Genomic DNA, 50166 nt, shown 5'->3' on the forward strand with positions numbered 1-50166 from the left:
TAATGTAATTTAGCATACCTTAAGACCGTCATTGGCGCGATACTGACACGTCATGTTGTTGATGCTGGTGGTTGTGTCGTCATTATGGTTCCCAACCTAATATTAGGAGCCCAAATCTATAAAGAGATCGACAACTGCTGGCCAGATATTGGCATCGAGTTTTTATTGTCTGAGAGTGAGCATGACAACTTCGTAGGTAAAGGCTATCGATGCATCAACGAGATGACAGAAGACACCCGTGTCGTGATTGGTACGACGGCTTTGCTCCATCATCACAACAATATGCCTATCGACCTACTGTGGATCGACGAAGAGCAAAAAATGGGGCTTGAACAAAAAGAATCCACATTAATAACTCATGGCCGGACACATCTGTTGTTGTCGAGTGCGACGTGCATTCCTAGAACGCAAGCGATGATGAGTTTTGGCATGCTGCCGTACTTCAAATTAACCAAGTACCACACACCTAGAGAAGTGATCACTACCCGTTACGAGCATACCCAAATCGATGAGGTTATCTGTCGAGTTGAAGAACGCATCAATCGTGGTGACAAGGTGTTAATCATTAGCACCATGAAAGGTGAATCCAAAGCTCAAGCTGTTTCACACAGAGCCAGTGCTGAACAACTCTTTGATGACTGGAAAGCGATGTATGGTGACATCGTTAAATTGTCCCATGGTGGGTTGTCTAAACAAGACAATGAGACTGCCATAAATGCAATGAAGTCGGGTGAGGGGAAAATATTGATTGCGACCACATTGATTGAGGTTGGGATCACAATACCAAAACTGAACTATGTCGTTGTGCTGAACCCTGAAAATCTTGGTGTGGTTACGCTGCACCAGATCCGAGGTCGCGTAGCGCGGGAAGGAGGTATCGGGCATTGTGACCTACTGCCTACTACCCAACTCAAAACGCCATCCATAGACCGACTGGATTTGTTGGTCAATCACTCTGATGGGTTCAGTTTGGCAGAGGCTGACTTGCAATTACGGGGTATGGGGGACTTAAAGAATGGCAACAATCAGTCAGGAACGTCGAAATGCATTTTGGTCGACCAACAATTATCGCTTGGTCTGCTAACCGATACCTTAGAAAGACTGACAGGAAAGGGATCAGAAACCTAAACGAATTAATTTCTGAAACTGACATCACGCTCAATAAATGACAGTCAGGCATGAGCAATTTACGGAGAGCACCATTATGCTAATTAAATACAAAAATTATTCTGATCTGGATGATTCTACTTTAGAGCATATGGATAAATTGAAGTACTCTGATTTATTCCATCAATTGAAAATTCAATTTGAAACAATGTGCGGATCTACTTACAGTTTCGGGGATATTTTCAATACACAAATTAATCAAACTGAGATTGTAGAACATAACTGGATGGTTTCAATACCAATTCAAAACCAACTATTCACTCTTGATAGTGTAAGAGAGTCGATACCGGAAAGCGAGAAAGGGATTAATGTACGTTGTTTTCTTGACCCGAATCTCTATGAGCTCATTTTCTTTGTCGACCCTAGAAACCCAAAAGAATTGATCGGGTTTTGCAGCTTAAGTAAGTTTGAACATAACGATGATGGGTACTATTCGATTAGAGTCGTTTTGGAAATGGTCTACGTTAAGCCCAAGTATAGAAATGGCATTCGAGGTCAGATAATGGCCTATGAAACGGGTCGCTTGATATCTAGGCAAAAAGTGTTTGATGAATTTAACAACGAATATCGATATGTGGACGTCGAAGTTGCTGGTCAAGGAACTAACGCAGGAGGTCGAGCATGTTTAGAGCGGTTTTACCTCGGAATCAATTTCCACCTCGGCGGCATAAGTATTGAAGATAAAGATGGTTGTGACATTGAAATACCATCTAACGTTATTTTGTGCGATGAATATTAGCGATTTGTTCTTGCTTTAATACAAGCTCTAAAGGCGGAGTTAAACAACACTATACCTTGCGATAGTTAGTTGTGGGAAAGTGAACCTCATCCCCTGATTATCGTTAATTTAAATACCTTTTCTGATGTAACACTTCACCTCTGTCACCAATAAAATTCAATTAAGCCGTGAAATAAGGCTCACTAATTTAAATTATGCAGATCTAAGTTTGGCAAACTCTTGGTACTAACTAGGAGTGTTGCTATGAAATGGTCAAACAAAATTCAAGGTATGTTGGGCTTAGGGTTGCTTGCCAGCCTTCAAGTCGCAGCTGAACCCCCAACGCAAGATTTCCTCAATGCCGACATCAATGTGGTTTCAAGTTATGAAATTGAAACCGACAAGCTAATTATGATGGAGCTGGATACCGGTGAAATGTTACTGGCCACCGGTGATGGAAAATTTCTTATCAAGGGCGGTTCATTATTCTCAACCGTTCACACCAAATTCGTAAACTCCCCACAAGAGCTTTACGCGGCATCCCATGTCGACTTGAAGAAAATGAAAATCAACCCAGAAGAAGATTTTGCGGGGTTTAACTTAAACCCATTAGCCAAAGTTTTTGGTGGGACCCTCTTTATTGCACCAACGGGTTGTAAGCATTGCGGTGACTTCGTAGAGATCCTTGAGAAGCAGCACCCTGATAAAAGATTCCGCATAGCAATCGTGCCTGTCTTCGATGATAAGGAGTATGAAAATACGTTGTTAGCCCAATGTTCCGATGATCCGGACAAAGCGCTGCACGCCTTATATGAAGGCACTTGGTCTGAAGCTAAATACCCCCGCCCACCAAATAGCCAGTGTAAAGAAGCCATTACCAAAGTGAATTCAACTTACGCGTCTCTACAGATAATGAGTCCGGGCCGTGTTGGGCTTCCTGCATTTTTCAACAACAAAACATCTTCCATTATCGGGCTGCCAACGAGTAAGGCTCAACTCACGTCCATTATCGTAGAAGGAATCGACCTATGATTAAACAATCCATATTTATCTCATTTGCGCTGCTTACTTTAGCCGGTTGTTCTGTCGTAGGCGAAGAAGAGGGCGTGTGTCCAGGCGCGAAAAGTGGTGTAGCGTGTGCGTCCGTCCGAGAAGTTTATGAGCTAACCAATGTCTATAACAATGCTGAAGACTATGCGAAGGCGACAGGTGACGAACGTGTCATGGTCACAGACGAAGATGGCGAAACCATCACAGGGAAAGAATACAAAGAAAAATACGGAACGGACATTGAGGCTGACTCAGCATCAGTGAATGAAACCCAACAACACGCAAACTTTTCTCAAGCTCCAGCGTTAGCTTCACCCGAAGCGGCATATCAGCATTTACTTCTTCCGGCTCCAGAACCCCTAGCCATGCGAAAGCCTGCCGATATTGTTCGTACATTGGTGCGTCCATATACAGACAAAGAAACCTTACAGATCCCTGGTTATGGATTCATCGAAGCAACACAGCGAACTTGGGTCGTCGATAGAAGCGCTAAGACCAATGATTCTCAATACGTCAACTTCCATGTCAGAAAGGAAAGCCAAGAGCAAAACTACGATGTGAATGATGATGGTCAGATTGGCGTCGAGTCACGCAATGCAAGACCGGCTATCAGCGACTCTGAGTTAAGAGAGAATGCGAGAAGTAATGCGAACTCGCTAATCGATCAACTGCGTCAATAAGGGGGCATATATCATGGGTGCGATTTCACGATTTTTTAAGCAATTCGAAAATTCCAAATTTGGCGATCTTCTCCCTGTCTTGGACTACAACCGAAAGCACAAATATTTCGAGCTCGAAGACAGTTACATTGGCTTAATGTACAAGATTGAAACGGTGCCAGCCGTTAACGATGAGTTACAGGAGCTATTAGAACAAATCTATAAGGCCGATTGGCCGGAAGACACGTTTATTCAGGTCTTGTTTTGGGCGAATGATAATTTAAGCCCTTTCACCAATAGCTTTTCTATGTACCACGGAGGTCGACAAACAGGTGAGGCAAACGACAGACTGAATTCGATTTCAAAGGGGCTGATTAACCACTTCCAGCAATCATCACAATCAGGGTTTGGTGATAGCGACTGTCGAGCTCGCATGTTTGATTGTTACTTCGTAGTGAAGGTTCCAATCAAAGGCAACTTTGGCGTGCCTACCAAAAAGGAACTTAAACACTTCAATAATCTACGTACTGATACAGAAGAGTCATTGAACAAGGTCGGCTTGTTCTGTACCCCGATGGATCAGTGGGGCTGGCTACACTTCATGCAAAGGCTCATGAACAGAAAGGACTCGTCAACTTGGCGCAAAGGAGACGTTAATAAAAACGAAGCCTACATGCCCCGAGATCAAGTTCAGGAGCAGGGCGGTAAAATCGAGTTTACCGATTCGAAGGTCATCATTGATGAGCGGCCTATATCGATGCTTACTCCCAAAGAATACCCAAAAACACTGGGCTTTGGTGACATGCTGAATGTCTTTAGTGATTGGCGATATGGGCATTCTACAGCATGGTCGAACTTCGTGATTGTATTGAATGTCCATTACCCTAACTCTAAAAAAGAAGAGGGTAAGATTAAGCGTCGCCGTAAATACATGACAATGCAGGCAAACAACAAATTAGTAAATTGGAATGATACTGTTCGTTGGCAGCGAGCTGACTTTGATGAAGCTTTTACCAAAATTGAGCAAAAGAAGTCGAAGATGGTGAATGCGTATCTTCAGTTTATGATTTTTGGTGATGATGAGGAGCATTTAGAGACGGAGATTGCACGCTTCAAGAAAGTAGCTTCAACCCCTGCAGGATTCGAATTGGAAGAAGACAAGTACATGACTCCACCTATGTTCCTGCATTCATTACCTTTCGCACCAGACCCTGTGACTCGCAAAAGATTAGACCGCTATAACTTAGTACCGTCTGATGTCTGCGCGTTCATGAGCCCGATAATTTCCAGTTCATCTGGCAACTCACCAAGTAAACCTGTGATCCCCTTTGTAACCAGAGACATGTCGATGTTTGGGTTCAATCCTTTTGAAACCGATGGCTCAATGAACGGTATCGTTGTCGCGGAGTCGGGCTCGGGCAAGTCGGTTCTCGTCCAATACATTGTGACGTGCATATTGGGGTCAGGCAAGATGCCAAGCCAGCATCTATGGAACATGATGAATTTACCCAAGTCAGAAATCGATAAGCTGATGAAGACCGCTCAACATATTGCTGAAGCCAAGCGCGATGGTGGTATGGCAATGATTATCGATGTGGGTCGAAGCTACTACCGTTTGTGTGAAGCGTTGAATGGTCAATTTATCAGTTTCGGTCAAGATATGAAGTTCTCACTCAACCCTTTCCCGTCCATTGTTGAGTTCAGTGGTAAGGAAGGGCAGGCTGGTATGATTTTGGAAATGCTGTCGGTGATGGCAGAGCCCAATGGTACGCTCACGACGTTGCAGAAGCGTGGTATGACGACCATTTTGAAATTGATGTGGGATAAGCATGGTCGCGACTCAAGTGTCACGATCTTCGCTGATATGTGTTCTGCGAGCTCTCGTAAAGAGCTGAAAGACATTGGTGAACAGTTAAAACCATTCCGTGAAGGCGAAATGTTTGGCGATATGTTTACGGTCAATAAGCCGCCCCCAACGCTGGACAACCCATTCATTGTCTGTGAATTAGAAGAGCTGAAGTCGCAACCGGAATTGCAGGTAATTGCCTTAATGCAGATCATCAACCTGTGTTACCAACATTTCTTCTTGGGTGATGCTCAAGCCGGTTCTCAGCGTCGTTCGAAAGCCTTCATTGTGGATGAGTGTTGGGAGTTCCTTCAAGAAAAGCAAGGGTCCACAGGTGCTAACCCAGTATCATCGTTCCTTGAGAGTGCCTTTAGGCGTTTTAGGAAGGTGGATGCTAGTGCTTGGATTATCACCCAATTGTTGAGTGACTTGTATGGTTCATCTGTAGGTAAAGCCATAGCCGCCAACTGTGTATATCGTTGCTTCCTGTATCAGAAATCAGACACGATTAATCAAGTTAAAAATGACAAGCTGGTGGCATTGTCAGACCAAGAATTCGAAATTCTCAAATCGATTAGGACCCGTAAAAATAGGTACTCAGAAATCTTCTTCCAAATTGGTGATGACATCAAAGAGGTTGTGCGTTTTTACGCGCCTCCTGCAATGCTGCTGATGTACTCCACGGACCCGAAAGACAAAATGGAATTAGCGGCTCTGATGGAGCGGGGGTACACCCAAGACCAAGCCATCGATAAAATTTTAGAGACGCGTCGGGTCGAGTCATTTGCGACTGACATGGATGACTTGGAAAATGAAGACGAAGAACAAGTCGAAAACGCCGCATAACAATGTCCTTTCTTTGAAAGAAAATAAGTTATGCAAATGATCTCCCAAATAGGCAAGCAGGCTCCAAAACCTGCTTGTCAATTTAAAGTCCAAATTACCTTCCTTGTTTGAAAAACTTATTTCTACCGCTCCTTACAATGAAAATCACACCCCAACAATGGTCACTATGCAATGAAAATTCTAACTATGGTTTTAAGCACTTTGGTCTTCATGAGTTCAGCTATGGCTAACACCAGTGACGACATAATCAGTCGTTACAAAGAAGCGTGTGGAACGGAGTGTGGGGACACCATCGCCTATTTGTCACGCTATGCTTCCGCCCAATGTAACATTCCTTATGATTCAGTCGTAGAAACGTCTGTGGAGCTTACTGGGCTTCAATTTGTGGCGATCTCCATTGCAGTCCAACACCCACTTGCTCACTCATTGCAAAATTATGCTTTGAAGAGTCTTGATTGTTCGGACTTACATAAGTGGTCTAAGTCCATCGAAGACTACTCGTTCGTGCTAGAGGCAAACAACGGACTCCAAGGCTCCAATGTCTCAAGCAGCAATTAGAATGAGTGAGGTTATGGATGTTGAGTACTAACCAATGTAATGAAAAATCAGGCAACAACGTGAAGGTGACATGGCTTCTGGTGTGTGGACTTGTGGCCTTAATCACTATTGTTACCGTGATGATGTGGACAACGAGAGCGAATCGATTCAGTGATTACACGATGATGGAAAAATCATCACGCGAGTATATTTTAAACCTGTATGCAATGGACAACTCAACACTAGATTCAAAGGCGATTCAGTGGCCTGATTTTGCTGTCGCTCATGGTGGGGTGCAGTCAGTGAATTTGGTAACAAAAGTTTGTAAGTCTGAGGCGTCAAATGCCACCTGCTTTTTTGCGTATCAAACTTCCTTTAAAGACCAAAGCCATACCATGACATATGGAGTTAGGGCGACAAATGATGAAAGTGAACCGCTGAATATTGAATTGCTCAATGCAACTGGGGGGCGGTTGTTGCTTTCCATGCCAGATCCCTTTGTGAATAGTCCTGTGGTGGAGGTATTGGAATGAAGACGCTAAATTTTCTTGTTGGATACATCTCTCTTCAATTGGGGATAATTGTCTTTTTGACAAACCCATTGAATAGCATGTCACTCACAATAATTTGCTTTTTACTGGTGGCGGTATGCTACTGTCTTGTCTCCCCGTTTATCAAATGTCGTCTACAAGAACTCAAGCATTTTGATAAATTTGTCTTTGAGATTTATCAGTCAAATCGACGTCATCCATTGTCTGAAAAGTTTGGAACGGAAATATCTAAACACCTGTCTAAAAATGCACAATCTTCTTCTGATAAAAAGAAAGACATCGGCGCATATGTAGCCACGGACTTATACTTGTCCTTATTCACGTTCGGTATCGCGGTCGCGCCAGGTTTATTAATCCATATATTTTTACCATAAGTCTTCATTCTCATTCAGCCCCTTCATAGTCGTGAAGGGGTAATAATCCAAATCCCTCCTTTACAATGAATGCCGCGAGAAAAACTTTAATCTTCAAAAATAGGCTTGTTAATTTCAAAAATTGCTCTCGACCTTATTTAACCTATCCCAATGAAATTGCGTTTGGAGTTGAAGAGCACTATGAACAAGTTAATCAAAATTCTTATTAGTTGTTCACTAACAGTTATAGGGACTGCTGCTGTTGCGAAATCAGTGTACATCATCGGTTCCATAACGAGTGTGCCGCCAAAAGTAGAGTTTACTTACCCTGATGAAATCTATCGTGGCGTGAAAGAGTATTCAGCCTTAGCTAAAGAAGCCGCAGCATCTGGTTGTAGATTAGAAACAGTGCGAGAAGAAGCGTATACGTCTGACAGTAGCAATCTAAAGTGTTTCTTCGAATGGACAGGTGATACCGACCCGAGCTGGAATGCGAATGGATTAGCGCTCGATGGTCGACCTACCGCAGCTGCAGGAGAGCATTACCGTTCATATCGCATTTCTTACTTCAATGGTATTGAGAAAGAACGCATCACATTGATTGAAGACAGCGTGGCCTACACTATCCTTGAACCCGTTCCGCCTGTGATTGTAAATGTCACCACGGACACTACTTCAGCTCAATATCAAGGCTTGAGCTTCATTACGCACGATAAGAATGAAAAACTTCGCAAAATTACTGTTGAGGTCGAGCCTCGTCCATTTGATCAGGTGGTGGCCTTAACTCAGTTTGGTGAATCGTGTGAGGTGCCTGAAGGCCAAGATTCATGCGTGGTCGCCATTTCTGCCTTTCATCTATCTGGTGACGATTCACTGACAGGGCAACTTACCACAGCATTAAAAGTCTCGGATAAATACGATGTCGTATCAGCCCCGAACAGTCAGATCCAATACGCGTGGGATTACAGACCGCCCGTTATTGAGCAGTATGCTGTCAAAGCTGTCGGAGATACCACTAGCAATGATATTTCGATTGATGTTGGTGGAGAAACGGTGGTTGTCCAAAACAATGAAGCTGTAGTCGTTCTCAGTTCGCCGCACAGTACCGATACAGCAAATAAGTGGTGGTTACCATCCAAGGTTAGTTTGAGCTTTGAAGAGCATACAGATCATGTCGGTGTATCCGATTTTGTTACGCTAGAGGGTAGGGATATAGGCGATTTATTCAGAAATGAACACGTTACCTATACCGAGAAGACAGTAGACAGCTTTGGTATCCCTCAACAGATTGGCAACAAGTTTGTCTATCGAATTCCGCTCAGTTCAGTGGTAGATGGATTTTATCAAGGCAACATAAAAGCCTTAGATAGATTTGCAAACAGAGGTGACAAGGAAGTGACTGCAATGCAGTTAGACCGTTTACCTCCTGAGATTCGTCTGTACAACAATGACACGCTGTTTAGTACTGGTGATGAAATCAACTTCATGGAGCATATGATTTTCACCGTGCAAGATGAAACCAGTATTGAGAATGAAATCACTGATATTTTGCTTGATGGCGTACCCGTTGAGCATATTGGTGAATTCAAGATGGCTCGTGCGATCAAAATGGAAACCCCATGGGAGTCTAATACAGTTCATAAAGTCATTGTGCGTGGTAAGGACGGGAACAACAACGTAGTTCAAAGAGAGTATTCCATTTCATTCTTACCTTTAGACTTCGAATACGACAACATCAGTGACCGCAAAGTGGCACTTGTGCAGAACCAAGACATCACATTCGCACAAACGAAAGGTCGAGCTTGTAGAATGTTCAAGTCAGAGCATGAGGCGGTACAAGGGATCAAAAACCCGACTCAAATGACTTGTTCCGTGAACTGGACAGTCATCCCTCAAGGTTTGGAAGAAGCATGGGATACTGCGAGCCCTGAGCTGATTGGTGTATTTGAAAATACGGGTCCTGCGACAGTGGAAGCTGAGATTTATATCCATGACTCTGAAGGCCGAAAAAACTTAATCAAAGTCGACGATACAAGCCTAATCGTTCATACCCCAGATACTCCAGAGATCATCTTCGACGACGACGGTATGTTTGAAGATGGCATATATGCGGTTGAGATGGGGCAATCTAGAATCGGGAGATATCGAGTTAAATCAGCGGCGTCGCCTATTTACATTACGCTCCTTAAAAATGGTGAAACCTTAGAAAGCCAATACATCAAACAGTCCAACCGATACACCGAGCACACTATCACGAAGGTAATCACAGACAGAAACAGTGCAAACCACCGAGATTTGTGGCAGATGGATGATTATGCCGTTCAAGTTCATTACGCCCGTTTACCAGAACAAGTAGTTGAGAGTGCGGTGAAGACTTATGCGGTTCCTTCTACACGAGCAAGGCTCAAGGTTGAGCAAACTTCTCGTGAAACGTCCACCGTTGACACATTCAAGGTTAAATCGAAATTTGGGCTGTATAGTAGTTTTTACCGAGATGTCGTATACAAATCTGAAGAGCTTGGTGATTGGTCTGTTCGAATTGCTGTCATGGACAAAGAGAAGAACCTACATGGCCTGACGGATTGGCAAGATATGAACGAATCAGGTGTGAATGACTTTGATGTAAACTTCTCATCAGATGACATCGGTGACCTTCGATTCTATGCACAAGCGAAACTAAAATCGCCAAATGAAAATTATGTTTCAATGGTTCGCTCTCAACGCGGGACCTTGAAAATCATGAAAGGAACGGCAATCGAAGGTGAACTGCGTACACTGCGTATAACGGGTTCTGTACCGATGAATGCCGCTATTCAATATCAACATCTTACCCGTGATGACAAAGACGCCTCTGGTGAAGTGTCATGGTACATATCGGAAGACAATGGCAGTACGTGGAATCTATATGGAGAACCTGGTAAGCGCTTTTCTTTCAGTACCTCAGTAGAAGGTATTTGGTTGGTGAAAGGTCATGTTCCAAATCGCTTCACAGGGGAGATAGCAGAAACCGACGTCGTACAAATCATGGCGTACCGAGTGCCACAAACTGAACTAGTTGGGGCAGCAAACCTGATCACCGGTATGACAAGAACGTACACGCTTCTTGATCAAGGTGAAGAGGCGGATGCCGGTAATATGCTTATTAAATGGTCTATTGATGGTGGAGTCACGTTCACTGAAGGCGGTAGTACACTCGAATACACTGCAACAGGTGAAGGCAGCAACAAGATTATCGCAAAAGCGGCGTATCTTGGTTATGAAACCGATGAACACAGCTGGGCAACAGAATACCGCTCAGTACGTTCTCAGCGAGCGAAACCTGTTCGAGTAAGAGTGAAAGGGGATACTGATGTTGAAACCACCGATACGTTAACTTTGGTTGGAGATGTCGATACACCGTATTCCAATATGGACTCCGAACTTGAAATTGAATGGGTAAGACCAGACGGAACCATTGTTGATTCGAATGTTGTGGACTTTACTCCAACGAATGATGATTTGGACCGAGCTGACTTTCATACATTCACACTGCGTGCGTGGGTTAAAGATGCCAAGGCGTTAACGTATGCGGAATTCGATCATAAGGTTCGTGTATGGGAGTATCAGTTCCCACAATTCGACGTGGCGTATAAACAGCGTGTGCTCGTTGCACCTTCAGTGATTGAGATCTGGTTACGACGTCCAATTGGTGCGAATTTACGCGAGTACTATTTGTATGAGTGGAACGGACAAGGCCGACTGGAGTTGACGAAAGATTATGGACATCGAGCACGATTTACCGCAAAACAACCGGGTATATACCCAATTTCGGTTACGGTAGAAGATGATCGCGGTAACTACGACACCTTTACTGAATATGTGGAGGTATTGGAACCTGAGCCGATCACTGTGGATTTAACTGCACGGTATAGTAACAGTTATCAACGTTCGCCACTTGATGTTAATGTCCGTCCGACAATTCGAGGTGGTCACCCATCAGACCGAGTGGCAGACTATCAATGGTATGTCGATGGTGAGTTACAACCTGAGTTAGAGAAGTCATCAGCAAATATTGAGAACCTATTAACGGGTGACCATGAATTGAAATTGAAAATTCTCACTAACTACGGTCAAGAAGCGGAAGCGATCATTCCAATTGAAGTGGTGCCAAACCAACCACCGACGTGCTCTATCGATTACCGTATGTACTCGAAGACCGCCCGTATCGAAGCAAAATGTAAAGACTTAGATGGTAAAATGGTCAAATACGATTGGACAGTTGGTGATAACGAGCGTCGCAATATCGGTAAACGGATTTCAGAGTTAAGACAACCGGGCGAATCAGAGTTAGTGACGGTTGTTGGTTATGATGATTCTGGGGATACCGCCACAGCGCAAATGGTCGTGCGTTGGTAAGACTATGACCTCGATATAAGAACGTCCTTGTGTCGTTATTGGTGCATTTAGACTCTTCCGTTTAAATGCACCTTTTTTATTGGATGGGTGTAGCTAGGTTGTCCACGTTTTCATTGAATGAAATGTCGGTGGACAACTAAGATCGAAACTCAGACAATAAAGTTCGCAACTTTAACATTAAAGATTGAAACTTTTAGGGGTAAGCACTACTCCTGCTGAAACAGATTTTTGGACAAAAGTTTCTTAGAGTTAGCATTTCAATTGTAAAATTACGGATTACTTTTAGTATGGTAACGTCACTTTTGGGAGCGTTTGGATTTACTGGTACAGACTATTTCTTACCTTATCGCAGAGTCTGCGGTGATAGGAAATGAACAAGCTTCCGCCATCGTCTTCTCTGCCAATAACTGTATTCAATTAACTCAGCATCAAAAACTGCTGATGTAGTTCAAGTCCTTATCAAGAGTCCAGTAAGATCTCTAATTTAAGTTCTCCAATGATAACAATAATGTCCTCCTGACTAGCACGTACGGATAATGCACTTATAAGGCTATTCATTGTATCGTGACAATTACACTCTTGAGCGAGTTGGATCATTAAGTCCTTTGTATATCCGTGCATATGCGTATAGTTTGGTTTCGGATTCTTAAAGCTTCGCCGCAGCTCCTTTTCCAAAGTTTTGATTAAGTTATTCAAATGTTACTAATCTTTTATCGTTGAAAGGACTTGGATTGCTTCATTTTCAATGCCTATACTACTACTTAGTAACATGAACTTTGATAAAGTAGTTTTTCTACTATAGCCTTATAAATTTAAATCTCTATAAATCGTCAGAGTGCATCGCTTTCGTTTTTATAATCATTTTGTATTTGGACATAATTCTTTGCTTTATGCACTGCATTAGAATGATAATTCGTTGAAAAACTGACCTTGCGAGAGTTTGATAACTCGATGGAAATGGCTTTAGTTTTTTGTATTTGCTCTAAAACAAAAGCAGTGCCCTTCAGGGTTTTAACATCAATGTAGCATTTGTCGTTATACTTTGTTGCATATACTGATACTTTAACCCCATTGACACGAATTGTGTTATCCATACAAAAATGCGTTGTCAAAACGAAGAAAAAAATTGCATTATTTTTGTATAGATTAGATGTATGCTCTGTCTTTAGGTAATAGTCTTCCGACATGAGGTTTCGATACATTGTATGGGAGGAATTTGTCAATCGTTCTGGAAAATTTGCTGCTTGATAACCAACATAAACGGTCCCTTGTTCATTATGTTCCCACCTAGAAGGACTACCTGCACCGTAGCTTGCTGATGACATTAAACTAATGATTAAAAGAAAAATATAGTTTTTAGCTCGCACGACATACTCTCCAATTGATGTCATTAAAATTACTGTAGCAATATTATATGGGTACACGTAGTAGTATCTAATAAAAGCTAAAGTGTGTGGCTAATATCACAGAATGCGGACGAAGATAGAATGACACTGCTCTTCTTTTGGAGCACTTAAAGTTTGGTTGAAAGCAATGGATTGTTTTTTGTGGTCTGACTTTATCATTGGTCAAAAAGCAGGTGTCAGCGTTGGGGGTCAGTATCTTGAGAAAGATGTATGGAAGTTGAAGAGGAGGAAGGGTAAAGCTGAAGCCACAGACCTACTCCCATTCAATCCAAGACAATGGCGAATCTCGCAGTTGTCAATTGCTGTTAACAATTCGGGCCAAAGGTAACAGATCCGATTCACATTTTGCTTCTAGAGCCCACTTTTCAGCTTTCAATTCGGAGGGTAGTTTCTGCTCCATACTATGAAATACTTGAAGGGCAACTTTCTCTGGGTCTAACTCTGAGCCGAGATCAGGCCAGTAGTACAGGATGGATTGAAACGAACTTTTAGATGCTTTTAAAAGTGTAAGTGAGTCATTCTTCCAATTAGTTTTTCCTGAAATAGCTAAGGCACCAGAGCACATTGCATAGCCTATTGCGGCTTCAAACATTTTCTGTTTTGAAGGTTTAGAGTATACATTTGTACTAAAAATTGCGCTGGTGATGATAAAGATAGTCATTTTTATTTTCAATTTCTTACCTGCCAATTCATCGTTTATTGTAGTCAGTATAATTGTGCATCTATCGTTTATATTTAGCCTTAGGTTATACCCAATTTCGAGGTTGTAGGCTTCGTATTAGCTAATAAATTAAGCTTTCTTATTGTTGAACCTATTCAACAGTACAGTCAAAAAAGAAGATGATTGCGCGGTCAATCTCCATATTGATACTTACTTAAAAGTTGAAATTGCCTACGATATGGTAAGCACCCAACTCACCAGACATTACACAGATAAGAAAAGGTAAGCCAAACCACCTCAATGTGATTCATGAATCTGAGCGGCGCTGGCACGGAATGGGGCACTTCCGAGTTACGAAGTGCCATCTGTGAAGGTTCTGGACATAACTGAGCTATAGATTTCGCTAAATTAGCAGTTAACGGATTAGCCGAGGTATTACAAACCTCTAATGTAGTGGCCAAATTCATTCAGCCATTACACTCCGTAATCGTGCAAAGTCGTCTCCCTGAATAGCTAAAAAATAATAATATATTAGTCACTTACCAAGTTACCACCTAAAGCACTTTGCTCTTTAATCCTGAAGATGAGTTCGCCTCTATGTAACGCTACTGCATCATTCCCAACCATTTGCTTTGCAGTGGTAAACCATAGTCCTCTTAAATTATGAAAGACCACTTATCTCATTGTATAAGTCAATCAAGTGAGTAATCGATAAATCTAAAATTGGCTCATACATAAATGAGTTTAAGTGAATGTTTGAACACACGGTGACACTAACTTTCTTAAGTGTAGGTAAATGGTGTGAATCTGGAAATTGAGTTTCGAATTCTTTACCTAAGAGCCTGCCATAGGAAAACTGAGTACTCCAATAATCGTCTCCTTTAACTTTTCTCAATTCCTCAGTAATAAACTTCTCTGCTTTTACTCGAATTGCTATGGATAAGAGTACTTTATCTTGTAAGTTAATACCTTCATGATCAGCTTGGCTGACGATAGAGTCTGCGGTGTCAAAAAGTAAATCAATCATACAGGAATCCTGATTCTCAGGATTATGTTCAGTAGAAAAGAGCTGATTATATACCTCGAAATATTGACCAACGGTTATGTCACTAGAACCTTGCTTCCAATGCAGTAACTTTGTCAGAAGTCGATAGCCGTCATCGTCCGTACCAGTAGTAAACTCAATTAGGTTTCTAGTGAATGGCACGCATGAATATAGAATTGAGTTAGACGTTGTTACGTGTTTCTTCCACAGCCCAACAAAGATGTTTCGTACACCCTCTGATTGAACAAGTTGCAACTCTGTCTCTGATTTATTAACCATTAGACATCTTTTATCAGGGATAAATGACAGCAATAGAGAACGGTAGAAGTCGAAGTTATGGGTTAGGATTACTTGATAAAAAAACGCTGTTTTATTCAAGTCATCTAGATACTGTAAAATTGCATGCTTGTTTTTATAGTCGAAAGAATCAGCTACGTCGTCAATTATGAAGATTGTTTCTAAAGACTCCCTTTTTCTATACTCAACGTCAAAAATAAAGCTAAGTAAGTACAATGCACGGCGTTCTCCTTGGCTGAGGGAGGATATTTCATGGCGTTGGCATTCTAGAGTGTCTTCTTTGTCTGTAAATATAAACTTCAATACAGCTTTTGACTTTCCTAGAATTGCGTCAGATTGATTAAATAAACCTAACTTAAATGGCATGTCGACAAAACGAGAGTTAAAAAGTTCTATTGCATCCAGCCATTGAGGGGCTTCTTGAGCAGCTTGCTCCTCAAGTTTTTGGATCTGTTCTTTATTCGATTCCCATGCTGACAAAAAAAGATTTACTTCAGGACATTTCTCAATATACATTCGCCATAATTCTTGTTTGAACCAGTCACGTTTACCAGGATTCAAATTAACAATTAAGGTTTCAGCTTCAGTTGGACTGCTTAACTCTAAGAGAGTTTGGATTGCCTTAGATTGAGCATTTTTTGCCAATTTAGTTTTGAGAGCTTTGAGCTTTGTGTCCGTGTCTATCTCTTTGTTTACTTCTTTAATTTTTTCTTTAAATTCTTCTAGCCCAATGTCTCCGGCATCACCTTGTATTTTTATGGTATGCCCAGCGTCGAAAAAAGCGTTTTTTTCTAGAGCATCACGACTGGCGTCAGCTTGATTAGGATTAAAAACTCCTTTTAAATATAGGCCTCCACTTGATTTGAAAACATCGTCATAGCGTTCAAGAAACTCTCGTGCTTTCAATACAAACTCAGGACTGTCTAGTACTTCTATTGCGTTTTGATGAAAAACATCGGCATAAAAAACTTTATCTGATGAGAAGGTAGGTGAAATAGTTTTTGCGTTTTGCAGAGATTCGATAAGTGACTGTGCAGGGAAATCTTTACGAATCGTTTCTTCTACGTCAGCTTTTTTAAGCTTTGAAAGTTTTTGAAGTTTCGAAAGCATTTTAGTTTTAGCACTTTCAATATCTTTAACTAATGAGTCATATTTCTCTTTACTTTCCCTGTTGATCAAAAGGTTAGTGACGGATTCGTCATCAGAGGTAAGATCTATGTTTGAATTGAGGACGTAGATGGAATTCGGGTCTATCTGAGCCCCATTGAAATTAACATTTGCAGTGGAAGGGCGCTGAAACCTCTCTTCCTTAGGTTGCTTCTCTTGCCGTAAAGCATCAAATGTTCTTGTAAACGAGGTTTTCATTAATCCATTTGGAGCGTAGATGGCAAAAGCTCGATTTCCACGACCAGAAAAGTCGAAGTCATACTTTAATTCTGGAATTCCGTAACAGTTCTTCAATTGCACATTTAATATAGTCATTCATCCCCCCCTTTTTTGGTAATAAAAGTATCAATAGTTCTATAAATCAATAAATTAGAAGCAATGATATGTCATTCCATAAGTAAAGTGAAAGCTGACTTCATGATTTTGACAAGTAGACCTAATATTACGGTGGAATTTCCCCCCGTAATACAACACGGGGATTCACGGCGACCTGCATTAGAAGAATGGAGAACTTCTAGTAGGGCAAAAACCCCATGAACAGGATATGAATGAGTAAAAGGTCTAGCTTACAATGGGGCAAAAGTTTGCTACAACAAAAGACAGACTACGACAAAAAGCATCTAAAAGTTTCTAACTTTATTGTTACTTCTTGCTTTAAGTTGGCCTATTGAGTGAAATTGAGTTTTGATCTTTATTGTCAAATCTTTGCTATAGCGTCACGTAGCAATCAGCTCTGCGTAACAGAAAAGTTTCAATCTTTGTTGTTCACCGACATGAAATGCAATACAAGCACTGAACTGTTGCCCCATCCAAGTCATCTTCATCAAACAAACTGTCATCAGACAACCATTCGTCTTGCATCGCCTCTGTTATCTCTTTGGCCATAAACACAGCAAGAGTGGCGTTAGGGTATTCCGAAGCAAGGTAAGCCTTAATATGATGCTCTAGCATCGGTTCAATGGAGTGAAGCCATAGGGATTCATTGCTTGAATGAGCCATAGTTATAGCAAGTCGAGCTTGAGTCATTGCAGACGGGCAGCGATAGGCTTGTAAATTCAGTTCCATAATCTCTCTCCTTAGCGTTTATTCCAAAGGCTAAATTTCATCACACGGGTAGATACCACAGACTTTGCACAAACGTCGGCCCATCAGTTTCTCTGAACCTTTTTGCATCATATATTTCGGCTCTTTTGCATTATCTAACTGGAGCTTTTGAACAACGCCTGCTTTAGTCCACCAGCTGTCTTTCATGTTGAGTAACGGAAGTGCTTTTAAGCGCTCTAGAGCACTCCAGTCTGGTGCCGTACCATTAGACATACCTTCTTCGATGATGGAGCGACAAACCCACGCGCATCCGTAGAAATAAATGGCTTTGCTATACATAGGGTCATTCTCAGTATCTTTTTCACCTATTGGCATAGCACTGAGTACGCCCGTAAGCGCAGGCTTGAGCATGTTGAACAACTGATCTGTCATTTCAGGGTTCTTGGTGAGTAATGCATTTGTTTTCGCGGCTGTGGAAGCGCTGGCAATGCTCAAGAAATCTTGAAGCTGTTTTAAGATGAAAAGATGCCCATTGGTGAGCTTTCCACTTACCGAGATCAGATCCCATAGGGACAATTGGTTCACTTCTAAATCCAGAAATCGACGTAATAACCGGCTGTAAGGTTTGCTGCTGTCGAAGTACAGGTTCAGACTCGTCGTTGGTTTTCTCTGATTGAAGTGAAAATCACTGAATAGTTGTTTTATTTGCTCAGTCACAGGCTCTAGCGTGTCGGTATCAGAGACAAGGAATTTCACGCTCAGGGTTTGCGTCGCAAGCTCAGGCATTTCAGTTAATAAAGATTGAAATAGCTCATTACGGTTTTGACCATCGGCAATATGACGGTCACAGTCGGCAGGGATCACGGCTTTAAGCATCCTACGGTTACCTATAATGATCTCTTCTTCATCCTTTAGATGGCTTAAACAAATCGCCAGTCCGGGCAATATGGTATTTTTGCGGGTTCGAAAGTAATCTTTGAGCGGTTCGCTGCGTGATTTTTCAAGATCACGTTGACGTTTTAAGTGAGAAGGTATCTTGTCTGAACTTTCTTCATTTTTGAAATGCTCGGCTAACTCCTTGGTCAACAGAATGCCTTCGAGGGTACGAAAGCCGTACTTGTTGATTCCTTCTTCCCCGATAAAGAACACCACCTCTAGGTCTTTGCCATTAAGAGCATGATTGGGTGTGTATGGTACTGTCAAATCTGTCTTCGCGTTCATATTTTTGTCCTCACTGGATTTATCTTCAGTCTATGTAGAACAACTAACCCTGTCTATAAAATGAAAGAAAAATCTCCCATAAAACGGGGGGATAAACTTTCATTATTCTCTATGCACGTTATAGTTAAGGTATTCAAGATGACTTAGGGAATCGGACATGACTTTATTAGTATCGACAGCACAAGACGCATTAAGCAGTCAATTGTATGCCCTGCATATGGGGATTATTGATCGCTTCAATGACACGGTGAGAGAGACGCGTAGCCTGATCGAAGCTGATGAGAAGTATATTTGTCATGAAGGCTTAAGTATGGGGAAAGACAGCACATTGGTCGCACTGTGCTTGATTGAAGCTTACAAACAGAGCATTGCGGAAGGAAAAATCGAACCCTCACGTCCACTGATGATAAGCACCGTTAATCCTGGTGCAGAAGCATTGCCAATGCAGATGTACAGCGAGTATGCGGCTCCGTTCTTGAAAGCCTATGCGAAGGACTGTGGCATTAACCTTTTCTATGATGGTGTGGCTCCTGACTTTCATGAAGAGTACGCCAATCGTTACTTGTCGGCACAAAAAGTGATTCAGAATGCGTCTATGTCCGGCGACTGCACTGTAATTTTGAAGCTGATCCCTTCCGAGAAGTACATTAAAACCATGTTGAATCGATTTGAAGGTATGGAAGGTATGGAAGGCATGGAGCAGTACGCGTCGTCACCGGTTATCTCTTTTTCGGGCTCACGCGTAAAAGATGAAAGCACACGTCGTACTCGTAATATGAAGAAGCAGGGTACTGCACACAAGACCATCGATGCACTCAAGGCGGAGCTGGTGGACCAAAGTGACGTCAGTAAATTCCAACTGTACCAGTACGCTCCTATCCGAGATTGGTTAACGGATGAAGTCTTCACGGCCTTAGAGTTAGCCGGAAAGAAGCCTTTGACGAAGAACCTCCCTGGTATTCAAAATGCTATTCCAGCATTCATGTCCGACTTTGCTTTGTTGTTGGCCATCTATGGAAATGCCGCGCAAGAAGCATGTGAGATTTCAGTCGGACAAAAACATGGTGCTGGGTGTTCAGGTAAAGCTCGATATGGGTGCTTGATCTGTACTCAAGTTGGCACCATTGATAAAACACAAACCAGTTTAGCTAAACAAGACCGATGGAACATCCTCGGTCAAGAGGAAGCTTTGCGTTTACGTGATTACATGTTCCGCCTGTCTGCGAACATGAGAGCTCGTGCTTTGCATGCCAAAGGGTACGACAGTGTTGGTTTTGGCAGAATTGCACTTCAACCTAATGTGTTGAAACCTCGCTACTTGGAGAAGTTAGTCAGACTTTTTGCTCAGTTATCGATTCTTTCAGAAAACAGGGCTGCAGAGTTCCGTCAACTTATTGCCGAAGGCAAAGAGGATACACATCCCGGCATTGTAGAGATCCAAAATGATGTGACGTTGAATGCGAAAGCGAGACGTGGTTATTTGGCTATGTATAAAGCTCAAGCGGTGAATCCACAAATCAAACTATTCTCTGAACGTCACGCAGTGTACCTAAGCTATCGCTGGGGCATTGACGGTATAGCAAGCCTTCCGTTTAGACCACTTGCTATCTGGCGTGATCTTCACTTAAGACCTGAGTCATGGATTCCGTTTCCGAAAACCAATGCAGAGTGGGAAGCGGAAACGGGGAAGACCATCAAGTTAGTTGACCCGCAATATCCTCTCCCTGAAGCAGTAATGATGCCTGTGTTCAAAAAAGAGGAACCGAACCATTATGTGGCCAACCACCGTGCGCTGCTGTCGTATTGGCGACGCCCGATTGATACCTCGGATATCACTAACGAAGCAGGCTTCAACAATTGCACGCTTGAGCGTTATCCCCAACACAATACGCCAGTCAAAGTGGAAATGTCGGTTTCACATTCATTCAATGACACGCAAGTTGACGATGGCCAGTATCAGCTGAGTGCAAACATCAAAGGTGAAGTGCATCTGGTCGATATCGGGTCTGTTACCTTTGGTACGCCCGAAATGGGGAAGGTACGCATTGACGGAAAATTGGTATCGAAGTCTTTTGAGTCAGAGTATCTATCTACCACGTTCACTGAGTTGGCCACTAATCGCATCAACAATGTAATGGAAGCGATCTCCGATAAATTAGTTCAACGTGAGTTCGTAAGCTTACAATCTGCCCAGCAATTCGTGAACAAAGCCCTCGCTACTGAGTTTCCTTCAAAGAAACCGACTTTACTTACTCATTCTATCCCGTATTTAAAAAGTGCGGTGCTAGGTGTGGCGTATAACGAGAAACCGAGAAAGGTGTCAGCAAAAGCCCATTTCACAAAGCGAGTAGTACGAACTCAAAATGGTAAGCTTACGAAATCGAATACCCGCGTTAAATTCTATCCATTGTCAGTAGATTCGCGCTTACATCTTGCCCATGCCAATAAGTTAAATGGCCTTAATGTTGACTTTGGGTATGCATATGAAAAAGAAGTTAGCGTGCAAACTGAGCTCATTAACTGCCATGGAGAGCTGGTGGATGGTGCAAAAATCGCCGTCACCGAACAGTCCATAGAGATGTTTAAGAGACTGGGTGGCTTTGAACGTGCATTGGATGTACATGATTCACATTTAGCTCATGCGCTCCGTCATCGTGGCCCAGTAAGAAAGTTTATATCAACGTGTCCAGCTGAAATGTTGAATACGATGGGGGGCGTGGTCGTGTCACCTTCATATATCGCTAAGTACCGTGAACTTCTCAAGCGTACTCAATTGTTCGCAGAACTCGGCGCTTTGGACTATCAATCAATGTCTGTTGAGGAAATCCAAAAACAGCCTTGGGCTATTACCATGAAGCAACACAGGATGGATAAAGTGGGTGTACTTCGTGTTGTGCGTGAACTAAGAAATAAGCAAAGGAAGCAGGTAAAGGCGGCTTTGCATGCGGGAACGCCACATCAAGAGTCACTGCTTCAGGTTCAACAGTTGTTTAATCTTGCTCACCAATATGTGGAAGAAGGGTTTGATACGTTATCTACATCGATATTTAACGTCCAGTTTAATACTCACGAGATTAGTCACACTCAAAGGGCAGCGGCATACAAAGCATGGTTACTGCTCAATCAAGATGCGCTGTCTTCATTTAATGAATTGCAACGCATGGCGCTGACCCCATCGCAAAGAAACCAAATTTCACTGGATGCGTCTTCTTTATCCCACCTTGCTCGTGTTACTGAAAAAGCCATGAGCGATCTCAGCACTACGGCTACAGCTGCTATTCAAAAGTGGAGCCCTATGGTTCAGGCTGTTCAGTCAATACGTGAGCAAATTGAACTCGCAGAGAAATCAGGTCAAGATGAAGCACAAATTCGCGATCATCAAATTGGCTTGTATAAGTTAGCTATTGAGCAATATCACCCACAGACAGCTGGTGCATTGTTTGAACCGTCTGCGTCTCACCTACGACCTAATCTGACGAATTTCAAGTTGATGCTGGATAAGCAGCTTGAGAGAATGAGCAAGGCAATCGAGTGGTTTACTGACTTAGCAAAAGGCATTTCAGCTGAAGGGTCGACATTGAAGAGCAAAGCAGTAGCAAAAGTCGATCTCTCAACGCGTCTTAGTTACTGTGCTAATTTACCAAACACTTCACAGAAGGTGCCTGTTCCGGCGTCACTAGAACTGCCAGTAATCGTGCATGAGGACTTAATATTGGAAAGTAAGTCGGAGTCAAAGCAAAAGACTAAAAAGACCGCAAAGAGAACGAACACGTTAGAAAGCATGCTTGCATATCAAGCTAAACAAGAGGACTTCGAACATGTCTAACTATCAAATGGAAAACGACATCGCCTTAGTTGCGAATGTCTGCCATGTATCGATTACTCGTCTGAAAAATTGGTGCAAGACTTCACCTGAAAAAGCCATGCTGTTTGATACAGCGTGTACAGCTATTGAGTTACAACCGGAGACATATAAAGCGGTTCTGCAAAACGCGGTGAGTCTATCAATATCGAACCACCATGAGACTCATAGCCTTTTAGGGATACCATACAAGGTTGAGCGTCTGAGTGGGTTTGCTGTGCCTGTTAATACGCTAAGACGTTGGATGAGTGACAATCCGCATACATATATAGCCGCAGTTATCGGCATGCAGCAATTGATAATCCGCCAGCATTGCGATGCTTCTGTCTCCAAAAAGCTGTACCAAAAAATCGGTTTATGCTACTCAGAACAGTGCAGCCTCTTCGTGGCCAATGCTGACGCGGTTGGTAAACTCATTAAAGGACTAAAACTATAACGTCAACTGGCTTTATCGGTTTAGCTAACTATTTAAAGGCGAGGGTCCATCATTATCTTGGCAAGGTTTTTTGGCCACCAGCCACCAATCGAATTTACAAAACCCTCCCAGAAAACCAGAGACATTGTGGATACTTAACGTTAATATGTGATATAAATCACACTTATCGTATAATCTTAGACTTGTTTTAAGACGATATCCCTTTGATTTTCCCTAAACTATACCTAGAACCGCTCTGAATCGCTTTCTAACGTACAACGATGGTTCGGGTTAATTCCGCGATGCCATTACTGCTACTGTTGCACTAAACGCTACCTGCGCAACATATGGGCATGAGTGGTGTGATATTAATCATTATGGGCTGATTGTTAGCAATATTGAATGGTTGTAATCTGGCCTTGGACATGGATAATTCCCGTCCCGTGAAATGAGCTAGGTTTATCACCTCTCTATAATTACTCCTATAATGTTTTTGAGGTCACAATGAAGAAGAGGCTAATTATGAGTGCAAGTATTCTTGCTGCGCTCGGTGGCAATGCCAGTGCGTCAATGGGCGATACTGTTGCTAAAGCTATGGATCTTCGTCTAGAGACAATTGAGTGTAAAGATGACCAACGCCAAGTTTCGGCTGAAAGCTTAGAAATGGCTGTGTCTATTATTGCAAAACTCAACACTCAAACTAAACAGCTTAGAGAAGTTTACAGTGAGATTGAGCAATCAGATGTACCTGAGAGCTATTTTGATAAAGTAACTATCGATGAGCTGGTGGTCGCAGACGGTTATATCCGTGGTTTTGAGATGATTCTTAAAGCGCAACACGAAAGCCTAAGTCGTCGTGCAACGGCATATGAGCAACCAGCGGTTGAAACAGCAAAACAAATTCGTAAGGCTACAGCGAAGCTACGCCGTGCCGTTGGTGATTTAATGTCGATCGAACGCCAACTCCAAGTGGCTTCGATTGGTAAATATGAGACTAGCTTTGAGATGACTTCTGATAAAGTTGCAAAACTCAAAGCGGCGACACAAGCGACTGTCTCTAATTATCACTAGGGGAACGCATGAAAAACGTCACCCCATCCCCTCGATTTGAACAAGAAATCAAAGCACAAGGTTTCAATGACGTTGAAGCTTTGTGCAAAGATATCGCCCTTCACTTAAGTTACGACGATGATCTATCGGTTCAATATCTTGGCCGTGTTGCAAGTCTAGCCTATCCGACAGACGCTGAAGATGCAGGGTTGGGGCATATCCACTTGTGGGACCCGAGCAGTCCATGGTTTGACAGCGCCAAACAAGGCAAATGGAATCGAGCACGACGTCAATTCGATAGAACGAGTGACACTTGCATTGTGTATTCTAGTCATTGGGAAAATGAAGACGAAATCCTTTTACTTGGTGTAGCAAATCCTTGCCACACAGATAAGGCGAAAGGTAAATTCTCAAAGCTTTTTGATAACAATTTCATGGAATATTTTCTAGAGGAAGGGTTGAAGTTCAACGACCTGTAATCCCCCTGCCAGCTCAACATCAGCTGGCATTCATTCTATTTGGTATACCACCAATCCTTCGTGTTCATTGAACAACAAAGAGCGCCCCCTTGTTAGTTATACTTCGATTTTCAATTGTTTGTTGCGGTTCCTAGCTTTGAAATTAACCGTTTCAGAGATTTCAATAACGACCTCATCACAACGTTCATTGTGAAGTCTTGCTGGTGGAAATTTGATGGGCTTTCCTATGTTCTCAAGATACTGAAATGTATCATTTTTTATCTCAATCGCCTGTTCTGCAATAGAAGGTGAATGAACCACACCGTTACGTAGAATTTCTTCCGTTTCGCAAACCCCCAAATCAAAAGCCTCTATCAACATGCTTGCTGTTTCCCATGTTATTTCTCCGACTTCTGCCGCAGCAATCCAAGTCGAGTGATATCGAAGTATAGTTTTTTTCATATTGAGTAAAGTACTTGGTCAATCTTCCATACTGACAACGATGGAGATGGAATATATTCCTGTAGTACTGTCTGTCATTGTCGGAATTAATGTCTTTATGTTTATCCTAAAGTTTGAGCGTAAGCCTATAGACTCACAAACTACTGGGTCAAAGCCCGTTACCAGTACGACGACTGACACTGACTGATCTCGAAGCCCATCCGATTAAGTTATACGTACAATACACCTTCTCTACCTCGAAAATGAATGGCGAGACTGACGGCGTTGGTCTTTCTTGTCATTCATTTAACCAAGCCTAGCGCGGTAGCCAATCTTCTCCCTTTACCTTCAGTTACGTAAAACAATCACTGAAAATCATGCCATTAATTGGAATTTCTATGTACCACAGAAGATAACATCGGTGAGATGGCCGATGCCTTTGTTTCGACCATAGACCGCATGGCTGACTTTGAAAGGTACAGAGAAAATGAAGACCACACTAAAGCTCTCCTTAATGACAATGATTTTAGGGCTAACGAATGTTCCAATCGCTTCGGCTGCGCTAGAACAAGTTTCATTTACCGATACGAGTGGCAACCCTAAAAGCGTCGATGGCCGTGAATTGAACATGGTCAACATAAGAGACACGCTGACCCTTAAGATTTCATCTGGTTTGGATAGAAAAATTCAGGTTCGACTGCAACATGGTTCAGGTCTAGTTGAAAGTCAGTTGACCGCTGTCATAAATATCCATGATCGACTGAACATAGACGGCAAGGATTTCTACGGTAAGGAAGTGGTTCTCAGCAAGGTGCCTCAAAACGAAGGGGAGTACACCGTTGTTGTGGAATACCTAGATTTATCCAATGCAGTCGTCTCAACGGAATCTTATACATTTGTGCAAGACACGATTAAGCCGGTGATCAGTGGGCAGTTCGTTCACATTCTCAATGCATATTATGGTCACATCGATAATTTTGGGAACACAGGGACAACGAAGCAGCTTGAAGTGAGTGACATTAGTGACAACAACGGCATCTCACGAGCCAGATATTGGGTTAAGCAACCAGATGGTTCCAAGAAATACAAAGACGTTGAATATAATCTAGAAAGAAAAACCGTGATTGTGGCGGGGTCTATCGCGGCCACCACTGGTGCGGGACTTGTCCCTGCGCCCGGATATTACCAATTTGGAATCGATGTTTATGATACATCAGGTAATGTAAGTACCCTTGCTCGATCGTCACATATGGACTTTACTTGCCCAGCCACCAGCTCCAATAAGATTGAAGTACGTAACGCGCAATCTGGCGTTTGGGAATCGTACTACTCAGGTATGACGATATACAGCAACCCAGTCTCGATTAGATATGGCCGCTTACTCTCACAATTTGCTACTAATGACTCCCCTTATGGTTGGAAGAAACTCAATCATATGGTCAGCAACACAGACTCTACGTATGCGTATTACCAGCCGACCATTAACTACCCTCAAATGTATAGCTACTTCCATTTTTATACGGAATCGGGTCATTACTGTTCGACTTATCGATATCGTGATTTGAATTTCAACCTCGCTGCGGGGGTTGATATGGCACCGAAATTTACGGGGGTGTGGCACAAAACCAATTTATCAAGTGAGTGGATCACCAATGACAGACCGAAAACGAATGTTCCCTATACAATCAATGCCGTGCGAGTATTCGTTGAGCCACGTAGTTATCGACAAAAGCTCACCATAACCGCTGGCGGCTCATGCTACGTGAACCCCGGCGCGACATCATGCGATATCAGTACGAACTATATTTACGCCACAGGGCGCGGTTATATCCCATATTCTATCTATACCGCTAAAGAAGACGGCTCGATGAACATTCACGGCGGTTACTTATATACATATTGGGATTTCAATCCAATCGCCATTCGCTCTATTCATTATGACGGAGCCGCACAAAACATTACGATGCAAACGTATGATGCCGATACTGTTTTTGATTGGCGGTCTTCCATGTGGCGATATAGCTCCATTTCGGCAACGGCCAACATTGGAGCCGGTCCACAAGACATCCCTGTCTCTCATACAAATCAGATCGACTTGCAGACATACGATTTCAGCTTCGATGTGTCTGCTCTAGATGTTGAAATGAATGTGCCTTTTGTATTTAAAGTCATTGACTCGTATGGCAACGAAACCAACCGCGTTGAAACGTTCACGATTGATACTGTGAAGCCCAAGATACAGGTTATGTATTCAGGCGAAGCATTACCCGAGGTGTTGAGTGATATACGTGATCTTGAAATCCATTTGGAAGATTTCAGTGAGGCTGTGCCGACTAGTGTGCAACTGTTGGGATCTGATGCTGAAGAGAATGTCTATCTGGCGGTGCTATCTCATGGTGATGGGCTGTTTCGTGTAGCGAAGCCCAAAATATTCCCCACGCTCAATTATGAGGAAGGAGAAAGGTACAAGCTAATTATTACCGCTGAAGATGAGCAGAAGAACGTACAAAACAAAGAAATATCCTTTGGATATGAGCCAGATAACCTGATTGTTGTTGAGGCACAACCTTACGTACCTGCAAACCAAGCTTTGTATGATGTTTCATCAAATGCACTGGCTCGAATTTACACCGAAGATCCGCTCATAATTGAAGGTGGGCAACGTGCAACTGGTCCACAAACAGCGGAAATCAGTAACCGTAAGGATTCGGACTTCGCTATCTCGATTGTGGCGGATACGGGTATTGTGAATGTGTTACCAGGCGAAACCAAAGCGGTGATGGTAGATCTTGGGCCTGCAGGTGACCTCTTGGAAGTTGAAGTGTTTCCGTCTGAGCGAATGGAAGGTACGGCTCAATTTATGTTCTCTATACCGTCCCTCAGTACTATTTACTGACGATTAACAGGGCGAAGCGATTAGATATTCTCACGCGCCTTTACCGCCCCTGTTCATGCTTATGTGAACAGGGGCTTCTTCGTAATAACCGTTGATGATTTATGTTTCTGAGATATGCCTAAATGTGGGAGAGTACTAATGTCTCATACCAAGCAGAAATTATCCGAAATCAAAAAAGCGGATATCACTGCTGTAAGGTGAACTATGTAATCTCGCCCTCTTATTTAAAATGTTGTATTCTCACGGCAACTATATGATTTGTACATTAATAAACCTGTCAATAATTGATGGACAACGTTTTGAGGTCTATTCGTGTTATCTATCGCGAACTATAAATTTACAACTGTTGAACCTTTAGGCGAAGGCGGTTTTGGCTTTGTCGAAAAAATCGAGCTTGTCAGAAACTACAAAGAAGGTGAACAACCTAATCAATATGCGCGTAAGGTTTTGGCTCCAAAGAACGATCTTAAAATGTTTAAAGAACGATTTAAGCGTGAGGTTTTCAGTCAGAATAAATGTGAACACAAGTATGTCGTTGATATCTACCTCGCAGATCTAGACTGTGATTCACCTTACTTTATTATGGAACTTGCAGATTGTGACTTGGCGGATCTCATTAAAGCAAATGAACTAAGTGAGCAAGACAAACTCGATGTCATGATTATGACGTGTAAAGGTTTACAACATATTCATAGTAAAGGTTACCTACATAGAGACATCAAGCCATTTAATATTCTGAAGTTTTCACATGATAAGTACATACAATTGAACGGTGAGGTAACACCAGATGTCTTCTATAAGATTTCAGACTTTGGTTTAATTCGAAAAACCGATCCTGACCCAACATCTGAGGTTCTAACTTCTTTCGGAACCATTCTTGGTACTACGAGATACTGTGCTCCAGAATTGATGTACTCAGGCATCTACACGCATCAAACGGATATTTTTGCTTTAGGTAGAGTGTTTGAAGAGTTGGACGTTCAAGATAAACATTTGCAGAAAATAATTGCAAAATGTGCTGATTTCCAAGCACGCACTCGATATACGAATATTGATCTCGTTTTGGAAGATATAACCAACGTTGTTGAGGTTGTCGAATAATGCTAAAGCTAAAGGAATGTAGTAGTTTCACTCATGCTAAATCTGATAAAAGAGTAAACCAAGATTCGATCCTTACCCCCACTAGGTGTGATGATGGTTTTCTTTTTGCAGTGGCCGATGGAGTTGGTTCTTACAAGGGCTCTGATTTAGCTTCAATGGCTGCTGTTGAGTATTTAGAGAAGTCTCATCTGTCCAAGGCTCGTTTACTTTCTCCAGATTTATTCGAAGGTATCTTAACGAACGTTAAAGTGCTGTCTAACTATGACCCTGAATATGAAGTGGCTTCAACAACACTCACTTATGCATACGTAAATTCAACCGAAATAATAATTGGTCATATTGGCGATTGTCGAGCTTACGTAAAGCAAGGAAACAAGTTGGTCCAACTAACTAAAGATCATACTCAGCATCAAATGTTGATCGATCAGAAGTTATATACGAAGGCCCAATTGAAAAACGCAACAGGGAAAAACCTAATCACAACAGCTATATCTCAAGTTGTACCAATGAAACCTGAGTTTTTCAGCTTTAAAGTTTCTGATTACGTTGATGACCTACAGAATTTAACTATTTATCTGATGAGTGATGGCGCACATGCGTACTGGGAGGAAAACCCTAGATTCTCACCGAACACCATGAAAAATGTCACAAAATTATCTAACAGCTTATTACGTCGTATTGAACGGAAAGGCGCAAAAGACGATTATACGCTCGTTGCATGTACATTTTCTGTTTAGTTAAACAATTAAAGGAGCGTCAAGCTCCTTTTTTATTACGAACGTACTGCTCTGGACGCACCAGTACCTCAATCGATATACGCTGAACTGAGTTGCGGCAAATTAAACAGAAAATCGGCTTGTCCATTGTTGTTATCTGAAACCGGATAGACTTCGACATATAGGGGGTCACCATTGCCTAAGTCGATTACGATGTCCTTCGTTTCTCCCGGAGTGACTTCAACCCAACCGTTTTTAGTTTGAATTCGAATAGGGAAGTCCGAGGAGGCATTGTTGGTGATTTCACCCTGCTGGTCACCCGTGGCCAACATACTGTTTTCGAGTGTGAGTGCTCGCTCTGTCAGGATGATCGCCATTGGTTTACCATTTGATAAATACAGCGGTGTATTACTTTGCGACGCTAAATAGTCAATGGTGTCCATGACAATCAAGTTTTCGGGCTTGTAACTGAAACTTCTGAGTATTGAGTTGGTATTACTAAATTCGTCTGCAGCAACGACCGATAACGAATAGATTTCATTTTCATCAAGCGTGGGGAAGAGTTTAGGTAATTCGAGTTGATAGGTTTGGCTGTTTACTGTTTCTTCAATAAGTGAGTATCCAAGCTGATAGTCAATGTCATAACGAGAACCACGTAATGAGACAGTAATGTCATTGATGCTAGAGCTGTCAGAAACGGTAAAGGTCACTTTTCTCAAATCGGTCACCTGATCTGATAAAGTGCTTCCATCATAACCCATGAGTATCGATGGAGCGGTCTTGTCACTGACGTAAGTGACGGCATGTTTACGAGTGTCTGGACCGTGGCGCTCTCTTGCATAGACGTAGACTTCATGAGTCCCCTCTGGTAGCTCGGTTAGATTATATTGGCCTTCAAAAGTCGTGCTGTTGACCGTTGAGTTAAATCGCGAGACATTGAGCTTGTTTCCATCGGCATCTTGCAGTTCATATCTATCCATGTAAATCCTATTTTGGTAGCACGTATGGCATGTAAGCTCGACGCGAACCGATAAGACCTTGGTATCTTCATTAAATGAGGTTTCCTCTACAGATGGATAGTACCTATCATTGTATGATCCAACGGGGTACGTAGGGTTACTCGATAAAGTCTGGTCTTCACTACGTACAGTGAAGCTACTGTGATAATAAGCCGATCCACCAGCTGTCATTGTCCAAGGTGAGCTTAGGATAACATCACATACATCTTGCCCTGTCGGAACCGAACATGAATGCCCTGCGTGATAGGCAATTTGAGGATAACTTCTAGCATTTACAAAAAGTCGTATGCGTTCGATCTGTACTGGCAGTTCATCATTGTACACACGTCGACTCCATGACCCCCAATCTTGTGTATCCGAATAATAGTATTGCCCATATCTCGGGACAGGAGTTTGTCGGGCGCTATCTGAGAGTGTTACACTATAAAGACTTGGCCCAGTCACATTCCGGTAATGCGCTTGGTTTCGCCATGATATACCGATGGCTCCAGCGGGTGAGGTATCGACAAAATATATAAACCCGTCACCTCTGTCTGTGTATACGGCGTTAGCTCCAGAAGCCCAGATTCCCCCCGCATTGTCGAAGCTCCCAGAATCATCGCGAAAATTCCAATCTGCTACACGGTATAAGACCGTTACGGGATTGGTATCTACCTCCATGTCGCGCACATAAGGTTGAAACCCGGTTAATCCGCCAATTACATTGCTACTCCCTGGAACCAAGACACCAACAGCCTCTAGTGTGTCCGTTCGTAACGAGTCCCAATACACATCTTGATAGGCGGTATAGGTGACATTACCGGCCTTGTCCGAAATCTTTGTTCGCGTTTGGAATCGATCAATCGCATTACCAACTGGGAATAGAGTAGAGTTCGCTGAAAGGTTTATTTCAGCAGATAGTTTTGACTCAGTGTAGGCAAGGCTCTTCGATTTATATGGAATACGATTGTCTTCGGCGTCGAAGGTGAAGGTTTCCATCTCAATGTTATCAATGCCCGATGTATCGGAGACATTTTTGACTTCAACGATGGTTGAGGTATAGGAACCCATTTGAGCTGATAAATACCAGCTTCCGGCAGGCAGCATTGAGTTTACATAGCCGCCATACATGTATTTTACTGACATATCATCAGAGGCTGGTGGCGTGACATCCCTAATGATGTTCGTGGTTTCTGAATTAACCACCTCTCCATCTAGTGACAGCGTTTGCGCCTGAACGGTAAAACTGCCTTCTGAGGGAATAGAAACGTTAAGTAATGAACCGAAATACTCACTATTGAATGGAGACTGTGAATCATTGACCGTGATCACGTTACCCGTGCTGTTGGTCACAGCAACGCCGTTCTGAAGAATATTGACTCGGATGCGACGATCTAATCCCGCACTAACATGAACCCCTAATTGGCCGACGTTATTAATTAACGTGGATTCGGCAGTGTTCGTTTTTACAAGCTTGGATATGCCGAGTGTATCGGTGAACTCGAACCCCTCGATTGCTGAATGCGCTAACCCAGAAGCGGTAAGACAAATTGAAAGAAAACATAATCGAAATTTCATACTTGACCTATTTAAATCAAAGTGAATTAGATTGATGTTATCAAGAGTGACTTAACAGGAATTCAAATAAAGGAAGAAATTACGGTGATTGATTGACGATGGTGCTTTAAAAAAAAGAAAAGGGCTCGTAATGAGCCCATTCTCGCTCTTGAAACCCCTTCCAAGAGACTTGTGCTCGCAAGACCTCTCCTGCAAGACTTCAATCCGAGGATTGACCTTCTGGAACCCCTTCCAGTCGGATTTGTATGGAGGAACTAAGAATAAACTTATGTCATTCACTCGTTCAAAATTAGTATACACCAGAAAGATTAAATGTTTAGAAAAACAAACCTACTTAAAAAGTCAAAATCGCGTCGTTATTTGAAATAAAGTGTGGATCGCCCAATTAGAATGACTCTGTAACTTTACTCAAAGGACGATCCAATGAACCAATCTCCCCATCTATTCAGTTGTCTTATTGCGAGCGTCTTCGTTATTACTGGTTGTTCAAGTGAACCCGAAGATGCTGCGTATTGTCCCCCCGTAAATACTAACCACAGTCCATCTCACAAAGTTGATGGTGCCAGTGAGTATTTCAAAGCGGCGACGCCAGTGTCATTGAATGAATTTAACCTTAAGTCATACGAAGCTCCGATCATTGATGGTGAAATCCACTTGACTGATCCCAAACGCATATCGAGTCGGTACGTCTTAATGAATTTGAATCATGGGAAGGAGTCACTGTATGTCATAAGGCATGCGGCGATGGACTATTCAAGGTTAAGTGGATACGACTACGCGTTCTTAGCGGAGCATAAAGAGCATGCAACCGTAGTAACAAGTGGTGAGAAGGTGACGGTCGTTGCGTCTTCTGGGAAACCGAACTCATTCAACTACATTGAAGCGCCAATTTATAAAGAGGGATATGAGGGGCGGGTCGAATGGAAGACACAAGAGTACCTATATGGGTTGGCCACTCAATTTGATGAACTCTATATCGACACAGCGATTTCTATTGATAACAAGCCTTATGTTCTGGGTTTCGCCAAAACAAAGACAACCACAGGTGAACGGGTGGGCGTCGTTTTGTTCGACTTGAGCGATAAGGGTTCTTATAAGTACACAAGGGTTATTGAATATAAAGGTGAGAAAACGCTGACCGGCAATGCGATGTATGTGTATCAGCACGACAACGTTGTCATGGTCAGCGTGTTTGATAAAACGTTTAAGGTCGCCCATCCAAAATCATGATCCTGGTTCGTTTCCGATAGTTAACTAGCACTCTCCCCTGAAGCTCCGCGAGGAGCTTTTGTGCATAATTACCGTTGATTTTATACCTTGTCTTTAATCTCCAGTGTCTGTTGCGATATGTACATTCCGCACATACTGGAAATTGAGTTCAGTACTGTATTGGAATCCACTCCCGGAAAGTTTCTGCAGTAGACCTCTAGGGCCATTAATCCAATATGCATACTTTGTGGAAGGCTTACTGGTACGGGTCTGACCGATTTGTCCTTCTGACCTACTTGGAAAAAGACTTTCGTACCTTGGTGTTCTACGCCAAAGAATTTCGATGATTTCTCACCGCCGACACCATGATTGCTGAAACTTATCTTTTGGTAATAACCCAAACATACACCAATGAACAATGGCAGTTCGATGTCTGTGAGTTGAATCGCGACCTTATCTTTCCAGTTGTATGAGCGATCAGTTGAGTTATTACTAAGGGCAGCTTCTAAACGAATGGTATAGAAAATATTTTGCTCGCCATTTTCATCAACAATACCCTGTTGGCTCGACTTCAGCTTTTCGTCCGGCTTCACTTCTAACGCTGCTTTACCGCCATGAACTTTGTAACCATGTGCTCGGATCTGGCGCAGCGAATTCGAATCAGGCGCAGGGTTATTTGCTTTGAATGGATTGTGTTTGTTTCCTTCCTGTTGCGGGTTATTTGCTGGTGGTACAGATCGCGCTAACGCTTGGTTGTTCTGAGGTTGGTTCTGAGGTTGGTTTTGGCTTGGTCCGTTTGCAGGCATCGAATGTACGTTAGCAGTCGATGGACCATTGTTATTTTGAGGCTTCTGAATTGGACGATTGTTTGGTGAAAATGTTGACGTGTTCATAAAAGGAATCCCTGCATGACATTTAACAGGGTTATACAACTTCGCACTCGCTATTTAGATTTTGGCGAGCTTTGTTCGATGTGTGTTTCGATATCCGATAGCAATTGTTTCGTATGGACGCACAAGCGGTAGTAAACGGTGGGGGACTCATCAGCATAGGGGCTTAAAAACGTATCTGCTGAGTATCCGGTATTTTGATAGTAAGCACTACGTATGCCTTCAGTCAGAATGCGCAGAGGGATGACAGGGTAAGGGTCAATCAATGTTTGGTTGGCTTCTAATGACGACTGTAGAGCGAGTTCAGATTGCAACAGTGCTTGCTTTAATACGGCTGTTAAGTCGACCAGAGCGTTATGGGTTAAGGTTGAGTCAATCAACGTTAAAGAGTTTGTGTTTTTCATACCATCGAGTGTCTTTGATGCGTTCGATTTCATATATTAGCATTTCTTGATGTGTTGTACTTATCATTCCCAATTTTTTTAAAAGCACAGCAAATAGATCAAATAGTCATCAATATTTGGCTGCCTATTTGGATTTTATGACTAAATAAAGTGTGAAGATTACGTATATCCAGTTTATCAATGTTTCGATAATGGCGGCGTATGAACATTACACAGTACACATATATCAAAATATTCGGCACGCTCGTTGGCTTAGTGTTGGCCGTATTGTTACTTAGTGGTCGGTATCAGATTTCATTGGTCCCAACAGCATTGGGTTGTTTACCTATCAAGGCCGCTGTCATCGACTCTAAGAATCATTTCCCCAAGCGTGGGCAACTCATGTCCTTCCTGTCGCTTAACGCACAACCTTATTTCGCACATGGCACCAATTTCTTGAAAATAGCAGCTGGTGTTGCTGGCGATACCGTGACCTTTGACTTGGATGGAGTCACCGTGACCACCAAAGATGGGGAGGTCATTCGTTATGCGGCTGATGCTCGTCGAATGATTAATTATGCCCAAATCGACTTCGATACCCTCAATAAAACTTTCGTTGTCCCTGAAGGTCAATATTTCGCTCTTGGCACGCTACCTACCTCTTTTGATTCAAGATACTGGGGTTTAGTTGAACACTCTCAAATTATCGGAGTTGGCTATGCATTTCTCTAAGGCACACAACGTCTTGTTACTAACTTCATTCATTGCGACTTACGCGTTGGCTAACGGACAACTCACTCAAGAAGATCTGGACAATGTACAACGAAGTAACGACATCATATCCAACGCCCATGAAGTTGAAGGTACTCAAGCAGTTTTAGATGCAAGTAACTTGAACCCTAAAATGATGAAAGAACTGAAACAAATGGCGGATCACGCCAAGTTGTTGAACAGTACTATTTCTGACCAATCGGACTCTCTTATCGAATATCGCAAGGACGATACGCCAGATATCAATTTCAGAGCCCTTCAAGATGTTATCGATGATAACCAAACTCAGTATCAAGCCAATTCCATTGTCAATGAAGGACAACCAAAACCCTTAGCATTCGCTCCCTCCACATTGACAATTGATAATCTCGATTCGATAAGCATTGAGCAGCCTAACCCTTCGTCTCCAAGTCAAAAAGTAGACAACAAATACGACGATGAAGAAGCGAACACTGTTTTTTGGATATTCGTGTCGAGTTCAATGCCTGATCACCAAATGAAAGAGGTGCTAGAGCTCGCTGCAGAGTGGGGAGGCCGTGTTGTGTTTAACGGCTTACGACCTGGCGACGTGGGCGTACCAGATATGATTAAAGGTTTGTGGCAATTAAAGGTCAAACTGGCTAATGCTCAAGATGACATACGCACGCATGCCGAGAACCCAGACAAACTGAAACGAATCAATAAAGCCGCTGTTTACATGGATCCAATGGCATTCGAGCGTTTCAACATTGAACAAGTTCCAACGATGGTTTATGAGCGCAAATTATCCGATAACACAAAACTCGTCGGGAAAGTGAAAGGTCTAATCAGCGCAAGCTACTTACAGAACGAGACGGAAAGCGCGGCAGCAAACCCTGATTATGACGGCTCCGAGGTATTCCTTGGTGAAATGGGGTCCATATTTCCTATCGCAGAAAAAAGCTTCATTGAAGAGTCAAAAAATAGAATGAGGGCCGTGGATTGGGAAACGGAACAAAAACAAGCAATAGCACGCCATTGGCATAACCGCAGTTTTCATACTCTTCCACCAGCCGCGAAAGACCGTGAGTTCGACTTTGACCCAACAGTAATAGCCACTGCTGATGTGAAAGCGGTGAATGGTCTTATTCTGGCCAAGAAAGGAGAGTTAATAAATCCCCTCAAGCCGCTTAAAAACCACGACATAGTACCTGCACATTTAACCATGTTTATCTTTGATGCGACCGACGAACAGGAAGTGGAGTTTGTAAAGTACATGTCTCTCAATGAATCTCGCGGGAAAGTGAAACTCATTTCTACACGTATCGACAAGGATAGGGGGTTTGACCACATATCTGAGTTAAATAAGAAGTTCACCTATGACGTGACCATCCTGACTAAAGAAGTCATCGATCGATTTGATTTGGAAGTGACCCCGACTCGGTTAATTAGTACCGATGAGGGTATGTTCCAGATAAATGAGTATTCAGCGCAAACAGTCACTCAGGTCAACCTACAAGTAGCTGACGGTGGCCAACCTACACCGTTCAATCAATCCAAAACAAACTAGTTAAGGAAAACACAACATGATTAAGAATCTCGTACTTATTGGTTTCGGCGTCGCTCTCGGTGTGTGGTTGGCTGATACACAGCCCAATCTAGCCAACTCTGTGAGGGACATTACTGAATCAAGCATTGATGCTGCAGATCAGCTAATGAAAGATAACCCAAACTTCTCGAATTCCGTGAACAACATTAAAGAACAAGGTATTGACGCTGCTGGTGTTGTGATAGAGCAAGTGAATAAGAACTAAAGGGAGGAACATATGATTAGGTTCTTTTTGATTGGTTTGATGTCCACAATGATAAGCATGGCGAGCTTATATTCTGTGGCTGCGGATAACGACAAAGCAGGCGACTTATGTCCCGATGCCAACATCTTGAGTACAGTCATCGACGGTATGTGTTGGAGCTGTTTACTTCCAATTCGACTAGCCGGTATTGGTGGGGACGCGCCTAAAGGTGCCGCTTCGAGCAAGCCTTTTTGCATGTGTGCTGATGAGCTAGGTGTCCCTGAATGGGGTATACCGCTCGGATTCTTCCAACCATCAAGGATCGTATCTTTTTCACCAACGCCATACTGCATGCCTTCATTCGGTGTTCGTTTGGCAGACGATAATACCCGTGCTGGACAAGGCCGAACAGAAACAGCGATTGACGATACAGAAACTTCTTTTTTTCACTATAAATATTGGGTTTACCCAGTAATGCAAATGATTGAAATGTTTGCCAATGCGGATTGTACCTATGATGGGGCGACAACATTGGATTTGGCGTACTTTTCCGAAGCCGACCCGTTGTATCAAGATGATTTGTTGGCGTTCGTGATGTTTCCGGAAACCGTTATCTTTTCGAACCCAATAGCGACGTCTATCTGTACAGCCGATTGCGCTCAAATACTGGCTGGTGGAGAGGTGGTTGAAAACTATTTTTGTGCTGGGTGTTCAGGGAACCTTTACCCAATGACTGGTAATAATCAGTACAGTGACGATCCGGTACGTGGCACTTCGTTGTTAACCACGCGTTTGATGGCCACTCTACACCGACGTGGGCAAGCACAGCTGACAATGGGTAATCATATGATTCAAGACAGTTGTGAACCGAACTACGCGCCAATGTTGCCAAAAACACAATATCGTTCATCCATGCTTTACCCAGTAAGAGAGGCGAGCTCGCAACCTAAAGGTGGGGGAGGATCTTCAATTCCACTATCAACAGGTTGTTGTCATAAACTCGGTGACAGCGTTCTTAAGTGGGGGAACGGGCGATTGGTCCCTGGTCGGGAAGCGTTCGTTTATCTTTTGTATTCTTGGAATGATTGCTGCTTAAGGTAACTTTAGAGAGCCACCCTAACGGGTGGTTTTTTGTATTCGTTTAACAAAAACTCAAAATGCCCTCGCTATTTGAAATTTTTTAAGTGTTACGGGATTAACCTGATCTTGTTTTGAGAAAAAGGCAGGGCGTTATGTTTAATCGAATACTGACTCACTTTAGCTTGTTCGCGTTTCTGGTTCAGATCTTTCATGTTTCTTTTATCGGTGTGCTGTATGCATCTACCTCAACGGTGACCTACGCACAGGATATGTCACTTGATGAGATATACGGAAACTTTCAAACACCTACTTACAGCGGTGGTAATGCTACTGTAGGTGGTAACTCGCTAGGCAACTCAGAATTGTTTGGATTGGATGTTGAGCGTGTTGGATCAGAAGGGCAATTCGACGCTTACCAAGCCTATCAAAATGAAAACAAACTCAGAGATTCAGGGCAAGGTGTCTCTGATAGATTTTCTAGCAACACAGTTGGCAGTGAGTCAGATTATGACGCTAAGGCATACAACACCTTAAAACTGAACTATAACGACAATTACCAAAAGCTAGAGTCCGATGACGCTATCATGGTCGATGCTGACAACATCTTTAAAGACTTAGCCAATAACCTCGAAGATTCAGATTCTGACTTTTATAGTGCCTGCACCACTGAAACAAACACGTATTCAGTAAACAGGGAGTATGTCGGAAAAGTGCAAAATGAATGCATGGAACCCGATCGTTCGAACTTAATGAAGTGTGAACTGACGCGACACACAACTTACCCTTTGAAAAAGCGTTCGGGGAGTGGTGATGTAGAAATTCTGGATTCTCATACCTTCAGGTTGACGGTAGGTGACCCTACAAATAACGGCACAAATGACCACGGAATGGGGTGTTACCACAAAATTAACTTTGTTGAATTTGAACTCGAAGACGATGTGCGTATCAGCTCCGTGACCTTTGAACGCGTGTGGGTGGATGATGTCATTCAGTTTACTCTTAATGACGAAATCGTTTATCAATACGTTCCTACCAAGTCGTATTGGTTTGGCAATAGCGGTTCTACATACCCTGATTATGATGAAAACGGCAATTGGGCGCACCCATATGTAGACGAAACTGGCTTTCCATACCAGCATACCAATTGTGAATTCAGCTCTAGCCGAGTCTTTACAACGAATACCAATATAACAGGCCAATTTGAAGCCGCTCGCGCTTCTAATCGCGGTATTGTCAAATTCAAAATGCGCCTCGGTGTTGGTGGTGGAGGGGAAGGTAAAGCCACCATCCTAGTTCGTACCGTGGATCCAATCGACCCCCGAGAATTCATAGAACAATCGCCTGTAGGTTGTGCTGCTGAACTTGGGTGGATTCAAGACCCATCAACGTGTGGTGTGTTCGGTAATGAAGGCGACGAAATATACATTAACCCAGATTGTAGCAACCCTTTGAATCAAAGTGGTGGACAACAAGGCATGATGTGTAGCTATGGTGGTTGGGAGTGCGTCGATACAGAAGCCGCGCATATAGACGATTACGATCCGTTTTTGATTGGCTTGCCGATAAATGTTCCTCGTGCTGGCCAAACGAGCGATGGTAAAGAGTGTCTAAAGGCCAACGCCGTCAACTATGAATGTAACCCCTTACCTGATCAGCAAATTTGTGGCCAACCTTATTGGCCTGAAAGCAATGAGCGGGTTTGTACTTCTTTCACTGAATTTAATGCCAATATTCCGGACCGATGCGAGCCATACAGAAACAGTGCTGATTGTGCGTTAATTGAACAAAATCCAGCCTTTGTTGACCCGATAACGGGTCGAGCCTACGTTCAAGAGTCAGTCTACGAATGTAATACCTACACAAACGGAAACTACTCGTACACGATGGAGGAAGACATCTGCACGGGTGAAATGCAGTGTGTGGGTGGAGATTGCCGCTATTCCGAGCTAGAGATGAATGATGATTTTGCAGAAGCGATGGCAACGTTCAAAATGCTCGAAGACATCAAATCGAACATGGAATGTGAAAATCCAGATGATGTCTCTACCTGCAAAGTTTTCAATGGTGAAGTGTCATATTGCGGTATCGAGCAAACAGGACTTGGCTTCAATTGCTGCACGCTATCCGCAGGCCAAACTAATATCTTCGATTATATCAAAGGGGTCTATCATCACTACGCAATGGAGCAATCATTGGCTGGATTGGCTAGTTCGGGTGCGGGATTCGGTTCGTGGGCGTCGAGTTACCCGACTCCTGTCACCGACACAGTAACTTATGTAACCGATGCCGTGAGCGCTGGATGGGATTTTGCAGTTCGTAATGTCACGGGTGAAGTTGGAGAGGCCGCAGCGGAGGCCGCCACAGAGAGCTTGTTAGACGAAATCAAAGGTGAATTGATGAAAAAGGTCGCGGATTTGATCCCAGATGCAATTCGAGATGCCATCTTTGATACCGTGACTGAGGGGACGGGTTCAACAGCCACTACCACAGTGTCACTCAACCCAGCTGTCTCTGGTGCATTTGCAACAATTATGGCCGTGTATGCCGCGTATCAGCTGATTAAATTGGGCGCAATGATGATTTCGGAGTGCGACGACCTCGAAATGGGCATGGGTATGAAGCTTGACCAACAACAATGTATATATTCCTCTACCAGTTGCCATAAAGATACCCCTTTCGGCTGTCTGATAAAACGGAAGCACTATTGCTGCTACCCAAGTCCATTGGGGCGTATCATCATGGAGCAGGCTGCGCCTCAACTGAATATCAGCCTAGATCCTAGAAATGGACAATGTTCTGGTATGACGCTTGAACAAGTCAGTGAGTTGGATTGGGACGCCATAGATTTAACCGAATGGGAAAACTTGATCATGGCCTCTGGGTTAGCCGTTGAACATGATGACTTAAATATCGATACACTGTCGAGCCAAGCTTGGATGCCGAACAATGATGATGCATTGAATCCTGTGGACCTTAACCAAGCGCGATTCGAGTCAACTGACGCTGATGCAAACTTGAAAGAAACGCATGATGCGGCAATGCCTGGTAACTTAGATTGCTCGGTTTACCCTAGACCACCAGTGTGTGACTCTCCGTTATCGATTTTGGACGACTAGATTTCATTTATAAAGGACAAATGGCATGAATCAACTCACTGAATTACAAGCTGGGTTAGCAGTACTACAAAGTCACTGTACAAGGGGTAAAGTTATCGTGGAGGCGAATACAGGGGGAACGGGTATCAACGTTACCCTTCGTGCGCCAAAGAGTGAACAAAATGGTCTACTTGAGAAATTACGTTCTGTCGCCCCATTCCAAGGCAAAGAACAGCTGATTTCTCTGTGGGTCGATGACCTTAATTTCTATGAGTGCCGCCTAGAGAAGTACATGGCGTATATCACGGATAACTAACCATCAATGATACTGCTGACTTCGAAACATGAAAAAGGGCTTACAATGTAAGCCCTTTGTATTCATATTGACTATTTAGCTGTCTGCTTCTAGTTGCTCAACACGACTGATTTCGTCGTCGCACGAGATAGCGGTTATTTCAACATCTTCATACTTCGAATCCGCGCAGAACGCTTGTGTCAACTTCTTGGGTAAGGACGCCCCCTCTTTAAACTTAAAAACCACTGTCATGAATTGTTCCATATTCGGGCTCCTTACTGCGTAGAAACTTTTGTATGCGAGTTTTTGTTTTTGGCGCGTTCAAGAATCTCAGTGACCGTCGAGTGATACTCCGACAACTTTTGAGTGAACTGCTGTCCATCAACCGGCTTAACGAAATAGTACACCGTGTCATTGTTACGCACTGCATTGATGTTAGGAATGTACTGAGAATCAGCGATATATTCCTTCATCGGTAAACTCATAAAAGTAGCGGTCGGGAGCTTAATAGAAGGGCTGGTGGATAAGCCATTGGCATTTACAAAGCCTGTTGTTTCAGCGTCGCTGTATTGCATGTGTGCTATCAGGCTACTGTAATAAGTAAATCTGACCGCGATGACATTTGTATCTGGGATCTGCTTTTTAAGGTCAGCATCGAACACGTCTGTACTGAAAGGTTCCGAAATAGACCGTACACCGACTCTCGTCCCTAAGAAGGCAGTGTCCACTCCTCTGAAATATATCGCTGCGTGGGAGTCCACGTTTGAATCAAGTGGATACCCTTCAACACAAAGGCTTTCACCACCATTGTATCTTTCATCGTAAAACTTCGAATCTGGCGACAATGGTTTTTTGGTAAAGGATTGAAGTGTGTCGAATGAAGGAACCATTACCTCATCCATTTTAGACATGACAACCTTACACATTTCATACTCGTCTAAGCCACTATAAGTATCAGCATCCAAGTACATAACTAGGTTTCTTCGATCCCAACCGTACTTTTGATCCGCTAGGATGGCCAATCCGAAACCCGTTGCCATAGAGCCCAATGGTAGCCCTAATAACGTAGACCCCACATAGCCACCGATTCCCACATCCGAAATTGCACCTTTAGGTAAGGTTTGGTCTTCGATGATCGTTCCACTTCCTGCTGAACGGGTAACTTGGAGCGCGATACTTGATGTGCCTAATTCCGGTACTTCGTATTTTGCACTATTGGACGCACATGCATTCAAGAGTAAAGCGGCGGTAATGACTGATGCTGTTTTGAATAGGTCCATAATTCTGTCTTCCTTAGCCAAGTGAAACTGTATGAGTATTTATTAAATCTACTTACATTTATACATCATGAGCCGAAAAATACACAAAACCAGCCAATGAAAACGGGGGGAAATGGGGGGAAGCTTCGGATTATTTTCAAAATTAGTGACGGATGTCGAAACGATGTAACAAAGTGAATTTCCTTCGTTAATTGAACTTTGTAGCTAAATAATCTCCTACTCTGATGTACATATTCAAATCCATGAAGCAGTACGAGTCACGTATATGTTAAATCCAGATCAACATCTTTGCGTTAATGCGGAAGGCCATATCATGGTTGTTGCATTGCCCGGTTCAGGTAAAACTGAAGTGTCAGTGCGTTATGCTGAAAGGGTGCTTACCGATTCTGAGCAACACGCAATTGCCATGCTGACGTTCACAGATGCAGCGGCTACCAACTTAAAACGTAGGCTTAAGTCGACAATGCCAAGAAGTCAGACTCTTCGTGTATTTCCAAGTACTTTTCATTCTATGGCTGTGCAGCTTTGGCGTCAGACGAACTCATATAAAACGATTGTTATGGGTGGACACTTAAACATCTATATTGAGCGAGCGATGCGTGCTTGTCATGTGGCGATGAGTTATGAGGAAGCAGAGAAAACGATAAGTACGATCGGACAGTATTTAACTATACCTCGCTCAGAATTCTCATCTATCAAACTGAAACTTTTTGCAGCTTATGAAAGCATCATGCGAAAAGAGGGCAAAGTCGACCTAAATCAGATATCTCGCGACGTTATTCATGGTCTGCGAGATGGAACAATTCGACCACTGTCAGAAACTTTAGGCGTTACTCACATATGTGCTGATGAGTTTCAGGATTCCGACGATCTCCAATATATGTTTCTTTACGAGCACGCTAAACGAGGTTGTTGCATCATGGTTGTTGGAGACGATGACCAATCAATCTATGCCTTTCGAAATGCAAGAGGGGTCGATAACTTCCGTAACATGCAAGCTGATCTAAACGCGAAAGCCTACAGCTTAAAAATTTGTTATCGATGTCCACCAGCAATACTGAATGTGGCCAACAACCTAATTCAACACAATGTAGAACGAATTCCCAAAGAATTAAGGTCACACGTAGAGGAGGGCGGTGTTGTCGATTGTCATGGTTTTAAGGATGAAGACCATCAAGTTGAAAGTGTTGTTGAAGGTATCCTTGCCGATCAAGGCGGGTGGGCGGTACTGGCTAGAACCAATAAAGAAATCGATACAGTTGAGCTGGAGTTGTCCAAACATAAAGTGAAAGTTAAGCGCCTCGGCGGTAAGAGCTTCTTTGAGTCAGCCGATGTAATTTGTTATATCAAGTTGATGTGGATGCTGACACACCGTAACAGTCGGTATCTACAAGATTTCTTAGCTTACATGCATGAAGATGAGGTGATGATTGATATGGCGAAAAGTGCTAAATCAAATGGAATCGACTTTATTGGGACGGTAACCACCTTAACCCAAAGCCAATCATTGCTAATCCACACCCAATCAATTTTTGAAATGTTCATGCATGAAGGTGTCCCAAAAGAGCCAAGCAAAACGGTCAACGCCGAGTATCAACGAAAGATCATTTCAATGGTGATGGCGCAACGAAATATGAACTCTCCTGCGGCTCTTGGAGCGATGGCTGACATCCTAACCAAAACAGCTGCGTCACTTGGCAGTTTGGCTAAGGCCGCAGATCAGTTTCATGACCGGATAACCAAAATAAACGCTAAAAAGGCTGAAAAGATTGGTACAGATGAGGTAGTGATCGCTACGTTGCATGGCTCTAAAGGACTAGAGTTTCCGAAAGTCGCGATATTGAGCTGTCAAGATGAAAGAATTCCGCAACCAGATAAAGATGGTTTAGGCGAAAAGCATTGGGAGGAAGAGCGTCGCTTGTTGTATGTGGGGATAACAAGAGCTGAGAAGTACTTGCGACTGTGTTTCTTCAAAGAGCAGTTGTCATTTTTGAGAGAGGCGGTTCCAGATCGAATTGAGTTGGCCGTACAACAGCGAAATGAAGAGCCAGATTCGGCAGCTCAGGCAGAAAAACTGCAACAGCTAAAAAATGAGTTTTTGAACGCTTCTTAGCTTACGGAAAAGTTAAACACTAAAAAAGCTGCGCTTAATTTACAAAAGTCTCCCGTTCTTGGGGTTTACTATAGGTGATTTACCCGAGAAATTTTTTCACTTTTTTAAAGTGATACTTTTCTCCCTTAGTTGGAGAGCTAATAGCAATTCTCCCATAGATTTATTCTATGTCCCCAGTGACTTTTTTAAGTCATAAACCTGACCCTAAAGTGGGCTATAGATATCCCACTAGGGGATTACTCTATCTATAGTTCCACGTTATTTTATTAATGAGGAATTAATTATGAAACCTTTCCGTTCAAACAATGGCCTTATCGCATTCGTAGTTACTGGTTCTCAAATTGAGAATGGCAACACGACCATCTGGGCCGATCAAGTTACCTCTTGGGTAGACGGTCAAAACCAAATGCAGTCACGTACTAACCAGATTCAACTTTTTGCCCATGGGCAATTAGAGTTTCCAGTCGGTGTTGGTTATGTGTGTAAAGTATCTCTTAAGACGTGTAAATTCACTGGTAACAATAACAGCGAACTTACGCATACTTATTATGAACTTCATAATGTGTTAGGCGAAATTGATGGCAATTCTGTTAATCAATTTGGACTACCTTCATTGTGTAACTTTACGCTTGGCGGCAATGTTGGTTCGATTGAACAGAAAAATGCAAATGGCAGTACTTGGTACAATGTTTCAATTGCATTAACTCGTTCATTTAAAGATGAGCAACAAAATTGGCAAGATGAAACCCACTGGGCTCGCCTGTCAATTTCACAAAAAACTTTTGATCAGAACTTCAAACAAGGTTTAGACAAAGGTGATTCTTTAATGGTCGAAACTGAACTCTCTACTAACGATTACACCGACAAAAACGGCAATAATGTCACTGGACATGAATTCCGCGTTAGTCGTGTTCTTGGTATGGTTAAGAAGTTCGAACTTCAAAGCTTAAAAGCTGCGAATCAAGCCCCACAAAACAATGGATCTGCGTACAACAACGCACCACAGCAAAACGCTCCACAGCAAAATGCTCCTGCGTATAACAACGCACCGCAGCAAAATGCTCCTGCGTACAATAACGCTCCACAGAATGGTCCAGCGTATAATGCTCTACAGCAGAATGCTCCACAGCAGAATGCCAATAATGCACAACAACCTGACTCTACACAGCGTCAATTCCGCCCACAAGCAGGCAACGGAAATTTCCGTCAGCGTGCTTATAACCAGCAATAATTCGAGGTACGCGGATATGAATTTTTCTCACCAGAAAAATGTATCTGCAGCACGAAAAAGGCGCGCTCTGCGCCTTCTTCGAAAGGCTCAGGTACTGAATAACCCCAAACTTCTTCATAAAGCAGAAATGCTACTTGAAGATGCTAATAAAGCTTTCTTTCTCAAGACAGCTTAACCCCTTAATTAACTACCCATATTAATTTAACCCCACACTTTATTCCTGGAGGAATTAACTATGTCTAATGCTAACCCTGTGACTACTGTAGACACGAATAACCAACCAACTTCTACTGTTGAAGAAATTGATTATTCAGAGATGATTACTGTTCGTATGGCCGACGTGTTCAAACCGTTTGTCCCAGCAGCAGTAACGGCAGTTATTCAGATCCCTAAACACCGTCATCCAGATGTACCTCGCGAAATCGCAGGTTATATTCCAGATGAAAAACAACTTTCCCAAGTTATATCTTGGTTTTGCTCACCTCAACGACCTAACTTCATGCATATGGTTGGTCCTACGGGGTCTGGTAAAACTGATTTCATGCTTTGGCTTTGTGCTCGCCTTAATTGGCCAACTGTGCTGGTGTCTGTTAACCCGACATTACGCCCTGAGAAGATGCAAGGCCGCTGGGTGTTGTCAAACGGTCAAACGGAATATGTTTATGGACCTATCGCTGACGCTATGAAACACGGAAAATGTGTTTTGCTTGATGAATGTGATAAAGGGTCTTTAGATTTTATTGCCAAACTTCACCTTCCTTCTGAGATGACGAAACCTTGGTCTATTGAAGACACAGGAGAAATCATCTATCCACACCAGAACTATCGTTTTGTAACGTTAGGTAATACTTCTGGAGAAGGGGACATTTCTGGTTTGTATCCATCGTCTCGACGTTGGGATACGGCTTTTCGAAATCGTTCATTCGTTGTGCCTTTTCCGTATTTACGCACGGAAGTAGAAGAGAAAGTGGTAATTGGTAAATTTCCGTTCTTACGCGACCACAAGAAGTTACTTAAGAAGTTAATCCAGTTTGCTAATGCTATGCGTGATGCAATGTTAGGTCCTAATCGAGATCGAACAACCAAATCTGGTATTGGAACGGCTTTTTCAACTCGTGTGGTTTTGTCTTGGTGCTACTACATTCAAATTAATGGTGATAGAGCTCCACTGCGTGCTTCGTTTAATAATGTATTTTGGAATGGCTGCGACACTCGTGACAAAGCTGATATCGAAAAGATTATTGATCAAGTGTTCAAAGATAAGAATGGTCATATTCTCGATCAACCGTATACCTGGTTGAAAGAGCAATCAAAAAAGTAACAAGCAATGATTCAGAGTGTGATGATGCTGATTTGCCAAGATCGGATTTAGACGGTCTAGATATCAGTACAATCAAGTTCAAAATGTATCATTGCAATGACAATGGAAGTAATAAGCTTTGGGGATATACGTGCCTTGGTGCCGACACACTGGTTGTTTACGGAGCCAAAGGCCAAAAGCTTAACTTCTATCGTAAAACCCATCAGTCTGAGTTACTAGCGCGTAACTACATCGACAAAAAAGTTAAAGAGAAAATGAAGAAGCAATATCAGTTTACACAGATTAATTGTTTCAGCAAAAACGAACTTAGGTTCGCTACTCCTTAACAAACCTACCTAACCCCTTCAGGGACTAGATTCCCTGACCGGGATCAGTCCCTCCAATTTTTATTCCTTGGAGGAATTATGAAAGACATCAACGATACCCAAACTCTCGATATCGATACAGTAGCTCAAAATCAACTTGACCAAGTGGCTCAACAAGATGGCGAATTTGCTAATCGACTCGAAAATGGGCTTGTGATTATCGATGTAACTACTTCTGGCCGTGATGGAGAGAAAACGTTAGCGAATGCTAAAACTCTCTTAGACGAAAAGGAAGTGAATTCAAAGATTGCTCGTAAAGCCCGTATTGAGTGGTTTCCTCGTTCTGAGTTGCAGTTTAAGAACACATTGGAGACTAAGGCACGCCGCGCTATTGCAGCCCGAGGTGTCCGATATGGACGCGTTACCGCGATTCCAGTTGATGAACTTGACTCTCTACTCGTTGAACTCAAGGCAATTCAAGCTGAGTTTTATTCAGAAGTCGCTGACCGTGATAATCGCTATGACACCATAGTTGAAGAACACAAGAAAGCTAACCCTGATATGGCTGAAATTATTGAGTCATTGAAGACCCCTAAAGATGATTTCTTTAGACGTTTTCAATTCAACGTGTTGCCGCCGATGGCCTTCAAACCTTATTTCAATGATGACCAACAGGAAGCTGTTGATTACATCGTGGAAGGGATTTTGGATAACGTCGCGGAGCAAGCTGTTGTTGTTTATGAAAAAATTATTGGTAAAAGTTCAATGATTCAGCGAACTTTCAAGCCAATAAGAGCTATTCGTGATTACGTTTACTCAATGTCATTCCAACACACTGTGTTTGACCGATTGGTTGATGAACTTGATGAAGCGTTCGATACCTTACCCAAAACTGGGAACATCGAAGGCTCTGATATGACCTACGCGGTTAAATTGGTACATAACCTTACAGAACGTGGCTCCATCTTAAATGGCATTGTGCCGGTGATGGAAGTCGCAGATGAATCTGAACCGAGAATTATTGACGCGATTAAGGACTCAGTAGTTTCTACTGATACTGACAGCGGCAATAGTACTCCTACCTATGAAGAAGTCACTGGCGAAACGTCAACAACCGGCTTCTGGTTCGGCTAACCCCACCTACCTAACCTAATGAGCTCCCTTTGGGAGCTCTATCCTATTTTTTGGAGGAACACCTTATGGCTTCAATTCAAGAAGTTCAAAACACAATGCGAGTTATTACAGATATTCACGCACGATTTGACGTAAATATCTATTTTGACCGTCGAACTTGCTACACGAATGGCAGAGATATTTACATCAATGCTGGTGACCCCTCTGATGAAGTTTGGTCACGACTCGTTGAAGCAAAAATTACTCATGAAGCTGGTGGTCATTTACGATTCAGTGACTTCTCAGTCTTCGAGAAACACCTCAAGGGTAAATCAAGCACGTTCTTATCAATCAACAATATCATTGAAGATTGTCGCGTAGAGACTGCTTGTATGAAGGAGTTTTCTGGTGCCTACTGGGTATTTCAGAAAATGACTTATGACTTGCTCGAAGAGGGTTATTTTCAGGAACCAATAATAAGTAACGGCCCCGCTGGGTTGTTATTTGCTTGGTTATTGTATTCTGGTCGTGGTATTGCAATTGAGGGGCAATCTCACCTAAAGAAACTTGGTGATGATGCTCGACATCTACTGATGAAATTAGGCACTCCAAACTCTCCAATTTTTGATGAAATTGAAAAGCGGATGATTAATTGGGGTAAATTACCTTCAACAGTGGCTGCTATAGATGAAACCATCGAGGTTATGCTTTTATTAAAGCGTCTTTCTAAAGAGCAACCGCAACCACCACAGCAACAACAATCGGCTAATCAGAATTCAGATTCAGACGATGATTCAGATGGTCAGGGCTCCGGTTCAGATTCAGACGATGATTCAGATGGTCAGGGCTCC

Annotated in this window: 39 protein-coding genes; 28 read left to right on the top strand and 11 right to left on the bottom strand. The window is 42.8% G+C overall.

From position 1 onward, the window contains the following. The first annotated feature begins 84 nt into the window (after positions 1 to 84). The 8 genes from AB4384_RS05935 (at position 85) to AB4384_RS05970 (ending at position 12569) form a co-directional block, all read left to right on the top strand. Positions 85 to 1128 (top strand): helicase-related protein, encoded by a 1044-nt coding sequence (locus AB4384_RS05935; RefSeq protein ID WP_372129059.1) that lies wholly within the window; start codon positions 85 to 87, stop codon positions 1126 to 1128. Between the two features lie 76 nt (positions 1129 to 1204). After that, positions 1205 to 1906 (top strand): hypothetical protein, encoded by a 702-nt coding sequence (locus AB4384_RS05940; RefSeq protein ID WP_102305741.1) that lies wholly within the window; start codon positions 1205 to 1207, stop codon positions 1904 to 1906. A gap of 243 nt (positions 1907 to 2149) precedes the next feature. Further along, on the top strand, positions 2150 to 2917 hold the full coding sequence (locus AB4384_RS05945) for a hypothetical protein (RefSeq protein ID WP_081230270.1): 768 nt from the start codon (positions 2150 to 2152) through the stop codon (positions 2915 to 2917). Further along, positions 2914 to 3615 (top strand): TraV family lipoprotein, encoded by a 702-nt coding sequence (locus AB4384_RS05950; protein ID WP_086714968.1) that lies wholly within the window; start codon positions 2914 to 2916, stop codon positions 3613 to 3615. The genes AB4384_RS05945 and AB4384_RS05950 overlap by 4 nt, the downstream gene beginning before the upstream one ends. Positions 3616 to 3628: 13 nt before the next feature. Next, a complete protein-coding gene (locus AB4384_RS05955; RefSeq protein WP_372129061.1) occupies positions 3629 to 6286 on the top strand; it encodes a TraC family protein in 2658 nt (885 codons plus the stop codon). Between the two features lie 575 nt (positions 6287 to 6861). After that, positions 6862 to 7356, top strand: a complete 495-nt coding sequence (locus AB4384_RS05960) for a hypothetical protein (protein ID WP_081230274.1) — start codon at positions 6862 to 6864, stop codon at positions 7354 to 7356. A 572-nt stretch (positions 7357 to 7928) separates the two neighbouring features. Then, a complete protein-coding gene (locus tag AB4384_RS05965) occupies positions 7929 to 12122 on the top strand; it encodes a hypothetical protein (RefSeq protein ID WP_269999708.1) in 4194 nt (1397 codons plus the stop codon). A 312-nt stretch (positions 12123 to 12434) separates the two neighbouring features. Next, positions 12435 to 12569: a hypothetical protein gene (locus AB4384_RS05970; RefSeq protein ID WP_372129062.1), complete on the top strand. Its 135-nt coding sequence runs from the start codon at positions 12435 to 12437 to the stop codon at positions 12567 to 12569. 383 nt (positions 12570 to 12952) lie between these two features. Here the strand turns inward: AB4384_RS05970 and AB4384_RS05975 are convergent, their stop codons facing one another. The 5 genes from AB4384_RS05975 to AB4384_RS05995 form a co-directional block, all read right to left on the bottom strand. After that, positions 12953 to 13513: a hypothetical protein gene (locus AB4384_RS05975; protein WP_372129063.1), complete on the bottom strand. Its 561-nt coding sequence runs from the start codon at positions 13511 to 13513 to the stop codon at positions 12953 to 12955. A gap of 310 nt (positions 13514 to 13823) precedes the next feature. Then, positions 13824 to 14189 carry a hypothetical protein gene (locus tag AB4384_RS05980; RefSeq protein ID WP_372129065.1) on the bottom strand — a complete coding sequence of 122 codons (366 nt, stop codon included), beginning with the start codon at positions 14187 to 14189 and terminating at the stop codon, positions 13824 to 13826. A gap of 661 nt (positions 14190 to 14850) precedes the next feature. Next, complete coding sequence (locus AB4384_RS05985) at positions 14851 to 17013, bottom strand: hypothetical protein (protein WP_050612790.1); 2163 nt, start codon at positions 17011 to 17013, stop codon at positions 14851 to 14853. 450 nt (positions 17014 to 17463) lie between these two features. Next, positions 17464 to 17763, bottom strand: a complete 300-nt coding sequence (locus AB4384_RS05990; RefSeq protein ID WP_102558269.1) for a hypothetical protein — start codon at positions 17761 to 17763, stop codon at positions 17464 to 17466. Positions 17764 to 17793: 30 nt separating this feature from the next. Further along, on the bottom strand, positions 17794 to 18963 hold the full coding sequence (locus AB4384_RS05995; RefSeq protein WP_102558270.1) for a DGQHR domain-containing protein: 1170 nt from the start codon (positions 18961 to 18963) through the stop codon (positions 17794 to 17796). Between the two features lie 157 nt (positions 18964 to 19120). On the opposite strand from AB4384_RS05995, the gene AB4384_RS06000 reads away from it, so the two are divergent. From AB4384_RS06000 to AB4384_RS06015, 4 genes are all read left to right on the top strand, one after another. After that, positions 19121 to 22789: a hypothetical protein gene (locus AB4384_RS06000; protein WP_372129067.1), complete on the top strand. Its 3669-nt coding sequence runs from the start codon at positions 19121 to 19123 to the stop codon at positions 22787 to 22789. Beyond that, entirely contained in the window at positions 22782 to 23261 is a 480-nt protein-coding gene (locus tag AB4384_RS06005) for a hypothetical protein (protein WP_102558272.1), read from the top strand. Before AB4384_RS06000 ends, AB4384_RS06005 begins: the two co-directional genes overlap by 8 nt. Before the next feature lie 501 nt (positions 23262 to 23762). Further along, positions 23763 to 24311: a hypothetical protein gene (locus AB4384_RS06010; protein ID WP_102558273.1), complete on the top strand. Its 549-nt coding sequence runs from the start codon at positions 23763 to 23765 to the stop codon at positions 24309 to 24311. An 8-nt stretch (positions 24312 to 24319) separates the two neighbouring features. Then, positions 24320 to 24769, top strand: coding sequence for a type II toxin-antitoxin system YafO family toxin (locus tag AB4384_RS06015; protein ID WP_102558274.1), 450 nt, complete (start codon positions 24320 to 24322; stop codon positions 24767 to 24769). A 96-nt stretch (positions 24770 to 24865) separates the two neighbouring features. On the opposite strand, the gene AB4384_RS06020 is transcribed toward AB4384_RS06015, so the two are convergent. Continuing rightward, positions 24866 to 25210 (bottom strand): hypothetical protein, encoded by a 345-nt coding sequence (locus tag AB4384_RS06020; RefSeq protein ID WP_136987070.1) that lies wholly within the window; start codon positions 25208 to 25210, stop codon positions 24866 to 24868. Between the two features lie 466 nt (positions 25211 to 25676). On the opposite strand from AB4384_RS06020, the gene AB4384_RS06025 reads away from it, so the two are divergent. The 3 genes from AB4384_RS06025 to AB4384_RS06035 all read left to right on the top strand — a co-directional run bounded on the left by AB4384_RS06025 (position 25677) and on the right by AB4384_RS06035 (position 29923). Beyond that, positions 25677 to 28085, top strand: coding sequence for an Ig-like domain-containing protein (locus AB4384_RS06025; RefSeq protein WP_136987069.1), 2409 nt, complete (start codon positions 25677 to 25679; stop codon positions 28083 to 28085). 312 nt (positions 28086 to 28397) lie between these two features. Beyond that, on the top strand, positions 28398 to 29186 hold the full coding sequence (locus tag AB4384_RS06030) for a serine/threonine-protein kinase (RefSeq protein WP_102305763.1): 789 nt from the start codon (positions 28398 to 28400) through the stop codon (positions 29184 to 29186). Then, the gene (locus tag AB4384_RS06035; RefSeq protein ID WP_102305764.1) at positions 29186 to 29923 is read left to right on the top strand and encodes a PP2C family serine/threonine-protein phosphatase; all 738 of its coding nucleotides are present in this window, start codon (positions 29186 to 29188) and stop codon (positions 29921 to 29923) included. Before AB4384_RS06030 ends, AB4384_RS06035 begins: the two co-directional genes overlap by 1 nt. A 68-nt stretch (positions 29924 to 29991) precedes the next feature. On the opposite strand, the gene AB4384_RS06040 is transcribed toward AB4384_RS06035, so the two are convergent. Further along, the gene (locus AB4384_RS06040; RefSeq protein WP_136987068.1) at positions 29992 to 32478 is read right to left on the bottom strand and encodes an Ig-like domain-containing protein; all 2487 of its coding nucleotides are present in this window, start codon (positions 32476 to 32478) and stop codon (positions 29992 to 29994) included. A gap of 423 nt (positions 32479 to 32901) precedes the next feature. Here AB4384_RS06040 and AB4384_RS06045 point away from each other — a divergent pair, with 423 nt between their 5' ends. Next, entirely contained in the window at positions 32902 to 33708 is an 807-nt protein-coding gene (locus tag AB4384_RS06045) for a hypothetical protein (protein WP_136987067.1), read from the top strand. A gap of 80 nt (positions 33709 to 33788) precedes the next feature. On the opposite strand, the gene AB4384_RS06050 is transcribed toward AB4384_RS06045, so the two are convergent. Together AB4384_RS06050 and AB4384_RS06055 are read right to left on the bottom strand one after the other, a co-directional pair. Further along, positions 33789 to 34580, bottom strand: coding sequence for a hypothetical protein (locus AB4384_RS06050; RefSeq protein WP_372129069.1), 792 nt, complete (start codon positions 34578 to 34580; stop codon positions 33789 to 33791). 50 nt (positions 34581 to 34630) lie between these two features. Next, on the bottom strand, positions 34631 to 34981 hold the full coding sequence (locus AB4384_RS06055; protein WP_133150988.1) for a hypothetical protein: 351 nt from the start codon (positions 34979 to 34981) through the stop codon (positions 34631 to 34633). A gap of 201 nt (positions 34982 to 35182) precedes the next feature. Between AB4384_RS06055 and AB4384_RS06060 the strand changes: the two genes are divergently transcribed. The 6 genes from AB4384_RS06060 (at position 35183) to AB4384_RS06085 (ending at position 41973) form a co-directional block, all read left to right on the top strand. After that, entirely contained in the window at positions 35183 to 35692 is a 510-nt protein-coding gene (locus AB4384_RS06060) for a S26 family signal peptidase (RefSeq protein WP_086714935.1), read from the top strand. After that, positions 35679 to 37259: a TrbC family F-type conjugative pilus assembly protein gene (locus tag AB4384_RS06065; protein ID WP_372129070.1), complete on the top strand. Its 1581-nt coding sequence runs from the start codon at positions 35679 to 35681 to the stop codon at positions 37257 to 37259. The genes AB4384_RS06060 and AB4384_RS06065 overlap by 14 nt, the downstream gene beginning before the upstream one ends. Positions 37260 to 37275: 16 nt before the next feature. Beyond that, complete coding sequence (locus AB4384_RS06070; RefSeq protein ID WP_081230308.1) at positions 37276 to 37503, top strand: hypothetical protein; 228 nt, start codon at positions 37276 to 37278, stop codon at positions 37501 to 37503. Between the two features lie 12 nt (positions 37504 to 37515). Next, entirely contained in the window at positions 37516 to 38583 is a 1068-nt protein-coding gene (locus tag AB4384_RS06075) for a TraU family protein (protein WP_081230309.1), read from the top strand. A 131-nt stretch (positions 38584 to 38714) separates the two neighbouring features. Then, positions 38715 to 41678, top strand: coding sequence for a conjugal transfer protein TraN (gene traN / locus AB4384_RS06080; RefSeq protein WP_372103844.1), 2964 nt, complete (start codon positions 38715 to 38717; stop codon positions 41676 to 41678). A 25-nt stretch (positions 41679 to 41703) separates the two neighbouring features. Continuing rightward, a complete protein-coding gene (locus AB4384_RS06085) occupies positions 41704 to 41973 on the top strand; it encodes a hypothetical protein (protein ID WP_136987062.1) in 270 nt (89 codons plus the stop codon). 75 nt (positions 41974 to 42048) lie between these two features. Here AB4384_RS06085 and AB4384_RS06090 read toward each other — a convergent pair whose 3' ends face one another. Further along, positions 42049 to 42216 carry a hypothetical protein gene (locus AB4384_RS06090; RefSeq protein ID WP_165919345.1) on the bottom strand — a complete coding sequence of 56 codons (168 nt, stop codon included), beginning with the start codon at positions 42214 to 42216 and terminating at the stop codon, positions 42049 to 42051. An 11-nt stretch (positions 42217 to 42227) separates the two neighbouring features. Next, a complete protein-coding gene (locus AB4384_RS06095; protein ID WP_136987061.1) occupies positions 42228 to 43232 on the bottom strand; it encodes a hypothetical protein in 1005 nt (334 codons plus the stop codon). Between the two features lie 265 nt (positions 43233 to 43497). Between AB4384_RS06095 and AB4384_RS06100 the strand changes: the two genes are divergently transcribed. The 6 genes from AB4384_RS06100 to AB4384_RS06125 all read left to right on the top strand — a co-directional run. Next, a complete protein-coding gene (locus tag AB4384_RS06100; protein WP_102367669.1) occupies positions 43498 to 45345 on the top strand; it encodes an ATP-dependent helicase in 1848 nt (615 codons plus the stop codon). Between the two features lie 283 nt (positions 45346 to 45628). After that, complete coding sequence (locus tag AB4384_RS06105; RefSeq protein WP_372083463.1) at positions 45629 to 46576, top strand: single-stranded DNA-binding protein; 948 nt, start codon at positions 45629 to 45631, stop codon at positions 46574 to 46576. A 16-nt stretch (positions 46577 to 46592) separates the two neighbouring features. Continuing rightward, on the top strand, positions 46593 to 46751 hold the full coding sequence (locus AB4384_RS06110) for a hypothetical protein (RefSeq protein ID WP_154723760.1): 159 nt from the start codon (positions 46593 to 46595) through the stop codon (positions 46749 to 46751). Between the two features lie 60 nt (positions 46752 to 46811). Then, positions 46812 to 47897: an AAA family ATPase gene (locus AB4384_RS06115; protein WP_081230315.1), complete on the top strand. Its 1086-nt coding sequence runs from the start codon at positions 46812 to 46814 to the stop codon at positions 47895 to 47897. Between the two features lie 404 nt (positions 47898 to 48301). After that, positions 48302 to 49336 carry a DUF3150 domain-containing protein gene (locus tag AB4384_RS06120; protein ID WP_081230317.1) on the top strand — a complete coding sequence of 345 codons (1035 nt, stop codon included), beginning with the start codon at positions 48302 to 48304 and terminating at the stop codon, positions 49334 to 49336. Between the two features lie 65 nt (positions 49337 to 49401). Then, a partial coding sequence (locus tag AB4384_RS06125; RefSeq protein WP_372129071.1) for a hypothetical protein occupies positions 49402 to 50166 on the top strand: 765 nt, incomplete at its 3' end.

This window comes from Vibrio sp. 10N.261.51.A4 (assembly GCF_041471945.1).
Lineage (GTDB): Bacteria > Pseudomonadota > Gammaproteobacteria > Enterobacterales > Vibrionaceae > Vibrio > Vibrio crassostreae_C.

Excerpts from the sequence above, each read along its gene's own strand:
- AB4384_RS05935 (WP_372129059.1), top strand. The coding sequence starts at position 85 with ATGGTTCCCAACCTAATATTAGGAGCCCAAATCTATAAAGAGATCGAC.
- AB4384_RS05940 (WP_102305741.1), top strand. The coding sequence starts at position 1,205 with ATGCTAATTAAATACAAAAATTATTCTGATCTGGATGATTCTACTTTA.
- AB4384_RS05945 (WP_081230270.1), top strand. The coding sequence starts at position 2,150 with ATGAAATGGTCAAACAAAATTCAAGGTATGTTGGGCTTAGGGTTGCTT.
- AB4384_RS05950 (WP_086714968.1), top strand. The coding sequence starts at position 2,914 with ATGATTAAACAATCCATATTTATCTCATTTGCGCTGCTTACTTTAGCC.
- AB4384_RS05955 (WP_372129061.1), top strand. The coding sequence starts at position 3,629 with ATGGGTGCGATTTCACGATTTTTTAAGCAATTCGAAAATTCCAAATTT.
- AB4384_RS05960 (WP_081230274.1), top strand. The coding sequence starts at position 6,862 with ATGTTGAGTACTAACCAATGTAATGAAAAATCAGGCAACAACGTGAAG.
- AB4384_RS05965 (WP_269999708.1), top strand. The coding sequence starts at position 7,929 with ATGAACAAGTTAATCAAAATTCTTATTAGTTGTTCACTAACAGTTATA.
- AB4384_RS05975 (WP_372129063.1), bottom strand. The coding sequence starts at position 13,513 with ATGACATCAATTGGAGAGTATGTCGTGCGAGCTAAAAACTATATTTTT.
- AB4384_RS05980 (WP_372129065.1), bottom strand. The coding sequence starts at position 14,189 with ATGACTATCTTTATCATCACCAGCGCAATTTTTAGTACAAATGTATAC.
- AB4384_RS05985 (WP_050612790.1), bottom strand. The coding sequence starts at position 17,013 with ATGACTATATTAAATGTGCAATTGAAGAACTGTTACGGAATTCCAGAA.
- AB4384_RS05990 (WP_102558269.1), bottom strand. The coding sequence starts at position 17,763 with ATGGAACTGAATTTACAAGCCTATCGCTGCCCGTCTGCAATGACTCAA.
- AB4384_RS05995 (WP_102558270.1), bottom strand. The coding sequence starts at position 18,963 with ATGAACGCGAAGACAGATTTGACAGTACCATACACACCCAATCATGCT.
- AB4384_RS06000 (WP_372129067.1), top strand. The coding sequence starts at position 19,121 with ATGACTTTATTAGTATCGACAGCACAAGACGCATTAAGCAGTCAATTG.
- AB4384_RS06005 (WP_102558272.1), top strand. The coding sequence starts at position 22,782 with ATGTCTAACTATCAAATGGAAAACGACATCGCCTTAGTTGCGAATGTC.
- AB4384_RS06010 (WP_102558273.1), top strand. The coding sequence starts at position 23,763 with ATGAGTGCAAGTATTCTTGCTGCGCTCGGTGGCAATGCCAGTGCGTCA.
- AB4384_RS06015 (WP_102558274.1), top strand. The coding sequence starts at position 24,320 with ATGAAAAACGTCACCCCATCCCCTCGATTTGAACAAGAAATCAAAGCA.
- AB4384_RS06020 (WP_136987070.1), bottom strand. The coding sequence starts at position 25,210 with ATGAAAAAAACTATACTTCGATATCACTCGACTTGGATTGCTGCGGCA.
- AB4384_RS06025 (WP_136987069.1), top strand. The coding sequence starts at position 25,677 with ATGAAGACCACACTAAAGCTCTCCTTAATGACAATGATTTTAGGGCTA.
- AB4384_RS06035 (WP_102305764.1), top strand. The coding sequence starts at position 29,186 with ATGCTAAAGCTAAAGGAATGTAGTAGTTTCACTCATGCTAAATCTGAT.
- AB4384_RS06040 (WP_136987068.1), bottom strand. The coding sequence starts at position 32,478 with ATGAAATTTCGATTATGTTTTCTTTCAATTTGTCTTACCGCTTCTGGG.
- AB4384_RS06045 (WP_136987067.1), top strand. The coding sequence starts at position 32,902 with ATGAACCAATCTCCCCATCTATTCAGTTGTCTTATTGCGAGCGTCTTC.
- AB4384_RS06050 (WP_372129069.1), bottom strand. The coding sequence starts at position 34,580 with ATGAACACGTCAACATTTTCACCAAACAATCGTCCAATTCAGAAGCCT.
- AB4384_RS06055 (WP_133150988.1), bottom strand. The coding sequence starts at position 34,981 with ATGAAAAACACAAACTCTTTAACGTTGATTGACTCAACCTTAACCCAT.
- AB4384_RS06060 (WP_086714935.1), top strand. The coding sequence starts at position 35,183 with ATGAACATTACACAGTACACATATATCAAAATATTCGGCACGCTCGTT.
- AB4384_RS06065 (WP_372129070.1), top strand. The coding sequence starts at position 35,679 with ATGCATTTCTCTAAGGCACACAACGTCTTGTTACTAACTTCATTCATT.
- AB4384_RS06070 (WP_081230308.1), top strand. The coding sequence starts at position 37,276 with ATGATTAAGAATCTCGTACTTATTGGTTTCGGCGTCGCTCTCGGTGTG.
- AB4384_RS06075 (WP_081230309.1), top strand. The coding sequence starts at position 37,516 with ATGATTAGGTTCTTTTTGATTGGTTTGATGTCCACAATGATAAGCATG.
- traN (WP_372103844.1), top strand. The coding sequence starts at position 38,715 with ATGTTTAATCGAATACTGACTCACTTTAGCTTGTTCGCGTTTCTGGTT.
- AB4384_RS06085 (WP_136987062.1), top strand. The coding sequence starts at position 41,704 with ATGAATCAACTCACTGAATTACAAGCTGGGTTAGCAGTACTACAAAGT.
- AB4384_RS06090 (WP_165919345.1), bottom strand. The coding sequence starts at position 42,216 with ATGGAACAATTCATGACAGTGGTTTTTAAGTTTAAAGAGGGGGCGTCC.
- AB4384_RS06095 (WP_136987061.1), bottom strand. The coding sequence starts at position 43,232 with ATGGACCTATTCAAAACAGCATCAGTCATTACCGCCGCTTTACTCTTG.
- AB4384_RS06100 (WP_102367669.1), top strand. The coding sequence starts at position 43,498 with ATGTTAAATCCAGATCAACATCTTTGCGTTAATGCGGAAGGCCATATC.
- AB4384_RS06105 (WP_372083463.1), top strand. The coding sequence starts at position 45,629 with ATGAAACCTTTCCGTTCAAACAATGGCCTTATCGCATTCGTAGTTACT.
- AB4384_RS06110 (WP_154723760.1), top strand. The coding sequence starts at position 46,593 with ATGAATTTTTCTCACCAGAAAAATGTATCTGCAGCACGAAAAAGGCGC.
- AB4384_RS06115 (WP_081230315.1), top strand. The coding sequence starts at position 46,812 with ATGTCTAATGCTAACCCTGTGACTACTGTAGACACGAATAACCAACCA.
- AB4384_RS06120 (WP_081230317.1), top strand. The coding sequence starts at position 48,302 with ATGAAAGACATCAACGATACCCAAACTCTCGATATCGATACAGTAGCT.